The organism is Streptomyces sp. NPDC021019 (assembly GCF_044333295.1).
Taxonomy (GTDB): Bacteria; Actinomycetota; Actinomycetes; order Streptomycetales; family Streptomycetaceae; genus Streptomyces.
Window position 1 is genome coordinate 342,825 of record NZ_JBIRQR010000006.1, and the last position, 57,671, is coordinate 400,495.

The 57,671-nt window shown below is 71.2% G+C and carries 35 protein-coding genes and 3 pseudogenes (1 of these 38 only partly in view); 20 read left to right on the forward strand and 18 right to left on the reverse strand.

Translation table 11 applies throughout. The annotated features are described in order from the left end of the window. Window positions 1-31: the start of a histidine phosphatase family protein gene (locus tag ACH4RG_RS28685; protein WP_397921976.1), read on the reverse strand. The gene continues 587 nt to the left of window position 1, outside the view; the window shows 31 of its 618 coding nt (coding positions 1-31); the start codon lies at window positions 29-31; its stop codon lies beyond the left edge, outside the window. 97 nt (window positions 32-128) lie between these two features. On the opposite strand from ACH4RG_RS28685, the gene ACH4RG_RS28690 reads away from it, so the two are divergent. Beyond that, entirely contained in the window at window positions 129-755 is a 627-nt protein-coding gene (locus tag ACH4RG_RS28690; RefSeq protein WP_398540468.1) for an FxLYD domain-containing protein, read from the forward strand. Between the two features lie 83 nt (window positions 756-838). On the opposite strand, the gene acnA is transcribed toward ACH4RG_RS28690, so the two are convergent. From acnA to ACH4RG_RS28705, 3 genes are all read right to left on the reverse strand, one after another. Continuing rightward, complete coding sequence (gene acnA, locus ACH4RG_RS28695) at window positions 839-3,556, reverse strand: aconitate hydratase AcnA (protein ID WP_397921972.1); 2,718 nt, start codon at window positions 3,554-3,556, stop codon at window positions 839-841. Between the two features lie 719 nt (window positions 3,557-4,275). Further along, the gene (locus ACH4RG_RS28700; RefSeq protein WP_397932299.1) at window positions 4,276-5,184 is read right to left on the reverse strand and encodes an aminoglycoside phosphotransferase family protein; all 909 of its coding nucleotides are present in this window, start codon (window positions 5,182-5,184) and stop codon (window positions 4,276-4,278) included. Window positions 5,185-5,274: 90 nt separating this feature from the next. Next, window positions 5,275-5,709, reverse strand: a complete 435-nt coding sequence (locus tag ACH4RG_RS28705; RefSeq protein ID WP_397921968.1) for a VOC family protein — start codon at window positions 5,707-5,709, stop codon at window positions 5,275-5,277. A 251-nt stretch (window positions 5,710-5,960) separates the two neighbouring features. On the opposite strand from ACH4RG_RS28705, the gene ACH4RG_RS28710 reads away from it, so the two are divergent. Together ACH4RG_RS28710 and ACH4RG_RS28715 are read left to right on the forward strand one after the other, a co-directional pair. Next, window positions 5,961-6,413 carry a RidA family protein gene (locus ACH4RG_RS28710; RefSeq protein WP_397921966.1) on the forward strand — a complete coding sequence of 151 codons (453 nt, stop codon included), beginning with the start codon at window positions 5,961-5,963 and terminating at the stop codon, window positions 6,411-6,413. Window positions 6,414-6,631: 218 nt separating this feature from the next. Further along, window positions 6,632-8,161 carry a helix-turn-helix domain-containing protein gene (locus tag ACH4RG_RS28715; RefSeq protein ID WP_397921964.1) on the forward strand — a complete coding sequence of 510 codons (1,530 nt, stop codon included), beginning with the start codon at window positions 6,632-6,634 and terminating at the stop codon, window positions 8,159-8,161. 374 nt (window positions 8,162-8,535) lie between these two features. Here the strand turns inward: ACH4RG_RS28715 and ACH4RG_RS28720 are convergent, their stop codons facing one another. The 3 genes and pseudogenes from ACH4RG_RS28720 to ACH4RG_RS28730 form a co-directional block, all read right to left on the reverse strand. Next, window positions 8,536-9,849 (reverse strand): hypothetical protein, encoded by a 1,314-nt coding sequence (locus ACH4RG_RS28720; RefSeq protein ID WP_398540469.1) that lies wholly within the window; start codon window positions 9,847-9,849, stop codon window positions 8,536-8,538. A 319-nt stretch (window positions 9,850-10,168) separates the two neighbouring features. Next, complete coding sequence (locus ACH4RG_RS28725) at window positions 10,169-10,675, reverse strand: hypothetical protein (RefSeq protein WP_398540470.1); 507 nt, start codon at window positions 10,673-10,675, stop codon at window positions 10,169-10,171. After that, window positions 10,665-10,944 (reverse strand): annotated as a pseudogene (locus ACH4RG_RS28730) (IS5/IS1182 family transposase); the annotation flags it as partial. The pseudogene ACH4RG_RS28730 and the gene ACH4RG_RS28725, both read right to left, overlap by 11 nt. A 739-nt stretch (window positions 10,945-11,683) precedes the next feature. Between ACH4RG_RS28730 and ACH4RG_RS28735 the strand changes: the two are divergent. The 3 genes from ACH4RG_RS28735 to ACH4RG_RS28745 all read left to right on the forward strand — a co-directional run bounded on the left by ACH4RG_RS28735 (window position 11,684) and on the right by ACH4RG_RS28745 (window position 15,176). After that, window positions 11,684-11,923 carry a hypothetical protein gene (locus ACH4RG_RS28735; protein WP_397921960.1) on the forward strand — a complete coding sequence of 80 codons (240 nt, stop codon included), beginning with the start codon at window positions 11,684-11,686 and terminating at the stop codon, window positions 11,921-11,923. A gap of 12 nt (window positions 11,924-11,935) precedes the next feature. Further along, the gene (locus ACH4RG_RS28740; RefSeq protein ID WP_398540471.1) at window positions 11,936-14,179 is read left to right on the forward strand and encodes a hypothetical protein; all 2,244 of its coding nucleotides are present in this window, start codon (window positions 11,936-11,938) and stop codon (window positions 14,177-14,179) included. Window positions 14,180-14,906: 727 nt separating this feature from the next. After that, entirely contained in the window at window positions 14,907-15,176 is a 270-nt protein-coding gene (locus tag ACH4RG_RS28745) for a hypothetical protein (protein ID WP_397922485.1), read from the forward strand. 12 nt (window positions 15,177-15,188) lie between these two features. On the opposite strand, the pseudogene ACH4RG_RS28750 reads toward ACH4RG_RS28745, so the two are convergent. From ACH4RG_RS28750 to ACH4RG_RS28760, 3 genes and pseudogenes are all read right to left on the reverse strand, one after another. Then, window positions 15,189-16,080 (reverse strand): annotated as a pseudogene (locus tag ACH4RG_RS28750) (ATP/GTP-binding protein); the annotation flags it as partial. Between the two features lie 15 nt (window positions 16,081-16,095). Further along, the gene (locus ACH4RG_RS28755; protein ID WP_398540472.1) at window positions 16,096-16,299 is read right to left on the reverse strand and encodes a hypothetical protein; all 204 of its coding nucleotides are present in this window, start codon (window positions 16,297-16,299) and stop codon (window positions 16,096-16,098) included. Beyond that, a complete protein-coding gene (locus ACH4RG_RS28760; RefSeq protein ID WP_398540473.1) occupies window positions 16,296-16,454 on the reverse strand; it encodes a hypothetical protein in 159 nt (52 codons plus the stop codon). The genes ACH4RG_RS28755 and ACH4RG_RS28760 overlap by 4 nt, the downstream gene beginning before the upstream one ends. A gap of 392 nt (window positions 16,455-16,846) precedes the next feature. Here ACH4RG_RS28760 and ACH4RG_RS28765 point away from each other — a divergent pair, with 392 nt between their 5' ends. From ACH4RG_RS28765 to ACH4RG_RS28780, 4 genes are read left to right on the forward strand one after another with little or no spacing between them, the layout of a single operon-like run. Then, window positions 16,847-23,290: a protein kinase gene (locus tag ACH4RG_RS28765; RefSeq protein WP_398540474.1), complete on the forward strand. Its 6,444-nt coding sequence runs from the start codon at window positions 16,847-16,849 to the stop codon at window positions 23,288-23,290. A gap of 45 nt (window positions 23,291-23,335) precedes the next feature. Then, on the forward strand, window positions 23,336-26,311 hold the full coding sequence (locus ACH4RG_RS28770) for a DEAD/DEAH box helicase (RefSeq protein WP_398540475.1): 2,976 nt from the start codon (window positions 23,336-23,338) through the stop codon (window positions 26,309-26,311). Next, window positions 26,311-30,441 (forward strand): Eco57I restriction-modification methylase domain-containing protein, encoded by a 4,131-nt coding sequence (locus tag ACH4RG_RS28775; RefSeq protein ID WP_397932334.1) that lies wholly within the window; start codon window positions 26,311-26,313, stop codon window positions 30,439-30,441. Before ACH4RG_RS28770 ends, ACH4RG_RS28775 begins: the two co-directional genes overlap by 1 nt. A gap of 7 nt (window positions 30,442-30,448) precedes the next feature. Then, window positions 30,449-30,946 carry a hypothetical protein gene (locus tag ACH4RG_RS28780; RefSeq protein WP_398540476.1) on the forward strand — a complete coding sequence of 166 codons (498 nt, stop codon included), beginning with the start codon at window positions 30,449-30,451 and terminating at the stop codon, window positions 30,944-30,946. Window positions 30,947-30,954: 8 nt separating this feature from the next. Here the strand turns inward: ACH4RG_RS28780 and ACH4RG_RS28785 are convergent. The 5 genes and pseudogenes from ACH4RG_RS28785 to ACH4RG_RS28805 all read right to left on the reverse strand — a co-directional run. Beyond that, window positions 30,955-31,047: pseudogene (locus ACH4RG_RS28785) on the reverse strand (IS5/IS1182 family transposase); the annotation flags it as partial. 508 nt (window positions 31,048-31,555) lie between these two features. Next, window positions 31,556-32,677 (reverse strand): hypothetical protein, encoded by a 1,122-nt coding sequence (locus ACH4RG_RS28790; protein ID WP_397921947.1) that lies wholly within the window; start codon window positions 32,675-32,677, stop codon window positions 31,556-31,558. 14 nt (window positions 32,678-32,691) lie between these two features. Next, the gene (drmB, locus tag ACH4RG_RS28795) at window positions 32,692-34,575 is read right to left on the reverse strand and encodes a DrmB family protein (RefSeq protein WP_397921945.1); all 1,884 of its coding nucleotides are present in this window, start codon (window positions 34,573-34,575) and stop codon (window positions 32,692-32,694) included. Beyond that, on the reverse strand, window positions 34,572-37,721 hold the full coding sequence (locus ACH4RG_RS28800) for a helicase-related protein (protein WP_398540477.1): 3,150 nt from the start codon (window positions 37,719-37,721) through the stop codon (window positions 34,572-34,574). The genes drmB and ACH4RG_RS28800 overlap by 4 nt, the downstream gene beginning before the upstream one ends. A 62-nt stretch (window positions 37,722-37,783) precedes the next feature. Beyond that, window positions 37,784-39,241: an RNA polymerase sigma factor RpoD/SigA gene (locus ACH4RG_RS28805; protein WP_397932341.1), complete on the reverse strand. Its 1,458-nt coding sequence runs from the start codon at window positions 39,239-39,241 to the stop codon at window positions 37,784-37,786. A gap of 492 nt (window positions 39,242-39,733) precedes the next feature. Here ACH4RG_RS28805 and ACH4RG_RS28810 point away from each other — a divergent pair, with 492 nt between their 5' ends. After that, window positions 39,734-41,878: a UvrD-helicase domain-containing protein gene (locus ACH4RG_RS28810; protein ID WP_398540478.1), complete on the forward strand. Its 2,145-nt coding sequence runs from the start codon at window positions 39,734-39,736 to the stop codon at window positions 41,876-41,878. A gap of 51 nt (window positions 41,879-41,929) precedes the next feature. On the opposite strand, the gene ACH4RG_RS28815 is transcribed toward ACH4RG_RS28810, so the two are convergent. Next, window positions 41,930-43,588, reverse strand: a complete 1,659-nt coding sequence (locus ACH4RG_RS28815; protein ID WP_397921937.1) for an N-6 DNA methylase — start codon at window positions 43,586-43,588, stop codon at window positions 41,930-41,932. 400 nt (window positions 43,589-43,988) lie between these two features. Between ACH4RG_RS28815 and ACH4RG_RS28820 the strand changes: the two genes are divergently transcribed. From ACH4RG_RS28820 to ACH4RG_RS28845, 6 genes are all read left to right on the forward strand, one after another. Continuing rightward, window positions 43,989-46,421 (forward strand): nitrate- and nitrite sensing domain-containing protein, encoded by a 2,433-nt coding sequence (locus tag ACH4RG_RS28820; protein ID WP_397932346.1) that lies wholly within the window; start codon window positions 43,989-43,991, stop codon window positions 46,419-46,421. Then, window positions 46,418-46,822, forward strand: coding sequence for a roadblock/LC7 domain-containing protein (locus tag ACH4RG_RS28825; protein ID WP_397921935.1), 405 nt, complete (start codon window positions 46,418-46,420; stop codon window positions 46,820-46,822). The genes ACH4RG_RS28820 and ACH4RG_RS28825 overlap by 4 nt, the downstream gene beginning before the upstream one ends. A gap of 130 nt (window positions 46,823-46,952) precedes the next feature. Beyond that, a complete protein-coding gene (locus ACH4RG_RS28830; protein ID WP_397921934.1) occupies window positions 46,953-48,158 on the forward strand; it encodes an ABC transporter substrate-binding protein in 1,206 nt (401 codons plus the stop codon). 1 nt (window position 48,159) lies between these two features. Beyond that, window positions 48,160-50,301, forward strand: coding sequence for a branched-chain amino acid ABC transporter permease (locus ACH4RG_RS28835; RefSeq protein WP_398540479.1), 2,142 nt, complete (start codon window positions 48,160-48,162; stop codon window positions 50,299-50,301). Further along, window positions 50,298-51,107 (forward strand): ABC transporter ATP-binding protein, encoded by an 810-nt coding sequence (locus ACH4RG_RS28840; RefSeq protein ID WP_397932348.1) that lies wholly within the window; start codon window positions 50,298-50,300, stop codon window positions 51,105-51,107. The genes ACH4RG_RS28835 and ACH4RG_RS28840 overlap by 4 nt, the downstream gene beginning before the upstream one ends. Before the next feature lie 10 nt (window positions 51,108-51,117). Then, on the forward strand, window positions 51,118-51,846 hold the full coding sequence (locus ACH4RG_RS28845) for an ABC transporter ATP-binding protein (RefSeq protein WP_397921930.1): 729 nt from the start codon (window positions 51,118-51,120) through the stop codon (window positions 51,844-51,846). A gap of 65 nt (window positions 51,847-51,911) precedes the next feature. Here ACH4RG_RS28845 and ACH4RG_RS28850 read toward each other — a convergent pair whose 3' ends face one another. Further along, the gene (locus tag ACH4RG_RS28850) at window positions 51,912-53,129 is read right to left on the reverse strand and encodes an FAD-dependent monooxygenase (RefSeq protein ID WP_397932349.1); all 1,218 of its coding nucleotides are present in this window, start codon (window positions 53,127-53,129) and stop codon (window positions 51,912-51,914) included. A 76-nt stretch (window positions 53,130-53,205) separates the two neighbouring features. Beyond that, a complete protein-coding gene (locus tag ACH4RG_RS28855) occupies window positions 53,206-53,556 on the reverse strand; it encodes a 5-carboxymethyl-2-hydroxymuconate Delta-isomerase (protein WP_397921928.1) in 351 nt (116 codons plus the stop codon). A gap of 257 nt (window positions 53,557-53,813) precedes the next feature. Here ACH4RG_RS28855 and ACH4RG_RS28860 point away from each other — a divergent pair, with 257 nt between their 5' ends. The 3 genes from ACH4RG_RS28860 (at window position 53,814) to ACH4RG_RS28870 (ending at window position 57,594) form a co-directional block, all read left to right on the forward strand. Continuing rightward, window positions 53,814-54,443: an alpha-ketoglutarate-dependent dioxygenase AlkB gene (locus tag ACH4RG_RS28860; RefSeq protein ID WP_397921927.1), complete on the forward strand. Its 630-nt coding sequence runs from the start codon at window positions 53,814-53,816 to the stop codon at window positions 54,441-54,443. A gap of 249 nt (window positions 54,444-54,692) precedes the next feature. Next, window positions 54,693-55,229, forward strand: a complete 537-nt coding sequence (locus ACH4RG_RS28865; protein WP_397921926.1) for a hypothetical protein — start codon at window positions 54,693-54,695, stop codon at window positions 55,227-55,229. Between the two features lie 133 nt (window positions 55,230-55,362). Continuing rightward, on the forward strand, window positions 55,363-57,594 hold the full coding sequence (locus tag ACH4RG_RS28870) for a hypothetical protein (RefSeq protein WP_398540480.1): 2,232 nt from the start codon (window positions 55,363-55,365) through the stop codon (window positions 57,592-57,594). The last annotated feature ends 77 nt before the right edge of the window (window positions 57,595-57,671 follow it).

Consider the following 57,671-nt stretch of genomic DNA (forward strand, 5'->3'; position numbering starts at 1 on the left):
CGCCGTGCCGGATGAGGATCAGCTGGCCCATGGGGTCCGTTCGCTTTCTGTACAGGTGGTGCCGGTGGCGCGGGTGGGGCCCCGTACCGTAAGTCCCTCACCTGATCCATTTCCCGTGGGGGGACCGCATGTCCGAATACTTCCCGCCTCCGCCGCCCGAACAGCCGCAGCCGGAGTACCGGGCTCCGGTGGGTGCGTCGCCGCCTTCGCCGTGGGCGGCCCCCGCGGCGCCGCCGGGCAAGCGGCGTACGGGGCTGATCGTGACGCTCGCCGTGGGCGGCGGGCTGGTCGTGGCGGGGGCGATGGTGGCGCTCGTCTACTCATTGATGGACTCGGTCTCGGACTCCATCGCGCTGTCGCCCGAGCGGTCGGTCGCGCCCTACTCCGACCCGTACGACGAGGACCCGTACGAGGAGCAGCCGTACGACGAGGAGCCGTCTCACGAGGAGCCGGTGGAGCCCGTCGCGCCCGGGTCGGCCGCCGAGGGGGACGTCACGATCACGAAGTGCACGCGTGACTCCCTGATCGGCTGGCCGCACGCGGACCTGAAGATCGAGAACGGGTCCGGGAGTCCGGCGGCGTACATCGTGTCGATCACGTTCGTGAACGCCGACGGTGCTGTGGTGTCCGACGGCATCGCGACCACCGAGGAGGTCGCCCCCGGCGCCTCGGTCAAGGTCAGGGCCCAGGGGTCCGGTGAGGTGGCCGCGGGCACGAAGTGCCGGATCGGCGATGTCGACCGGCACGCGCTGTGACGGCCCGTTAGCCCGACGGTACGCGGAAGGGCCGCACCCCGGGGCTACCCGGGATGCGGCCCTCACCGCTCGGTCCGGCCCGCCTACTTGCGGATCAGGCTGCGGAGCACGTACTGCAGGATGCCGCCGTTGCGGTAGTAGTCCGCCTCGCCGGGGGTGTCGATGCGCACGACGCCGTCGAACTCCACACCGGTGTCGGTGGTGACCTTGACCGTGCGCGGGGTGGTGCCGTTGTTCAGCTCGGTGACGCCGGTGAAGGAGAAGGTCTCCTCGCCGGTGAGGCCGAGGGTCTCGGCGGTCTGGCCCTCGGGGAACTGGAGCGGGAGGACGCCCATGCCGATGAGGTTCGAGCGGTGGATGCGCTCGTAGGACTCGGCGATGACGGCCTTGACGCCGAGGAGCGCGGTGCCCTTGGCGGCCCAGTCGCGGGACGAACCGGAGCCGTACTCCTTGCCTGCGAGGATCGCGAGGGGGGTGCCTGCGGCCTGGTAGTTCTGCGAGGCGTCGTAGATGAACGACACCGGGCCGTCGGCCTGGGTGAAGTCGCGGGTGTAGCCGCCCTCGGTGCCCGGCGCGATCTGGTTGCGCAGGCGGATGTTGGCGAACGTGCCGCGGATCATGACCTCGTGGTTGCCACGGCGCGAGCCGTAGGAGTTGAAGTCACGACGCTCGATGCCGTGCTCCGTGAGGTACTTGCCGGCCGGGGTGTCGGCCTTGATGGCACCGGCCGGGGAGATGTGGTCGGTGGTGACCGAGTCGCCGAGCTTGGCGAGCACCCGGGCGCCGGTGATGTCCTGGACCGGGGTCGTCTCCATGGTCATGCCCTCGAAGTACGGGGGCTTGCGCACGTAGGTGGACTCGGAGTCCCACTCGAAGGTGTTGCCGGTCGGGATCGGCAGCGCCTGCCACTGGGCGTCGCCCGCGAAGACGTCCTGGTAGGACTTGTTGAACATGTCCTCGCCGATGGCGTTCGCCACGACGTCGTTGACCTCGGCCTCGGAGGGCCAGATGTCGGTCAGGTAGACCGGCTTGCCGTCCTGGTCGACGCCGAGGGCGTCCTTGGTGATGTCGACCTTCATCGAACCGGCGATGGCGTACGCGACGACCAGCGGCGGGGACGCCAGGTAGTTCATCTTGACGTCGGGGTTGATCCGGCCCTCGAAGTTGCGGTTGCCGGAGAGCACCGAGGTGACCGCGAGGTCGTTCTCGTTGACCGCCTTGGAGACCTCGTCCGGCAGCGGGCCGGAGTTGCCGATGCAGGTGGTGCAGCCGTAGCCGACGAGGTTGAAGCCGACCTTGTCGAGGTACGGGGTCAGACCCGCCTTGTCGAAGTAGTCGGTGACGACCTTCGAGCCCGGGGCGAGGGTGGTCTTGACCCACGGCTTGCGGGTGAGGCCCTTCTCGACCGCCTTCTTCGCCACGAGCGCGGCGGCGACCATGACGTAGGGGTTCGAGGTGTTGGTGCAGGAGGTGATCGCGGCGACGGTGACGGCGCCGTGGTCGATCTCGTACGTCGAGCCGTCGGGGGCCGTGACGGTGACCGGCTTGGACGGGACGCCGTTCGGCGTGGTGGACGGGGCGTCGGAGGCCGGGAAGGACTCCTTGCTCGCCTCCATCTCGTCAGCGACGTAGTTGCGCACGTCCTGGGCGAACTGCTGAGAGGCGTTCGCCAGGACGATGCGGTCCTGCGGGCGCTTCGGGCCGGCGATGGAGGGGACGACCGTGGCGAGGTCGAGCTCCAGCTTCTCGGAGAAGTCCGGCTCGGCGGCCGGGTCCAGCCAGAGGCCCTGCTCCTTGGCGTACGCCTCGACGAGGGCGACCTGCTGCTCGTCGCGGCCGGTCAGACGGAGGTACTTCAGCGTCTCGTCGTCGATCGGGAAGATCGCGGCGGTGGAGCCGAACTCCGGCGACATGTTGCCGATGGTGGCGCGGTTGGCGAGCGAGGTGGCGGCGACGCCCTCACCGTAGAACTCGACGAACTTGCCGACGACGCCGTGCTTGCGGAGCATCTCGGTGATGGTCAGCACGAGGTCGGTGGCGGTGGTGCCGGCCGGGAGCTCGCCGGTCAGCTTGAAGCCGACGACGCGCGGGATGAGCATGGAGACCGGCTGGCCGAGCATCGCGGCCTCGGCCTCGATGCCGCCGACGCCCCAGCCCAGCACGCCGAGGCCGTTGACCATGGTGGTGTGCGAGTCGGTGCCGACGAGGGTGTCGGGGTACGCCTGACCGTTGCGGACCATGACGGTGCGGGCCAGGTGCTCGATGTTCACCTGGTGGACGATGCCGGTGCCCGGGGGGACGACCTTGAACTCGTCGAAGGCGGTCTGGCCCCAGCGCAGGAACTGGTAGCGCTCCTTGTTGCGGCCGTACTCCAGCTCGACGTTCTGGCCGAAGGCTTCCTTGGTGCCGAACTTGTCGGCGATGACGGAGTGGTCGATGACCAGCTCGGCCGGGGCCAGCGGGTTGATCTTCGCCGGGTCCCCGCCGAGCTCCTTGACGGCCTCACGCATGGTGGCGAGGTCCACGACACACGGCACGCCGGTGAAGTCCTGCATGATCACGCGGGCCGGCGTGAACTGGATCTCCTGGCTGGGCTGCGCCTGGGAGTCCCAGCCGCCGATGGCCCGGATGTGATCGGCGGTGATGTTCGCGCCGTCCTCGGTACGGAGCAGGTTCTCCAGCAGGACCTTCAGGCTGTACGGGAGGCGCGCGGAGCCCTCTACCTTGTCCAGCTTGAAGATCTCGTACGACTCGTCACCCACGCGCAGCGTGCTGCGGGCGTCGAAGCTGTTCGCCGACACGACAGTCTCCTTCTTCAATGTGCGCGTATCTCCGCGCCGCGCCTCATTGGCAGTCGGCGCCGCGTTTTGCCGTCTACTGCCCCGACCATCCGCTAAGGTAAGGGTTAGTTAGGTAACCCTTACTGTGCGGCGGCTGCGGTGCGCCCCGGCAGATATCTCGATGTCGAGATAACTCTAGTACATAGCCGCCGCTCGGTCATGCCCAGGTGCCCCACCGCACCGCCGGACGCGCGGTCGCGCCCCGGTCGCGAGCGGCACCCCGCCGGTTGTCCGGGTGAGGAGGACATCACCTGGGGGCCTGATGAGGGCAGCGGACGCGTCACCCATGGCCGCGGATGCACTGCCCACGGTCTTCGTGCACGGGACACGTTTCAACGCTGCCAGTGGAGTAGCCGGCTCGCCGCGCTCCGGAAGGAATCCCCGGTGGCCGCCGTCGACCTGCCGCGCCACGGAGCCCGCTCCGACCGGCCCTGGAGCCTGCGCGCCGCGACCGGGATCATCGCCTCCTGATCCGCTGGACCGCGCACCGGCACGCCCGTGTCGAACTGATCCCGCGGGCGGGACGCCTCGCGAACTTCGCCGCGCCGGACGCCTTCACCGATGCCGTACGCCGCTTCGCGCGGCAGCTCACCGCTACCGGCTGAGCGCCTCGCCCACACCACACCCGTACCGGCACGACGGGGTACTCAGGCCACGCCCGCACCGGCACGACGGGGTGCTCAGCCCACGCCCGTACGCAGAACGCGGTCGAGTGCCGTCCGGCCGGCGGGCCCCCAGGTCGGCTTGCCTCCGGGAAGCCCCCGGTCCCCGTTCCGGCCCATGAGCATGAGGACCAGGCTCTTCATGGCGGCCAGCCCGCGGGCGCGCCGGATCATCGCCTCGTCCGCACGCTCGTACGCGTCGAAGAACCGCGAGGCGGCGCCCGCGGGGAGGACGACCCACGCTGCCGCGAGGTCCCACGCCGGATCACCGGCGAACAGGTCACCGAAGTCGATCACACCCGACAGCGTCCCGTCCGACACGACGACGTTCGCGGGGTGGAGATCGCCGTGCACCCATACCGGCGGTCCCTCCCACTCCGGGGCCGCGACGGCATCGTCCCAGAGTGCGCGGACCTCGTCGGCGATGCCGTCGGGGACGACGGCGTGGAAGAAGTGGTCGAATCCCTCCGTGTGCGCGCGGGGAGGACCGCCACGGTCCGAACCGGCCGGCGCGTCGACGGGCGCTTCCACGTGCAGGGCCCGGAGGAAGTCCGCCAGAGCACCCGCCGCATGGTCACCGCGGCGGATCGAAGTGCGGTCCAGCGGCTCGCCGGGGACCCATGTCATGACCGTCCAGGGCTTCGGGAAGCGCTCGGACGGGGCGCCCGCCCGCACGGGGTTCGGGACGGGCAGCGGCAGGCGAGGAGCCAGCAGCGGCAACCACCGGCGCTCCTTGAGCTGGAGTTCCGGGGCGCGTTCCGTACGCGGCATACGGACGGCCAGCTCGTCCCCGAGGCGCCACTGCTGGTTGTCCCATCCGCCCTCGACCTCGCGGACGGCCAGTCGCGCGAGGTCCGGATGCTGCTCCTGGAGCAGGCCGCGGACCAAGTCCGCCGTGATCTCGATCTCGATCTCGAAGTCGGTCATGCGGATCCACGGTAGTGCGGTGGGCCCCGCCGGACGGGCCGCAGGGCCCGGGCCCCGCGGACAGGGCCCCGCGGACAGGACCTCGGTGCGTCAGTCGAGACAGAACTCATTGCCCTCGATGTCCTGCATGACGAGGCAGGACTCGTTCTCCTCGTCGGCGAGCAGCAAGCGCTGACGCACCGCGCCGAGCGGGATCAGCCGCGCGCACTCGGCCTCCAGCGCGGCGAGGCGCTCCTCCCCCACGAGCCCGGTGCCGACCCGCACGCACAGATGTACCCGGTTCTTGACGACCTTGCCTTCGGGAACGCGCTGGAAGTACATCCGGGGGCCCACACCCGAGGGGTCCTGGCAGACGAATCCCGCGTCCCTCTTCTCGGGCGGCAGCGAGAGGTCGTAATCGGCCCACGTGGCGAACCCCTCCGGCGGCGGCGGAACGACGTACCCCAACACCTCGCACCAGAAATACGCGACGCGCGAGGGCGACGCGCAGTCGAAGGTGATCTGGACCTGCCTGATCCGAGCCATCGGGCCACCCTAACGGCGCGCCGTTCGCCGAGCATCCGCATTTCGCCGCCGCAGAGATCGCGGGAGTCAGCGGGACGAATCGCCGCCGGCGGATCGCCGAGCCACTGACGCCCTTCACCACGTGCTCAGCCCAAGTGGACGGCGCGGGTCCCGCGTTCGGATCGGGAGAATAATGAGGAAGCGGGACGCGGAGCACGCTGAAAGGATGGCGTACTCCAGAGCCGACCCCAGCACCAGGAGACGCACCCATCGTGACCCGCACCAGCGCCGTTTCACTGATCCGTTCCCGTTCCCTCTCCGACGTGGCCGAGTACGCCTATGCGGCCACCGCACCCGCCGAGGCCCGGCTGATCTTCCTCGCCGGTTCGTGTCCCCTCGACGAGCACGGCGACACCGTGGCCGTTGGGGACTACGCGGGCCAGGCGGCGAAGGCCGTGGAGAACCTGCGGACGGCACTCGCCGACGCGGGCGCCTCGGTCGAGGACGTCATCAGCACCCGGGTCCTCGTGGCGTCGGCCCGGCAGGAGGATCTCGTGGCCGCCTGGGAGGTGGTCCGGGACTCCTTCGGCGACCACGATGTGCCCAGCACCCTGATGGGCGTCACCGTGCTCGGCTACGCGGACCAGCTCGTCGAGATCGAAGCCGTGGCCGCCGTCCTCGACGCCCCGACGCCCGACGGCCCGGCCGACCCGCCGTCGGCGTAATGGCGGTGTGAACCACAGCGCCCCCGCACGCCGAGGTGGGTGCGGGGGCTCGCCGATGGGCGTTGCCGCGCACCCCGGACGGCCGCGCCGGTCGCGCGCGTCGCTCCGGCGCGGGCGAGGATGGGGGGAGACCGTAGTCGCGGAGCCGGTACACACCCGTCACTCGAACGGCACACCCCCACAACAACCTCATCTCATATCTGAGATAACCTGCCGTCATGTCAGACGACTACCTCGTACGCATCGGCAAGCTCATCCGTGACGCCCGTCAGCACCGGGGCTGGACACAGACCCAGCTGGCCGAGGCGCTCGCCACCAGCCAGAGCGCCGTCAACCGCATCGAGCGCGGCAACCAGAACATCAGCCTTGAGATGATCGCCCGCATCGGTGAAGCCCTGGACAGCGAGATCGTGTCGCTCGGTTACGCCGGCCCCATGCATCTGCGGGTCGTCGGCGGCCGCCGGCTCTCCGGGGCCATCGACGTCAAGACAAGCAAGAACGCCTGCGTCGCGCTGCTGTGCGCCTCGCTGCTCAACAAGGGGCGGACGGTCCTGCGTCGGGTGGCCCGGATCGAGGAGGTGTTCCGGCTCCTGGAGGTGCTGAACTCCATCGGGGTGCGCACCCGCTGGGTCAACGACGGCGTGGACCTGGAGATCGTGCCGCCCGCGCAGCTGGACCTGGAGGCGATCGACGCCGACGCCGCGCGCCGCACCCGGTCGATCATCATGTTCCTGGGTCCACTGCTGCACCGGACGGAGCAGTTCACGCTGCCGTACGCGGGCGGCTGCGACCTCGGCACCCGCACGATCGAGCCGCACATGATCGCACTGCGCCGGTTCGGCCTGGAGATCGCCGCCACGGAGGGCCTGTACCACGCGCAGGTCGACCGGTCCGTCTCCCCGGACCGGCCCATCGTGCTGACCGAGCGCGGCGACACCGTGACCGAGAACGCCCTGCTGGCGGCCGCCCGCCACGAAGGCACGACCGTCATCCGCAACGCCTCCTCCAACTACATGGTGCAGGACCTGTGCTTCTTCCTGGAGGCGCTGGGCGTACGGGTCGACGGCGTCGGCACGACGACGCTCACCGTGCACGGGGTCCCGCAGATCGACGTGGACGTGGACTACTCCCCCTCCGAGGACCCGGTCGAGGCGATGAGCCTGCTGGCCGCCGCGGTGGTGACCGAGTCCGAACTCACCATCCGCCGGGTGCCGATCGAGTTCCTGGAGATCGAGCTCGCGGTCCTGGAGGAGATGGGCGTCGACTGCGACCGCACCCCGGAGTACGCCGCCGACAACGCGCGCACCCGCCTGGTGGACCTGACGGTGCGGCCCTCCAAGCTGGAGGCCCCGATCGACAAGATCCACCCGATGCCGTTCCCCGGCCTCAACATCGACAACGTCCCGTTCTTCGCGGCGATCGCCGCGGCCGCGCACGGCCAGACCCTGATCCACGACTGGGTCTACGACAACCGCGCGATCTACCTCACCGACCTCAACCGCCTCGGCGGCCGCCTCCAACTGCTCGACCCCCACCGGGTCCTGGTCGAGGGCCCGACCCGCTGGCGCGCCGCCGAGATGATGTGCCCGCCCGCCCTGCGGCCGGCCGTGGTGGTACTGCTGGCGATGATGGCGGCGGAGGGCACGTCCGTACTCCGCAACGTGTACGTGATCAACCGCGGTTACGAGGAGCTGGCCGAGCGGCTCAACTCGGTGGGCGCGCAGATCGAGATCTTCCGGGACATCTGACGGGTGGGGTGTCGTGCCCCTTGACGGCAAGGTGCACGACACCCCAACATGCAGCTGACCCGCGCATATCCGCCTTCGCAGCTTTCCGGTGATCACTGTCGCTTATCAGCACGTTGTGCAACGCACGTGCAAGGTGATCCTGTATGAGTGACGGGACGTCACATAAGCGTGGGTGCCCATCAGCCTTCACGGAGGGCTGTCGCCGAAGTGGCCTCGCGACGTCCGATGTCGGTCGTGGCACGCCAACCGCACCGGCGGACGTGGCCTGCTGCTCGCCGCCTCTCCTCACGCCAGTTCTCGACCCCAACCCGGTCGTCGCCGGGCGCGCCAGCCTCTGCCTGCACCTGCGCGCACTGCCGAACACGCCGATACGTCTACGCCGGCAACGCGGGGAACACGACCACCGAACCGTCCTTGTCGCGGGCAATCTCAATCGCCACGTCTGTCGTAGGACTGTGGACTGTGACGCCACGGCCCAGCTGGTGAATCCGGTGCGTCGCGCTCATGAGGCGATCCACTTCACCGGTCGTGAAGACGGGCGCCCGCAAGCCGCTCGGGCGTGCCAGCTCCAGTGTCGACAGGCGCACCAGGACACCGGCGATGCTCGACTCCATTTCATCGAGGCGCTGCTGATCGCGCCTGAGTTCGCGGGTGAAGTTCGTGAACGGATTGCCCTCGTTGCTCTGTGCGTGCTCGACGGCCTGGAGGACAACCACCCGCCGCTTCAGCGCGATCGCCAGGGAGGCGAGTTCGAGGTGGGTGCGGAACGTGCCGCCATGGTCATCGACGCCGGGGAACGCCTTGGTCAGCTTGCCGAGTTCGACGGCCTCGCCCTCGCGCAATCCGTCGAGCGCGCCTTGCCACCGGATGGAGCGGCCGTCGGCCTTGCTCAGCGCCGTGTCGATGGCATGCACCGCCGAGTCGAGTCCCAGGGAGACACCGAGCTTGCCCTGGTCGAGCAGGATGGCCGTGGCTTTGTCGATGGCGCCACGGCAGCCGTCGAGTGTGCTGCGCTCGTCGTCGAGCTTCTCCTCCTGAAGTCGCTCAAGCAGTTCCGTGATGTGTTCAATGGCCTGTTGGCGCCTGCGATCGGCGTGCGCGCTCACTCCCACCGCCACGGCCATGAGCACGAGCGGAGCGGCCACGGTGAGCGCCGTGCCGCCGGCGGCCGCAGCACCGGCGGTCGCACCGGCCCCGCCGACCGTGCCCGCCGCTGCCGCGCCGCCGACCGGCACGAATGTCGCTTTGGAAGCAATCCTGCCCGTCGAATTCACGAGCTCACCGTAGATGCCGCCGACCGCCCCCTTTGGCACCATCGAGCGGACGACGCCCTGCCCGAACTGGGCGGCGACCTTCGCCGGGATCACCATGCGATACAGATTCTCGCCGGCAGCGGTCGCTCTGGCCGCCGTAAGAGAACTTCGGGTCGATTGCGTAATGAACTGAGACAGGTGCTGCGCCAGGGGGCTCGCGGCGTCGAGCGGCATACCACAGCCTCGGTCGATCTTGTCGGGCAGCGGGTGTACCTCAAGTGTGACGATCGGCTCGTCGGCCAGAGCGGCCAGCACTCCGCGCAGTTCAGCCAGGCGTTCAGCTGTCATCGACTCGCCCGCGGCCAATCCTGGCACTCGGACGTCAGCGGTCGCCAGCGTCCACACCGGCACGGTCGTCTTGCGGTCGTCCGTCATCGTCTCCCCCTTGTTCCCGACAGCAGCCTACGTCTGACGTCGAATGCGACGAGCCCAACCCGCGAATCCGCCCGTCCGTCCCCCCTTCGTATGCCGGGGCAACCGGTTTTCTTGTCAGCCCAGCACCAGCCGCTGCCGGGCGCGGGTAATCATGACCTGGTATGCCATGCGCAGGGTCGCCGCCGTGAGGTCGGTGGCGGAGTCGGATTCCGTGTCCGCGACAACGACGGTGTCAAAATCAGAGCCCTGGTGCCGGCGCGGTGGACGAGGAAGTCGCCGGTCCGGAGAGGTCGAGGTCGCGATAGCGACCGGACGAGGCCTACGAACTGTAGAGCTGGGGTTCGTGGGCGAGGCCGACGCGTTTCAGAAGCCGCATCAAGTCGGCGTCCACACGCATGGTGTCGACCATGGCACCGATAGGGGCCCGCGAGTGCCGGGCCGCCGGACCGGCGATGTTGTCAGCCAGATTCTCGGTGTCGGAATAGTGACGGACCATGGGCAGCGTGTCGCTGCGGAAGCGGGGTTCGGGTCGGGTGCCGCCTGTGCGGAAGTACTCGGCGAGGGAGGCGATCTCGCGGCTGTTGTGGTGGTTGCGCGCGATCTCCGCGCCCCGTGAAGCGGCTGAGAGCGTCGGTGATCTCGTTGTGGGTGAAAGGCCGGCAAGCCGCCGCGAGACGGCGGGCTCCGACCGAGGCCTTCTCGACGAGACGCAGGCGCCGCCGTCCGTCGTCTTGCAGCACTTCGTGGAGAGGGCCGCCTCACGGTTGGCAAGCACGGGATCGTAGAGCAGCCGGCGCGGCGGCGGGATGACCAGGCAGGCCGGCATCCCGGTAGCCACCGTCCGGTATCTCGGCCGTCTTGCCGACGGCGTCCTTCGCACCGGATAGCTCCCACACCTTGCAGTCGTTGCGGCCGCCGGGCAACGGCCGGTCGACGGCGAGGACGAGCCGGTCATCGACGTCGTTGACGACCTGGTGATCAGTGGAGTTCCGGCAGCTCCTGGGACTGCCCGGCGATGGCGTGACCACAGGTGAGAACCAGGGCGCCGTCCACCATCAGCACGGTGTTCTTGTGGAACCGTTGGCGCTGCTGCAGGGTCGGCACTGACATGAGCTCAGCTCAGCGAACGGGGGCTGTCCAGAACAGCTCGGACGCCGAGCGCGTCTACCCGATCACCAACCTGCCGCCCAACACGGCCGCCGACGCCCAGATCGCGGACTGGATCAAGGGCGACTGGAAGATCGGGAGCCTTCCCCACCACATCCGAGGCCGCACGGCCACGGGGAAGACCCCAGATTCATGTCGGCCATCTGGCGCACATCGTGGCCCGCCCGCGCAACGCCGCCAGCGGCCACGGCCACCGGCCCAGGACGCCGCACCAACATCAACGCCCTGCGGCACACCACTCACGACCGGCGAAGGCCCCTGCCCGCCCTCGCATCGCCGGTGCCATCCCGACAGAGCTCGATCACGCGAAGAAACCCGGACGGCGCCTCATCTGCATTGTTTACAGCAATAGGCCCCTACCACCATTTCATCGGTTCGTCAACTCTATCAGCCGTTCAAATCTCTCGCACGCCAGGTCGACATCCAGTACAGAGAGACGCCACCCGTTGACTCATTTTTACTAACCTCCGGCATGGGGGCACGACCCCTCCCCCTCCGATAGGCATAGCAGTTCGACCCTCCACCCATTGGAGTGAATGGATGACAAAAGCATGGCGACCCTCTGCTTATCGATGCCAACATCCTTCTTGTTCCTAACGCACCGACGCGGGGCGAAGGTTGGCCCCTGGGTCGACGCGCGGCCGCTCCTTCCCGAAGGGTTCCAGCCGTGCCTTCATCTCCAGATGACGCCCATCCTTTCGATGAATCTGCCGAGACGATCCGGCGCAAGGAGCGGGAGCTGGCCGAAACCGAGGCCAGGTCGGCGCGCCGTGAGCGGATGAGGGACCGGCTACTGGTCCTGCGGATCATCTTCGTACTGATCACCCTGGTGACCGGCAATCCGGTCTACCGGTGGACAGACAGGGGCATCGAGTGGGTTATGGAACATCTCCGGGAATCCGAATGATGTGAGGTAGGCATGAGCGAGGGCATCGTCAAGGGGCCGTTTCCGATTCCGGTTTCCCGGGAGGATCAAGAGGCTTGGATCGAGGCCGTACTGGCGACCGAGGGGGTGAATCTACCCCGTGGCGCGGTGGAGAACATCGCCCCCTTCATCGTTGACCCCGATCATAGTCTGAGCGAGCCCGACGCACGCGGCGTACGTACGCTCAAGGCGAGCGCCGTCCGACGCATTTGCACAGACGCTGGCGACATGGTCATCGCCGTCGTCCGAATGCACGGCGTCGGTGGTGTGTTGTGGGGGCACAACGAGCGGATCAGCTCGATCTGGCGCTCCGTCGCGGACCCGACGGTCGACCGAGGAACCGAGCGCACCCTGGCCTCGGTCCGGCCGTGGATGAGCGTCGACGACGATGGACGCGAGACCTGTTTCGCCGCGCTGGAAAGCGTCATGCCGAACCGACAGACATTGATCATGAACGCTGAGGACGCGGCGGACGAGCTGAAGAGGCGGGATCGCGTCCGCCCATACGATCTTGAGGAGGACCTCGTCCTCAACGGGCAACAGGACCCTGGAATGTACGTTGCCCAGCAAGTGAGGATTGAGGAAAATCCGGAAAAGGACTCCGACGGCAACCCCCTTTACCCGGACGCCTATTGGGGTTGGATGGCAGTTCGAGGAAATAATCGAACTCAGAAACGGCAGTCGATCTTTCGTTTGACATCCAGTGAAGTGCTGTCCGGTGTTCCGGCAGAGAAGCTGGAGCGAGAGGGGGACGAGATCATCTGCGACCCTCGCGACTGGCTCCCTGAATTCTCTGCCGTACTCAACAGGGAGTTCGCGGATGCGGACGACGGTGAACTGGACCCCACAAGCGGCTCACGGGCTCGACGTGCCGCTGCCATCGCTGCGGTAGATGCACATCTGGTGATCGGAACCCCCACTCCCCAGCGGCTCTACCGCATCGTGCAGATGAACAACCGGCGCGATCACGTCCACCCGCCGCTGGAGTTCGACGCTCTCGACCGCTCACGCGCGCTCGGGCGGAGCGTTCTCGGGATGTACGTGGCACAACGCGTCATGGACGAGAAGACAGCGGAGGTCCTTTCCGGGCTCGCGCCGATCCGTGAACTCCCCGACGTATCAATGGACATGGCGGTCTCGGAGTTGCGTGACCTGCGCTCCATGCGACTGCTGCAGGAACTGTTTCCGGTGGATCCGCACAAGCGTCACCTACTGCGGCGCGCGCTCAGCGAGAACCCACCGTCCCAGCTCAAGTCGGGGGAAATCAACCAGCGGGCGCGTACATGGTCCGCGCTGACCTCCGAGAGCTACCCGGCACCATGGAACCCGCGCGTCGGCCAGGTCTTCTCCACGCGGGCCCGGGAAGGCATCGTCCTTTCCGGGCGCAGACTGCCTGACTTGCTCGCAGCCGCGGACACCGATGACGACGCCTTCGACGAACTGGTGTCCTATCGGGCGGCGCACTGGCTTGCCTCCTTCGGCATCATCGAACCAGATCGAGGCTCGCTCGACGGCCAGGAAGTCATCGGCGACGCGGGAGAACGGGTTCGCCGGTCCCGCAGGACCGTCATGAACTGCCTGCAGGCTCTTCGGTACGACAAGAGCCGGATGATGGCAGTTGGCGTTCTGAAGTCGCTGGCCGCAGCCATGGACGCCGGGGATCGGCGGCCTTGGCGCGTTAGCAGCTCCGGCACGGAGATGCCGGGACGGGAGATGACACCGCTCTGGTTCGACAGCGTATTCCCGAAGGACACCGGGACCCGGCCCCGCAAGGCCGTGGCATCTGCGCCAGCGTTGCCCAAGACAGTTGCAGTCCCCGCCCCCCTTCCTTCGCCTACGCTGCCTGCGCTCTCGTCCATGACACCAATGTCCTCACTCGTGACCTCAACGCCCGCACGTTCTCCCGCGCCGGCGCTCACCGCCGCAGTCCCGGCCCAGTCCACGGTGCCGGCCACCGGCCAGGCCGACGAGGGCGTCAGTTCAGCCTCCTCCCCCGAGGAACCTCTCACTCTCGAGGCTCTGACGGTCCGGGCAGAGGAACAGATCCGTGGCCTCCATGCGGCCTCCGCCGAGATCGGGGAACTCCTCGGACGCCTCGCGGAACAGAGCCGCGCGGCGTCCGTCGACCATCCCATCAGCCGACAGCGGGCCGATGCGACCGTGCGCCTGCTCAACCAAACGCTGTCCAGGCTGCGTAAACTGCCGGAACTCATGGAGGAGATGACGGAGCCCTCCTGACGCAGTGCGTTTCGTAGGACCAGCGGGCTTGACGCCTCCGCTTGCCCGCTGGCTGCGGACCCGAACCGCGCTTCCTGGCGTCCGGCAGTCGCAGCCGACCTCGACGCGTCGGGTCGGGTCGGGTCGGGTCGGGTCGGGTCGGGTCGGGTCGGGTCGAGCGATCCGGCTCTGCCGCTTCGGTTACGGTCAGCCGCAAGCCTTTGGGCTGCCCGAGCATCAACCGCGTTCTGACCGCCGTCCGCGCTACCCACAGAGCGGCCCCGTGCCCGCCCCTGAGACCGAGGCGCCCGCAAGATCCCAAGCCCGGACTTGGCGACACCCCGTGATCTTCGATTCCCCCTCTCGCCTCGCCGGCCACCAGGCAGCCCGCAAAGGTCTTGCGGGCACCTGGGCGGCACAGAGCAGCCCGTCGTCGTGGTTGACGAACCTCGCAGAGGGCGGCATGGCGTAGACCCCGCGCGTTCGATGCCGCTGGCTTCTCAGTGGGAACACCTGGTGGTCGCGGGGACGGACGGGACGGCAGTATTCGTGAAGCAGTGTCTCGGTCGGCCGGGCGTGGGCCCGGTCGTTCCTGCCCGTCTGCCGCGGCGACTTCGCCGTGATCCACCTGACTGTCCAGTCGTTTCAGTGGGACGAGCCGGCGTGTTCGGATGGCTGGAAGTCTCTTCCCGACGCCGTGTCAGATGTGATCTCAGTTACCTTCGGGGGGACTGAATGGAGAACCGTGATGATTCGGGGCTGGGAAGCCGATCCCTCTTCGCCGCTGGTGCGCCGCCTGGGTAGATCCCCCGCCGATCTCGGGACCACGGGCGGCGAGCAGGGGTGCCCGGATATCTGGGAACTGGAGAACGGGGACATCGCCGTCGTTGGCCGCGACCTCACCGATTCCTACCTGCTCAGTCTCCCCCCGGGGCTCGTCGTCGCCCCGGACGAACGGATCGTCGTCATCCCCCGCAGGACTGCCGCTGCAGCGAAGGTAGACCTTCCCGATGCTTAGCCCACAGGTCGACGCCGCCGCGGCGGCAAGTTGGTCGCGTTCACCGGCCGGGGGGACGCGTGCGACGCTGTCGAGCAGCACTCCGTGCGTACGCAGGCAGCGGATGTCGCCGGGAACGAGGTGGGTGAGCGAGTGGTCAGGCAGGCCCCGAAGCACCATGTCCACCCGGTCCGTGGGGAGGGGCAGGTCGAGCCGGACGTTGGCGAGCAGGGACAGGGGCAGGGGGTCGCTCGACCAGCAGGGCAGCAGGCGCAGCAGGGTGACCGCCTCAGGCAGGTTCTGCCCGGCCAGGGAGTTCAGCGAAAGCTGCCATGTTCCGCTGACCAGGTGCCGCGAGTCGTTGCCCGCGTCGATGGCCCCCTGGTCGATCAGTTCGATGGGATCCGGACGCTCCTGCAGACGGCGCCCGTACTCCTCCATCGTCCAAGGGGCGATCACCTGGTGAGCCAGGTACCCGCCGGCCAGGGTCAGGGCGAGCGGCAGGCGGCCGAGGCCGCGGCAGGACATCCACGTAGAGCAGCTCGGCAGCGGGCCACCAGTGGCCGGCGGTCTGCCGTGTGGTCACGAGGACGGTTCCGCGCGGGCTGGTGCGCAGCCATCCGCCGTCCCGTAGCACTGCTGGGTCGTCGGCGTTGTCCAGCACCAGCAGCCAGGGAGTGTCGGACCGGTCGAGGTGGTCCCAGACCAGGTCCGCCGCCGCGCGTAAGCCGTTGCGCGCGGCCATCAGCTCACCGTCGCGGGCGCCGCGGTCGGCGGCCACAGCAAGCATTCCGGCCCGCAGGGATGCCTGGTCGGAGGCGTTGACCCACCGTCCCAGGCGTCCGCGTTCCCGGGTGGCGTGTTCGAAGAGTGCGCACGCCACGGCCGTCTTTCCGCATCCTCCCAGGCCGTGCAGGACGAACATGGTGCTTCCGGCGCCCTAGGTCACCGCCTCCTTCAGGCGTCCGACGAGTTCGCCGCGGTCCCTCAGGCTCGCCGGGGCCCGGCCGATGGGCGGAGGCCGCACCGAGTCCGGGCCGGCCCCGGCGGCGCCGTGATGGTGGTGCTCGGTGATGTGCTGATCACCGGAAGCCTGGTAGACGCGCCCCTGATCAGCGGCCCGGCCGTCGTTGCGGCCGGTCACCGCTGGTCGGCGTTCGGATCGCGGCCGGGCTGGTAGACCCGTGAACTGCCGGAGGCGGTCGCGCTTTGGATGACAGCCGGGATGGCAGGTGTGCCGGGGTCGAGTTCGGCCAGCAGGGAGCCGGGGCACTCCGTCCGTCCTGGCTCCTCACCCACCGGCCGCGATCCGGCGGTGGCGGCTCGACGGCCGGTGCGGAAAGGGCAGGGCGGGGGCGGCGTCGCGGGGCTCGGCTCGCCGCCCCCGTGGCAGCGGACGAACGGCCGGTGAGGAGCTCCGGCGTCGGCGGCGGGCCGACATTCGGGGCGCTGCGGGCGGTGGCCCGGTTCCTGAGGGCCAAGCACCCGGACCGGGACATCCACGTGGCGCGGGTCTTCGGCCGGCGCGTGCCGAGCCCCGCCTCCGCGCGCGCGGCGCAGGTGAACGCGAACCCAGGAGCGCGTTGACGATGTCAACATGATCGTGTCATGCTGACGATCACGTCAAGGGATACGCTCCCCGGAGATATGCCCGCCTCGTGTGCGGCAGGTGAAGAAAAGGGGGAGGCGCGGTGAGCCTGGCGACGGTCGACGCACGGTTCCGGATCACGGGAATCGTTGGGCGCGGGAACATGGGCGAGGTCCACAGGGCCGAAGATCTCCGGGTCGCGCCCGACTCCCCGCACCGGGAGGTCGCGGTCAAGACGGTGCTGCGCGGCCGGACCGGGATCGCCGTCAACACCTCGGAATCCACGAGGGAGTTCGACCGCTTCCGCCGCGAAGTGCGGATCATGCGCATGCTCTCCCAGGGCCACCCGAACCTCACCCTGCTCATCGACGGGGGCATCGACGGCACCCCGGGCGGCAGCGGCCTGCCGTATCTGGCCATGGAGCTGCTGGACGGTCATCAGCTCGCGGACCTCATCGACGAGGAACCCCAGCTCCCGGTCTCCTGGGTCGCCGCCATCGGCGCGCAGATCGCCGCCGGGCTCACCGCCGCGCACACGGCCGGGGTCGTCCACCGTGATCTGAAACCCGCCAATGTCATGCTGACCCGTGACGGCACCGTCAAGATCCTCGACTTCGGCATGGGCACGATCGTCGACGATCCCGATCAGACACGGCTGACCAGCACGGGCGTCAGCGTCGGCACGGCTCGGTACATGGCCCCCGAGCAGTTCCGGGCCGAACGCGTCTCCGGTCTCGCCGATCTGTACGCCCTTGGCTGCATCCTGTACGAACTGCTGGTCGGGCAGCCGCCGTTCTCCGCCAGGACCCCGTACGAACTCTCCGAACAGCACCAGCACTCCCGGCCGCCCCTCCTGACGCTGGTACGTCCGGACCTCCCCGCCGAACTGGTGCGCCTGGTGGACCGTCTGCTGGAGAAGAAGGCCGAGCTGCGGCCCGAGAACGCGGCCCTGCTCCGTGACGTACTGGTACCGCTCGCGCTGGCACCGGACGACACGGCGGCCCTGCTCGCGCCGCACTGGGGGGTGATGGACCCGGTGGCGCGGCTGCGGGCCCTGCTCCCGGAGCGCGCCCCTGCCACACCTGTGCCCGTGCCGCGCAGGGAGCCGCGCCTGCCCGAGACCATGGACGTCTTCGGTGTCCATGCCGACCTGATCAGCGAGTACGAAAACTTCACCAAGAGCGCGACGGTCTTCCGGGACGCCCGCATCGAGGGGTTCGTCAAGGACGACCTGGCGGCGAAGTCGCAGTGGCCCGACCCGTGGCTCTCGCTGAACCCCTTCTTCGCCGACGGGGGCAAGGTCACCGACCTCGTCCAGGAGGGCCTGCTGCACCCGAAGTGTGCGGAGATCTTCCAGGCGGGCAAGAAGGAGAGTTCGCGACGCCCGGACGGGCGACCGCTGACCTTCCACCTCCACCAGCGGCAGGCGATCGAGGCCGCGGGGGCGGGCGACTCCTATGTGCTGACCACCGGCACGGGTTCCGGCAAGTCCCTGGCATACATCGTCCCGATCGTGAACCACGTTCTGAAGGAGCGTCAGGCGGCGAGCGTTCGCGCGGAAGGGGACGGCACGGGAGGGGACAGCACCGGCGGGAACAGCACGGGAGCGCGCGCCAGGGGCGGTCGGGTCCGTGCCATCGTCGTCTACCCGATGAACGCCCTGGCCAACTCGCAGCTGATGGAATTGGAGAAGTACCTGCGCCACGGTTTCGGCGCGGGGCAGGAACCGGTCACCTTCGCCCGTTACACCGGCCAGGAGTCCGAGGAGCGGCGCAGGGAGCTGCGCGGGAACCCGCCGGACATCCTGCTGACCAACTACGTGATGCTGGAGCTCATGCTGACCCGGCCGGACGACCGGTCGAGCCTGATCCGTCAGGCCGAGGGCTTGCAGTTCCTCGTCTTCGACGAGCTGCACACCTATCGGGGCAGGCAGGGCGCGGACGTGGCGTTCCTGATCCGCAGGGCCCGCGAGGCCTGCGGCGCCTCGGCCTCCCTTCAGTGCGTCGGCACTTCGGCGACCCTGTCCACGGAGGGGTCCTGGGAGGAGCAGCAGCGTGAGGTGGCCGCGGTCGCCGGCCGGCTGTTCGGTACGACGGTGCTGCCGAAGCGCGTCATCGGCGAGACCCTCGTCCGGGCGACCGACGAGGCGCCGGTGACCGTGTCCGCCGAGCGCCTGCGGGTTCCGTCGGCACCCCGTTCCTACGGAGCGCTCACGAAGGACCCGCTGGCGCGTTGGCTGGAGTCGCGGTTCGGCCTGGAGCGTGAGGAGGACACGGGGCGGCTGCGCCGCTGTCCCCCGGGCACCGTCGAGGCAGCGGCGGCCGAGCTGGCTTCGGATTCCGGGGTGACCGAGGAGCGCGCGGGCGAGGCCATCCGCACCACCTTGGAGGCGGGTTCGCAGGCGAAGCACCCGGTGACGGAACGGCCGTTGTTCGCCTTCCGCCTGCACCAGTTCCTCTCCAAGGGCGACACCGTCTACACGACGCTGGAGGATCCGCTGAGCCGGCCCCTCACCCGCACCTACCAGCTGGAGCAGCCGAACAGCGACGGCAAGCCGCTGTTCCCGCTGGCGTTCTGCCGCGAGTGCGGCCAGGAGTATCTGACCGTCTGGCGCACCGAGGAGCACGGGTCGTTCCGTTACGAGCCCCGCCGGGACACGTCCGCCTCGGGCGGCCGGGCCGGCGAGGGGTATCTGTATCTCGGTGTGCCGGGCGAGGACTACGAGTGGCCGGCGGATCCGCAGACGGCCGTGGACGACCGGCGGCTGCCGGAGTCGTGGCTGGAGTCGGACGCCCGGGGCGCGACCGTCGTCAGGAGGTCCTATCGCCCCCGGGTTCCCCGGCGTGTCGTCGTGGACGGCTTCGGGAACGAGTCGGGCGAGGGGCTGGCCGCGGCGTTCGTCCCCGCGCCGTTCCTGTTCTGCGTGCACTGCCAGGTCTCCTACGAGCAGACCCGCGGCCGGGACTTCGCCAAGCTGGCCACGCTGGACCAGGAGGGCCGGTCCTCGGCGACCTCCCTGATCTCCGCGTCGATCGTGAAGTCCCTGCGGGCGGTGCCCGAGGACAGTCTGGGCAAGGAGGCCCGCAAGCTCCTCACCTTCGTCGACAACCGTCAGGACGCCTCGCTCCAGGCCGGCCACTTCAACGACTTCGCCCAGGTGACGCAGTTGCGCGGCGCCCTATACCAGGCCGCGCTGCGGGCCGGCGAGGACGGGCTGCACCACGACGACCTCGCCGAGGCGGTGACCGAGGTCATGGGGTTGTCGACGCGCGAGTACACCGGGGCCGCTTCGCCGGCTCCCTCCATGGAGCGTCGCGCGACGAAGGCCTTCCGCGATGTCGTCGGGTACCGGCTCTACCGGGATCTGGAGCGCGGCTGGCGCATCACGATGCCGAACCTGGAGCAGACGGGCCTGCTGCGGATCGACTACGAGGACCTGGGCTGGATCGCCGCCGCGCCGGACCGCTGGGACGCCACGCACGCCGTGCTGCGCGACGCGGACCCGGCGCTGCGCGAGGAGATCGCCCGGACGCTGCTCGACTTCATGCGGCGTGCGCTCGCCATCGACGTGCAGTACTTCCGCGACGACTTCGACACGCTGCAGCGTGCCAGCGAGGAGCGGCTGACGGGGCCGTGGGTGCTGAGCGAGAACGACCGGCCGGACGTGGGGACCGCCTACCCGTACGGTTCGAAGCCCGGCATGGAACGCTCCGCGCTGTTCGTGTCGGCCCGCGGCAAGTTCGGGAAGTACCTGCGGCGGAACATGCCCGAGCTGCGTGATCTTCCGCAGGAGGACGTCCAGACCGTCATCGAGGACCTGCTGAAGGTGCTGCTCGCGGCGGAACTCGTACGCGAGGTGGACGCCGCCCCCGAACACTCCGGCCCCGCGTTCCGCCGTCGGGCGGCCCGGAAGCGCACCGGCTACCGGGTGTCCGCGGCCGCCCTGGTCTGGCGGGCCGGGAGCGGCGAGCGGGGCGCGGTCGACCCGCTGGCCCGCACGTACAACAGCGGTGAGGGCCCGCGCGTCAACCCGTTCTTCCGCGACCTGTACCGGACGGCGTCGGCCGAGCTGGCCGGTCTGTTCGCCCGCGAGCACACCGCGCAGGTCTCTCCGGAGGACCGGCTGGAGCGCGAGGGCCGGTTCCGCACGGCCGAGCTGCCCCTGCTGTACTGCTCGCCGACGATGGAACTGGGTGTGGACATCTCGTCGCTCAACGCCGTGATGATGCGCAATGTGCCGCCGACGCCGGCGAACTACGCCCAGCGTTCGGGCCGGGCGGGCCGCTCCGGTCAGCCGGCACTGGTGACCACGTACTGCGCGACGGGCAACAGCCACGACCAGTACTACTTCCGCCGGTCCCAGGACATGGTGGCCGGACAGGTGGCCCCGCCGCGCCTCGACCTCGCCAACGAGGACCTGGTCCGCTCCCACCTTCAGGGCATCTGGCTGGCGGAGACGGGTATGAGGCTCGGCATCGCGGTCCCGGACGTCGTCGACGTGGCCTACGACCCGGACGGCAGCGACCGCCCCGATCCGGACATGCCCCTGCCGCTGCACTCCCACATCCGCGAAGGCTCGCTCGACGAGGGCGCCCGCCGTCGCGCGATCGTGGCCGCCCGGGCGGTCCTCGAACCGCTGAGGACGGAGTTCGCCGCCACCACCTGGTGGTACGACGAGTGGATCGAGGACCGGATCGAGCGGGCCCCCCAGCGGTTCGACGAGTCCTTCGAGCGGTGGCGGGACCTGTTCCGCGCGGCCGTCGTCGACCAGTACGAGCAGAACAAGCGGGTCGTCGACCACACGCTGTCGCAGGGGCAGCAGGTCCAGGCCCGTACCCGGCGCCGCGAGGCGGAGACCCGGACGAACCTGCTGCTGAACCGCTCGTCCGACAGCAAGTCGGTGATGAGCGACTTCAACCCGTACCGCTATCTGGCGTCCGAGGGGTTCCTGCCCGGCTACAGCTTTCCCCGGTTGCCCCTGGCCGCGTACATCCCGCGTTCCGGCAACCGCCGCAACGCCGACGGCGACTACCTGCAGCGGCCCCGGTTCCTCGCGATCCGTGAGTTCGGCCCCGGCGCGCTCATCTACCACGAGGGCGCCCGCTACCAGGTCACCCGCGTGCAGCTGCCGCCGGACGCCTCGGGCGAGCTGGCGACGGCGGAGGCGCGGCGCTGTGACGGCTGCGGGTATCACTACGGCGTCAAGGCCGGCCTGGACCGGTGCACGTTGTGCTTCGGGGAACTGCGGAACAAGCGCACCGGTCTCCTCCATCTGCACACCGTGTACACCACGCCGCGCGAGCGGATCTCCTCCGACGAGGAGGAGCGCCGCCGGGCGGGTTTCCGTCTGGAGACCTCCTACGCGTTCCAGGACCGCGGAGCCCGCAAGGGCCGCCTCACCTCGCAGGTCACCGACGCCGACGGCCTGCCCGTCCTCGCCGTGGACTACGGCGATTCGGCGACCGTGCGCATCACCAACCTCGGCCGGGTCCGTGACAAGGAGGGCGAGCCGGACGGCTACTGGCTCGACCTCGGCGACGGCCGCTGGCTCAACGACCGGGCAGCCGCGGACGCCATCGAGGGCACCGGCATGCCGTCGTCTTCCAACGGTATGCCGGTGGTCGACGACGACGGCAACGAGAAGCGCCGTAAGAAGCGGGTCCTGCCGTACGTGGAGGACCGCCGCAACATCCTCGTGGTCACGCTCGACGAGCCGGAGCCCGAGCCGGTGGCGCTGTCGTTCCTGTACGCGCTGGAGCGGGGCATCGAGGCGGCGTTCGAGCTGGAGGACTCGGAGCTGACCGCCGAGCTGCTGCCCCCGGACGACGGCCCCCGACGTCGCATTCTGTTCACGGAGGCCGCCGAGGGGGGCGCCGGTGTGCTGCGGCGCATCCAGCAGGACAGGCGGGCGCTCGCCAAGGCCGCCCGGACCGCCCTGGAGATCTGCCACTTCGACGCGGAGACGGGAAAGGACGAGGGTGAGCTGGTGGGCGGCGAGGGGTGCGCCCGCGGCTGCTACGCCTGCCTGCTGACGTACGCCAACCAGACGCACCACCGCAAGCTGAGCCGGCACGCCGCGCGGCCGTTGCTGCGGCGGTTGGCCGGCGCCCTGACGGAGCGGGAGGACCGCGGCGAGTCCCGCAGCGAACAGTTCCGCAGGCTGGCCCCCGCCGCCGCCCACCACCGCACGGGGGACGCGGCCGAGAGGACGCCTGTGCCCTCTCCCACCCCGCTGAATGCCGATCTCGGCGCCCTCGTCGCGAGCGGCGACCTCCTCGGCTGGCTCCGTGCGAAGGGCTACCGGCTGCCGGACGAGGTCAGGAGCCTCGTCCCGGAGGCGGGCGCCTGCCCCGATCTCGTCTTCCGGCTGGACGGCGCCAACCTCGCCGTGTTCGTCGACGGCCCCGGCCGGCCGGTCGACTCGACACGCGACATCGAGGCGGGCTACCGCCTGGAGGACGCCGGCTGGGACGTCGTGCGCTTCCCGACGGACGCGGACTGGGACGCCATCACCGAGCACAACGCCGCCTACTTCCACCTGCGTTGACCGTCCCGCCTCCGCCCTCTTCCCTCCATAGGAACTGAGACAATCATGAGCCCCACGTACACAGCCGGCTCCCTGGTGGCCGCCCGTGGCCGGGAATGGGTGGTGCTGCCCGAGAGCGCCGCCGACATGCTGGTGCTGCGCCCCCTGGGCGGGAGCGAGGACGACATCGCGGCCGTCTTCCCGGCCTTCGAGGAGGTGCGTGCGGCGGAGTTCGCGGCGCCGATCCCGTCCGACGTGGGCGACCAGAGGTCCGCCGGTCTGCTGCGCACGGCGCTGCGCATCGGGTTCCGTTCCGGCGCGGGCCCTTTCCGCTCGCTGGCCTCGATCGCGGTGGAGCCCCGGGCCTATCAGCTGGTCCCGTTGCTGATGGCGCTGCGGCAGCGGACCGTACGGCTGCTGATCTCGGACGACGTCGGCATCGGCAAGACGATCGAGGCCGGGCTGATCGCCAAGGAACTGCTCGCGCAGGGCGAGGCGACCCGGCTGACAGTGCTGTGTTCCCCGTCGCTGGCCGAGCAGTGGCAGTCGGAACTGCGGGAGAAGTTCGGCATCGGGGCCGAACTGGTCCTGGCCTCCACGGTGTCCCGCCTGGAGCGCGGCCTGGATCTCGGCCAGTCCCTGTTCGACAAGCACCCGTACACGATCATCTCGACGGACTTCATCAAGTCGACCCGGCACCGCGAGGACTTCGTACGCCACTGTCCCGACCTGGTGATCGTCGACGAGGCCCACTCCTGTGTGACCGCCGACGACGCCGGGCAGGGGACGGCGGCCGGTACGAACCAGCTCCGTCACGAACTGCTGCGCAAGGTCTCGGCGGACCCGGACCGGCATCTGCTGCTGCTGACCGCCACCCCGCACTCCGGCAAGGAGTCGGCGTTCCGCAACCTGCTCGCCCTGGTACGGCCCGAACTCGCGACCCTGGACCTGGAGTCCCCGGCGGGCCGGGCGAGGCTCGCCGAGCACTTCGTGGCCCGTAAGCGCGCCGACGTCCGCGAGTACCTCACGAAGGAGGACGGTCTCGCCGACGACTCCCTGGTCCAGCGCACGGCCTTTCCCTCCGACCGCTGGACGAAGGACGAGCCGTACAAACTGACGCCCGAATACCGGGCGTTGCTCGACGACGCCATCGCCTACGCCCGCGACCGCGTCGCCGCCGCGGGCGAGCAGGGCAGGCGTGAGGCCCGGATCGCCTGGTGGTCGGTGATCGCGCTGCTGCGCTCGATGGTGTCCTCGCCCGCCGCCGCCGCGCAGACCCTCAGGACCCGCTCCGAGTCCGCGACCGCCCGCACCGCGCAGGAGGCGGACGCGTTGGGCTCCCCGGTGGCCGCCGACTCCGCCGACAACGACCGGCTCGAAGGCATGGACGTGGCGCCGGGGGCCGCCGAGTCGGAGGAGGCGGGCGCCCGGCTGCTCGAACTCTCCGAACGGGCCGCCCAGCTCGTCGGCCCGGCCGGCGACGCGAAGCTGAAGGCGCTCACCCGGCATCTGAAGGGCCTCATCGCCGACGGTTACAGCCCGATCGTCTTCTGCCGCTACATCCCCACCGCCGAGTACCTCGTCACGCAGCTGGAGGGCAGGCTCGGCCGGCGGACGAAGATCGCCGCGGTGACCGGGACGCTCTCCCCGCAGCAGCGCCTGGAGCGCGTCGAGCAGCTCGCCGCCGAATCGGCCGGGGACGCCGGGGTCGGCGGGGAAGCCTCCGATGCGGCGGCCCGGCGGGTCCTGATCGCCACCGACTGCCTGTCGGAGGGAGTCAACCTCCAGCATCACTTCGACGCCGTCGTCCATTACGACCTGGCGTGGAACCCCACCCGGCACGACCAGCGCGAGGGCCGGGTAGACCGCTACGGGCAGAAGCGCGACCAGGTCCGTGTCGTCACCATGTTCGGCGAGGACAACGGCATCGACGGCAAGGTTCTGGAGGTGCTGTTCATGAAGCACCGGCAGATCATGAAGGACCTCGGCATCTCCGTCTCCGTGCCGGACGAGACCGCCTCGGGTGTCACCGACGCGGTGGTGGAGTGGCTGCTGCTGCACGGGCGGCAGGGCAGTCAGGAGAGCCTGTTCGACCTGGACGGGCACCAGGAGTCGCTGGACCGTATCGAGCGGGAGTGGAACTCCGCCGCCGAGCGGGAGAAGACGTCCCGTTCCAAGTACGCGCAGCGCGCGATCCATCCCGAGGAGGTGGCGCGCGAGGTCGCCGCCATACGGGCCGCGCTCGGCGGCGCCGAGGAGGTCCGCGACTTCGCCGTGGACGCGCTGCGCGACCTGGACGCGCTGGTACGTGATCCGGGTGACGGCACGGGGGACTTCACCGCCCAGGCCGGCGGCGCCCCGGCCGGTCTGCGGGACGCGCTCGCCGCGACGCTCGGCGGGCGGCTGGTCGAGGAGGACCGGCAGATCCCCTTCCGCACCACTCCGGCGATCGGCCGCGGCGAGGCGGCGCTGGTCCGCACCGACCCGGCGATCGGCGCCATCGCCTCGTACGTGCTGGACTCGGCGCTCGACGTGAACACACCCGGCCCCCGGCCGGCCCGCCGCTGCGGTGTGGTCACCACGGACGCGGTCACCGTCCGCACGACACTCCTGCTGGTCCGCTACCGCTTCCACCTGACGCTCCCGTCCCGTACCGGCGAACGGCAGCTCGTCGCCGAGGACGCCCGCCTCCTCGCCTACGAGGGGATGCCGTCGCGGGCCCGCTGGCTCGACGAGGACGCGACCGCCGCCCTGCTCGCGGCCCGTGCCACCGGCAACACCCACGAGCAGCTGGTCCGCAACCAGATCGCCCGGGACCTGGGCGCGCTGCCGGGCCTGGCCGGGCACCTCGCCGCGTACGGCACCCGCCTGGCCGCCGAGCTCGACGTCTCGCACCGCCGGGTCCGCAAGGCGAACGAGGAGATCGTCCGCGGTCTCAGGGTCGTCCCGCAGGAGCCCGCCGACGTCCTCGGCGTCTACGTCTACCTGCCGCAGCAGCCCGCTGCCGCGTCCGCTTCCACCGTGTCCGGAGTCGAAGCCTGATGTCCGCCGCCACCCGCACCGCCCTGGCCTTCACCTCGATCACCACGGTCGGCGGTCTGCTCCCCGCCGACATGCTGCTGCGCGTCGCCGAGGCACGGACCCTGCCGGGCACCCGGCCCGCCGACTACGGCCTGCCCGCCTCCGTGCCCGTGCGCGACGAGGCCGAACGCGCCTGGGAGTACCTCAAGCCGCTCTGGCGCGAGCTGCGTGCCGCACTGCCGTCGGACCCGAAGACCGGCGTGCCCGCCGCCGACCCGACGGGCCGGGCCGGCACCGACTGGCTCGCACAGCTCTTCCGCAAACTGGATTTCGGCGCACTGGCGGAGACCGGCGCGGCGGGCATCCCCGCCGACTCCGACCCGGACAAGCGGTTCCGGATCTCCCACCGCCACGGTCCCGCTCTCGTCCACCAGGTCGCCTGGAACCAGGAGCTCGACAAGCGCCCGGCCCCCGGCCAGGTACCGCCGCAGTCCCTGGTCCAGGACTGCCTCAACCGCACCGAGGCCCACCTGTGGGCGATCGTCACCAACGGCCGCCATCTGCGGCTGCTCCGCGACTCCTCGGCGTTCTCCACGGCGGCCTACGTCGAGTTCGATCTGGAAGCGTTGTTCGACGGTGAGCTGTTCAGCGAGTTCGTCCTGCTGTACAGCCTGCTGCACGCCTCCCGGTTCACGGTGGCGGCGGGCACGGCGGCTTCGGGGTGCTGGCTGGAGAAGTGGCGTGCCGAGGCCGTCACCTCGGGCACCCGCGCCCTGGACCAGTTGCGCCTGGGCGTGCAGAACGCCCTGACCGTCCTCGGCACCGGCTTCCTGCGTCACCCGGACAACGTCGCGCTGCGGGAGGACACCGACCCCAAGGCGCTGCGGGACGGCCTGCTGCGCCTCGTCTACCGGCTGCTGTTCGTGTTCGTCGCCGAGGACCGCGGCGCCCTGCTCGACGGGGAGCCCGACGATCCGCGGCGCAAGGCGTACGAGCGGTACTTCTCCTCCGCCCGGCTGCGTGAGCGCGCCCGCCGCCGCCAGGGCACGGCCCACGGCGACCAGTACGAGGCGCTGCGCATCGTCCTCGACGCGCTGGGCGCCGAGGGCGGCCGTCCCGAGCTGGCGCTGCCCGGCCTCGGCGGCCTGTTCTCCCGTACCGAAGCGGACACCCCGCTGGACGGTCTGAAGCTGTCCAACGAGTCGCTGCTCGCCGCCGTCCGCCACCTCGCCCAGGTCCGCGACCCCGGTGCCCGCCGGTGGCGACCGGTGGACTACCGCCACCTGGACGCCGAGGAACTGGGGTCGGTCTACGAGTCCCTGCTGGAGCTGGAGCCGAAGCACTCCGCCACCGACCGTTCGTTCGAGCTGGTGGAGGTGGCGGGCAACACCCGCAAGACGACGGGCAGTTACTACACCCCGTCGTCACTCATCGAATGCCTGCTGGACACGACCCTCACCCCGGTCATAGACGACGCCGTCAAGCGGGGCGAGCAGAACGCCACCACGGCCGGCCGGCCCGATCCGGCCGACGACATCGTCGCCGAGCTGCTGTCCTTGACGGTGTGCGACCCTGCCTGCGGCTCCGGCCACTTCCTCGTCGCCTCGGCCCGCCGCATCGCCAAGCGCGTGGCCTCGGTCCGCGAGCACAACCCCGAGCCGACGGCCGGCGCGATGCGCCACGCCCTGCGCGAGGTCGTCTCCCGCTGTATCTACGGCGTCGACCTCAACCCGATGGCCGTGGAGCTGGCCAAGGTGTCGTTGTGGCTGGAGGCCATGGAACCGGGCCGGGCGCTCGGGTTCCTGGACGCCCACGTCAAGCGGGGCAACGGCCTGATCGGCACGACGCCGAAGCTGCTCGGGGAGGGGGTCCCGGACGACGCGTTCAAGCCGATCGAGGGCGACGACCGGAAGTACGCCTCGGCGCTGGTCAAGCGCAACAAGGCCCAGCGGGGCGGCCAGGACGAGCTCCTGTTCGACGCGGAGACCCTGCCCGGCAACGAGCGGTACGCGGTGGAGCTGGCCCGGATCACGCTGGCCTCCTCGGACCGCCTGGAGGACGTGCGGGCGCAGGAGTCCGCTTACCGGGCGTACACGGAGTCGACCGCGTACGTCCACGACCTCCACGCCGCCGACGCCTGGTGCGCGGCGTTCGTGTGGCCGAAGTACGCGGGGGCGCCGGAGGCCCCGACGGACCAGGTGTTCCGGGCGCTGCGGAACCGGGACCAGTCGGCGGTGCCGGACGCGACCCACAGGGAGATCCTGGAGCTGCGGGACCGTTATCGCTTCTTCCACTGGCACCTGGAGTTCCCGGAGGTGTTCGCCGTCCCGGAGTCGGGGGCGGGCGTGCAGCCGGGGACGGGGTGGGCCGGGGGGTTCGACGCGGTGGTGGGGAACCCGCCGTGGGAGCGGGTGAAGCTCCAGGAGCAGGAGTTCTTCGCCCAGCGCGACCCGCGCATCGCGGAGGCCAAGAACGCGGCCGCCCGGAAGCGGCTCATCGACGAACTGCGGGACGACCGTGACGGCGAGCGCCTGTACGCCGAGTTCGGGGAGGCGAAGCGCCGGGCGGAGGGCGAGAGCCACTTCCTGCGGTCCAGCGCCCGGTTCCCGCTGACGGGGCGCGGGGACATCAACACGTACGCGGTGTTCACGGAGACGGACCGGACGCTGACCGGGCCCCGGGGGCGGACGGGGGTGATCGTGCCCACGGGGATCGCTACGGACGCCACGACGCAGTTCTTCTTCAAGGACATCGTGACGAAGGGGCAGCTCGCCGCGCTCTACGACTTCGAGAACGAGGACAAGGTCTTCCCCGAGGTCCACAACCAGCTGCGGTTCTGCCTGTTCATGCTGCGTGGTTCGGGCGATCTGCGTGCGCCGATCCAGATGGTGTTCAAGGTGCGGCAGCCTGAGCAGATCGCTGACCGCAGCTACCTGATGGCGGCCGAGGACATCCTGACCATGAATCCGAACACGGGAACGTGTCCTGTTTTCAGTCACCGACGGGACGCGGACATCGCTCTGGGGATCTTCCGCAGAATTCCGGTCCTGATCAACGAGGCCAGGGAGGCGGAGGGGAATCCTTGGGACATCTCGTTCATGGCCATGTTCCACATGTCCAACGACTCCCACCTGTTCCGTCCCTCCGCCCAGGACGACGAGACGCTCGACGACCTGCTCAGGTCCGGCTGGTCCCTCGACGGGAACGTGCTCGTCCGCGACGAGGAGCGGCTGCTCCCGTTGTACGAAGCGAAGATGCTGCACCACTACGATCACCGCTTCTCCACCTACGAGAACGCCACGGAGAAGCAGCTCAACAAGGGCACCCTTCCGCGCTTGACCCTGGAGCAGCATCAGGACGCCGCCGCCGCGCCCCTGCCGCGCTACTGGGTGCCGGAGCAGGATTTCCCGACGGGAGAAGTCGACAGGAACGGCAAACCTGTCTTCGTGCCGGGGGTCCGTAGCCGACTGGCAGCCAAGGGAGGGGACCGAGGCTGGCTGCTGGGCTGGCGTGAGATCAGTCGCGCCGCCGACGAACGAACCTTGATCGCCGCTGTAGCACCAGCACGTGGGTTCGGAAACAAGTTCCTGCTCGCGCTCACCCCGCACGCGGCTCTGCTGGCACCTATCTGGTCGTCGTTCGTCCTCGATTACGTCGCTCGTCAGTCCGTCGGCGGCACGTCACTGAGCTACTTCATCGTCCGGCAGCTCCCCGTCCCCACGCCCGACCAGATCATGCTCCACAAGCATTTCATCGGCCCCCGTACCCTCGAACTCACCTACACCGCAGACGACATGCGGCCGTTCGCCCGCGACCTCGGCGACACCGGCGCCCCCTTCCGCTGGGACCCCGACCGCCGTGCCGTCATCCGCGCCGAACTGGACGCCCTCTTCTTCCACCTCTACGGCATCAACCGCGACGACACCGCGTACATCCTGGACACCTTCAACGTCACCCGGGACAACGACGTGAAGGCGCACGGCGAGTACCGCACCAAGAACCTCGTCCTCGCGGAGTACGACCGCATGGCCGCCGCCGGCCTGACGCCGGAGAACCCGCTCACCGAGGGCGAGTCCGGCACCTACCGCTCCCCTCTCATCCCGCCCCCCGGCCGCGGCCCCCGCCACGCCCGATCCCGCACGAGGAGCTGAACACTCCGTGGTACGCCTCAACCAGACCAGCAACCCGCGCGCCTCCGTCGTCCTGTCGGCCGGCGCGGACTGGCGTACGCGCGCCGCCGGGCAGCGCCGGGTCGCCGGGGGCGAGCTCCCGATGCCCCGGCGGCCGGCGGCGAGGCTCAAGGCGTTGCGGCAGTGCCTCGGGGTGATCCGGACGGCGATCAACACCAAGCACTGGGCGCAGGCGCGTTACGGACTCAGCCGGGCCCGGGCTCTCGTCGACGCCCTGCCCGCCGACCTGACCGCCAAGGAGCGCGGACAACTGTCGGTGCTCCGGAAGAGGTTCGAAGCACGGGGCACCACGGCCGCCAAGAAGGCCGCGGCGAAGAAGAAGACCGCCCCGAAGCCCGCAGCCAAGAAAGCCGTACCCAAAAACAAGACCGCACCCGGGAAAGCCACGCCGCCACCGGTACCCGACCTCGGTGACCGGCTCCTCAACCGGGCCGCACTCGGCTACGGTCCCGCCGACGGCGCCTGACGCGCGCCACCGCACGTCTGACCACGACGGGCGATCTTCGGGGCGATGCCCCGCTCCCGCAGTCGGCCGCGGCAGCTGTCGTGGTCGTAGCCCCGGTTCCGCCTCACCGTGTTCCGCAACTCCCGGACGCGGTCACATCCAGCTGCCTTCCTCAGTGAGTACGCTGGGCGTGGGCGAGCAGGCCGGTGCCCCGTACTGGCGTTCGTGGTGACAGCCCGCGCGGGCTGATCCCCAGCCCGGAGGGACCCCGTACCCGACGCCCTGGCAGCGGATCGACCATCGGCCTGCGGTATCGCAGCGGCTCCGGTGACGTGTGCAGCGCCCGCCTCCAGCGCCCTACGCTCTCTTCGCCGTCGGCCGCAGGGCCGCCGCGCTCCGGAACGACTACGCCGAGTTCCTGAGGACCCGGGGACCTGAGCTCACCCTCGCCGAACGCGGCGCGCTCGGCGAGATCATGGCCGACCTCGCGGCTCTCGGTCGAGGCGAAGGCGTGGGCCGTTCCTGCGACGGGCTGCCGGACTTCCCGCGCGAGACCCCGGAGCCGAGGCGTTTGTCCTGCCGTCCCGGCGGTGAGGCGGCGGCCCCGGGACCTGTGCGGGTGGCCGGCTCTCAGGCCGTTGTGGCGAGTCCGCCCAACTGCTCCAGGTGGCCGGGGGGCCGGCCTCCCTGCCAGCCCAGGACGACCTCCTCGCGGGCACGGGTGATCATGACGTAGTAGGTCATGCGGAGGGCGGCGGCCGTGGGGTCGCCCGCCGCGTCGGATTCCGTGTCGGGGATGAGGACGGCGTCGAAGTCGAGGCCCTTGGCGCTGGCCCGGTGGACCAGGACGACACCGGGACGGGTGAGGTCGAGGTCCCGGTAGCGACCGGAGACCGCCGTCGAGCTGTACAGCTGCGGCTCCTGGGCGAGCCCGGCCCGCTCCAGGCGTCTCAGAAGGTCGGCCCCGGTGCGCGCTGAGGCGACGATCACGCCGATCCGGTGCCCCGGCCGCCGGGCGGCCAGGGTGACGATGTCGTCGACGACGGCCTGGGGGCCGGCGTAGTGGCGGAGGCGGGGGAGCCTTCCCCTGCGCACGGGCGGCTCCGGAGGCGGGCCGCCCGTGCGGAAACGCTCGGCCAGGGCGAAGATCTCGCGGGTTGTGCGGTGGTTCCCGTCGATCTCGACGTGCCGGGCGGACCGGCCGAGCGCGGTGGTGATCTCGGTGAGCGTGGAGTGCGTCTCGGTGAGGCGCTGGCACTCGTCGGCGAAGACCGTGACCGTGGTGCCCAGCAGGCGGGCCAGTCGATAGAAGCCGGGGGGCAGGTCCTGGCCCTCGTCGACGACGAGGTGCGGCGTGGCCGGATCGTCGTGCCCGAAGGTTTCCGCCGCCCGGTTGATGAGAGCCGGCCAGTCGAACCAGCCGTCGCCGGTGCTCCGGGCGTCCCGCCCGAAGTGACGCTGGACCCAGCTGTGGACGGTGGCCGCGACCGCGGGGGCGCCGGGGACGGTGAGGCCCCGGAGCGTGCCGTCCAGGAGTTGGCGGAGCAGGTTGGAGCGCGACAGGAGGAGCGTCGGGCGGCCGGTGAGGGCCAGGTGGACCGTGCGGTGCGCGGCGAGCAGGCTCTTGCCGCTGCCGGGCGGCCCGCTGACCACGTGGTGACCCGCCAGCGGCAGCGCGTCGAGGCAGTCGCGCTGGGCCGGGGTGAGGTCCGGATGGAGCACGGGAGCGGGGCCGGGGGTCATGGGCGTCATCCCGGGGCCGTGGTTCACGGGTGTCCCCCCAGAGCCGTGGCGGCCGCGTACTCGCGGCTCGCGGTGAGGACGGCGGCGAAGTAGCCGGGGACGCGGTCCGAGCCGACGAGCAGGGCACGGTCCAGGAGAGTGTTCCCCGTCTGGCAGCTGGTCTCGGGCAGCAGGGTGCAGGCGTGGCAGGCGGCCCTGTTGAGATTGCCGAATCCCTGGCCCGTGTGCTCCGCGCACAGGGGGTCGGCGGAGCACCAGGCCGCCGCCTCCAGCATCCGGATGAGCGTCTCCGGGAAGTGCTGCTGGGCGCCCTGCCGGACCAGGCCGCCCAGGGTGCCTTCGGCGTCACCGGCGGCCGTGTAGACGAGCACCCCCCGCTGGCCGTACTCGGGGCGGCCGTAGACGCGCTCACGCAGGCTCGCGGTGGTGTAACCGGAGTCGAAGGAGAGTTGACGGATGAGCAGGTGGGCGAGCGTGTGGAGAAGAAGGAAGCGTGGGGAGAGTTCCTTCCCGACGGTCTCGGCGAGCTGTTCGTCGCGGAACGAGGAGGCGAGGTCCGCGCGGACCCCGTCCACATGGGCCCGGACGCGGGGGTCCTCCTCCCAGTCGGTGAGGCGCTGCTCGCCGAGGGTGAGGACGATGCCCTCGCCGTACACCTCGGTCGCCGGCAGCCAGCGCAGCCGGGCGCCGGTGTCGGCGGGGACGAGGGTGCCGTTCACCGAGTGCCGGCGGAATCCGGTGAGTGCGCGCACCTCGCGGAGGCGGTCGACGAGGACCACCCCGCCGATGTGGGCGTCGAGGGTGGCCCAGGGCTCCTCGGTCTCGCCGTCGAGGCCGAGGCCGCCGCGGCGTACGGCGAACTCCTCGGTTGCTTCCGGGAGTCGGTCGGCGTCGAAGGCGTACCACTCGTCGCGGCTCAGGTCGAGCTTCGGGGCACCCGGTCGGAGGGCGGTCGGGGCCGTCGGTGCGCCCGTCGCCTCGGCGGCCAGTTGGTCGATGAGGCTGTCGGGCGCGTCGGTGTCACTCCTGATCATCGTGCGGAACACCTCTTCCCGGTCCGTGCCCAGCGCGCCGAGGAAGACGGTCCAGAGTCCGTGCCCGCGGACGGACTCCGCGGCGTCGCGTTCCGCTCGCGGGGGCTCGGCGGACCGCGGGATGTCGAGCGCCGAGTACACGACCGGGTAGTAGACGTTGCCGGCGGTGCGCTGGACGTTGTGGACCTGCTGGCCGCAGGTGGCACGTTCGTCCCAGCGCTGCCAGGGATTGCGGCCGGAGCAGCGGCCGGGCTGCGGCCCCAGGAGGTCGAGGAGGTCGCGCTCCGCGCCACAGGTCCGGCCCGCTGCACCGATCGCTCCGCAGCTCACCGTGAGCGCTTCGAGGCCGGAGGCGCGGTCGGCGACACGGAAGGTGAGGCGTCGGGCCTGCCAGGCCCGTTGTCCCTCGGAGCAAGCGGCCCGCTGGCCGGGAGTGAGGCCGGAGTGGGCCCAGTACCACCAGTCGATGTCGTCCAGGTGCCCGTCCGGGCAGATGCGGACGAAGCGCATCGGAGTGAGGCGAGGCGCGGCGGCGCACGACGCGCAGACGGGCGGTTCGCCGGGCTTCTCGTCCGCACGCGGGAAGCGGATCATGGCCCGGCAGGCCCCGCAGAACAGCCAGCCCGGGAAGCGGACGTAGGGGACGCCGGGGCGGTCGGCATCGTCGTACCGGTCGTTGAGGGTGTGGGGGGCCGCGAAGAAGCCGGTGACGCCGAGGCGGGTGGCGAGCCGTTCGGAGGCCACGGGGGTCCTGGTCCCCGGCCAGCTCCCGATTCCGGCGGCCACGAAGGACTCGCCCTGGACGTCGAGTACGGCTCCGACGCCGAACGGCAGTACGGTCTGCGCCTGGCGGACCCGGAGTTTACGCTTCACTTTCCCGCTCCTGTCACGGTGATCTGGCACTCCCGGTCGACGCTGCGCATGGAGTTGGGCGTCTCCCACAGGCCGTAGCGCTGCTCGAACGCCTTGAGCAGGTTGTGGTGGCCCTTGCCCTGGCTGCGGTAGTAGAGGTCCTTGCCCTCCGCCTCGGCCAGTGCGGCCTGCCGGTACCAGTCGTCCAGGAGATACCCGAGTTCGGTGCGGACGTCGGCGCGGAGCGCGTCCGCCGCGCTTCCCGTGGCTCCGCTCTCGGCGATCGCCGCGCGCCCGGCGAGTGCGTCGGCGATCTCCTCGGCCTCCGCCCGGTGGTCGATGAGGTGTCCGGCCCGGTTCTCGGCGGCCAGGCCGATCCGGTGGCGGACCAGGATGACGAGCGCGGCATGCAGCGCCCGGCGGCGGGCCGGCACGGACCAGGGGGTGATGCTGGCGGGTTCGACGTACCGGTACAGCGCCCGGTGGTAGTCGATGAAGGTCTCGTAGTGGGAACGGTCCCGCGGGCGGGTGGCGTTGAAGTAGGTGAGGACGAGTCCGGGCACCTGGTGGCGGCCCACGCGGCTGGTGGCCTGGATGTATTCGGCGGTGGTCTTGGGCTGGCCCTGCATGAGCATGTAGGCGAGCCGCTTCACGTCGACGCCCACGGAGAGCATGTTGGTGCACGGCAGGAAGGAGATGGCCCGGGGATCCTTCCAGGGCTTCTCCAGGCGGTCGAGGAGAATCGGCTGATCGGCGCGGGCCACGGTGCTGTCCAGTTGCTGCACGTCGCCGCCGCCGAAGGAGCGGATGCCCATACCCTCGTCGAGCGCGCGGAGCTGGGCGGGAATGTCGTCGCCGGCCGCGGTGACGGTCCTGCCGAGTTCTCTCAGGCTGTGGTGGTAGGCGACGAGTGTCCAGTAGTCGTCCCGGTGCTCCTCCGGCAGTTGGTGCACACCTTGCAGCATGGCGGCCGTGGTGGCGACGGCCCCGCGGCCCGCGGTGTGGCCCTGCGCCATCACACCGAGGTAGAGGCGGCCCGGCCGGCCGGTGTCGGGGACGGCGAAGAAGCTGTCGTCGGCGTCGACTCCCGGCGGTGGGAACAGCTGGACGTCCTGGTGGTGCAGCGCGCGGACCTGCTCGGCCGAGCGGCGGATGGTGGCCGTCGCCGCGACGATCTTCGGCGGGCGGCCGTCCGGCCCGGTGCACAGTTCGAGGATGGCCGCCTCGTACAGACCCACGGTGGTGCCGAGTGGCCCGGTCAGCAGGTGCAGTTCGTCCTGGATGATCAGGGACGGGGGCCGATGGGGAGTGCCTGCGCCGAACAGCCGCCCGGAGCGGTGTTCCCAGGCGAGCCGGGCGAACTTGTCGACCGTCCCGAGGACGAAGGTGGGCGGCTGCTCGTACAGGTGCTGATCGACCACGGCGACGGGCAGCACGTCGTGGAAGGCGCACGCGTCGCGGACGCAGTTGAAGGCGAAGGCGTCCGGGTCGGCCTTGACGCCGTAGTCGGAGCGGACGGTGGACCGGGTCTGCGGCATAATGCGGGTGCCGCACCAGGGGCAGCGGTCGAGGATGAACACGTCCCCGGGGTGGCTGGCCTCACGTTGCTCGTCGAAGGCGGTCTTGGCCGCCTGGAAGCTGTTGGGCGTGGTGGTGTCGCCCACCCACAGGCCGACGGTGATCGGGTCGGCTCCGAGACCGAGCTCCGGTTCGCGGCGGCGGAGGTACTCCAGCGCGCAGGCCGTGGTCGCGGCTCGCTGGAACTGCTGGGTGGTCAGCAGGCTGAGGGTGTAGCGGCTGAGTACGGCGGTTCCGCTCCCCTCGTTCCTGATGCGTCGCAGTGCGACCGTGAACGCGGCCAGCAGCAGATACGCCTCCGTCTTGCCGCCGCCGGTCGGGAACCAGATCAGATCCGTGGTCCCGCGGTCACGGTGGGCGGGATCGGCGACGCCGTCGAGCGCGAGGAGGAAGAACGCCAGCTGGAACGGTCGCCAGGAGGCTGTGGGGTCGACGGGCGGGTCGACCGGGACGGCCTGCGATCTGAGCCACCGGCGTCCTGCCTGGTCCGGTGCGGAGTGCCGCATCTGCAGCAGCATGGCGCGCTGGGCGATGCGGAAGGCGTCGAGCAGTTCGGGCCGGTCCGGGTCGCACAAGGTGCGCACCCCCGCCTCGATACGGATGACGGCCTGTCGTACCCGATCGAGAACCCGTTCCGCGGCCTCCTCGCCCCAGGGCGGGACGGTGACGGATCGCTGCCCGACGTACCAGGCATGGTAGGTGGCGGCGAACTCGGCCAGCTCCTCACGGAGTTGGTTGGCGTCCACGGTGGGGTCGGCGAGGTGGCCGATCGTGAGGACGGGGGCGTCGAGTGGGCCCCCGGCGCGGACGGCGGGCACTTCGGCCCGGGGCAGGGCCTCGCAGGCCAGGAGGTCGACCTTCCCGTGGTCGCCGGTTCGTTCCCGGACGGCGCAGCCATGTCCGACGGCGTGGGTGACGACGTGCCGGTACTGGAGACGGAGCTCGCGTTCCTCGGGATCGCGGCTGGCCAGCCGGACGCTGGGGTAGGGCAGCACGGTCCTGCCGACCGTACGCACCGTGAGGCGGCACTGGAACAGCATGTCGTCCCAGCTCGGGGCCTTGCCGTCGGGCCCGTCGTGCCGCGCCCGGTTCACCAACGCCACGGTGACCAGTACACCGTCGCCGTACGGGCGGTGAAGCAGGCGGAGCTCCGCGCGGCCGTCGAGAACGGGCACGGTCTTCTGGTCCCGGCCGACGGTGTGCGTCTCCTCGGGGAGGGGCAGCCGACGCCAGCGGCGCCCTCGGCCGGGAGCGCTCCGCTGCGTCTCGTAGCGGGCGGCCGCACACGTCACCTCGAGCTGCGTGGCGTCGGTGTAGAAGCTCAGTCCGAGGGACGCGGGCAGCCAGCTGTTGGTCTCGGGCACGGGATCACCGGCGGGGTTCGCGTCCGGGGCTTCCTGCTCGGCCCCCGGCGCCTCGGGGTCGTCGGCCGCTTGGGCGAGCTGCCGCTGGAGGTCCGCCTGCTGCGGATAGAGCGTGCCCATGAGGTACTGCCGGTCGGGCGGCGCGTCGAGCACCTCGTCGTCCTCGCCGGCGGGGCCGACGAGCTGACGGGTGAGGTAGTCGACCAGCTCCTGGCGCGGGTCCATGTGTCGGGGTTCCTTTGCATCCGGTGCGGGAGACTCGCTGGGTCGGGGATCCTCGGCGCGGTTCAGGGGGCAGGGGGCTTGAGGCCACGCTGGACGAGCCGGTCCCTGAAGAGCGGCTTGGTCTTCGACTCGATCTGCCGAATGCGCTCACGCGTCACGCTGAAGACCACGCCGAGCTCCTCCAACGTGGCGGGCTCGCCCCCGTCAAGGCCTGTCCGCCGCACGAGGATGTGAGCCTCGCGTTCGGGGAAACCCATCACCACGTCGCCGACGAGCTCGAAGAGTTCCTTGCGCAGCAGGACGGTGCAGGGCCCGGGCAGCCGGCTCGGGCCGACGATCAGGTCGCCGAGAGCGGTGTCGTCACCGATGATCCGGTCCAGTGAGTCGGTGGGGCGGCTGATCCTGCGCACCCGCTCCACCTCCTCGAAGGTGAAGCCCGTCGCGAAAGCCACGTTCTCGACCGTCCTGGGGCGTCCCTCGCTCAGCAGCTTGCGTTCGGCGGCGGCGACCTTGTTCACCTTCTCGTGCAGGTGCACGGGAATCCTGATCAGGGTGCCTTCGTCGGCGATGGCCCGGCTGATGGACTGTCTGATCCACTGCGTGGCGTACGTGGACAGCTTGTACCCCTGGCCGGCGTCGAACTTGCGGACCGCGCGCATCAGCCCGAGGGTGCCGTGCTGCACGAGATCCTCGATGTCCAGACCGCGTCCCTGGTAGGCCTGGGCGACCTTCCAGACGAGCCGCACGTTGTGCAGCACGAGGCACTCGTGAGCGCGCCACGCGTCCCCGCCGTACGGCAGGGTGGCGATCTCCTCCTTCGGGACGTCCCGCCCGAGATCCCCGACGCCGCCCCTCAGCAGCACGGCCAGGCCGACCTCCTCCTGCGCGCCGAGCAGCCTCGCGCCGAGGTCGCGTCGCCACCGGTCCGCCTCCAGGACCGCCCGGGCGGCGAGGACGGCTTCGCGCAGCGAACCGTCCCCGGCGGACATCGCCGGGCCGCCGGGGGCCTTCCTCGCGCCCTCCGACGGCTCGGCCCCTGATCCGGCCGCCCTGTCCTGCCACGCGGCGGCGTCGACCGGCCGGGGCCGGTTGACCGGGAAGTGGGCGCTCAGCTCCCGTGCTTCGGCCGGGCCGAGGCCGTGGAGGTGCACCACACCCTCATGGGCGAGCCTGCCGACACGCCCGTCGGCGTCGGCGTAACGCCCCAGCATCGTGCGGGCCTGAGCCAGGCGCCGGGCCGCCTCGGAGGGAAGCATCGCGGAGACCGGAGCGGGGGTCGGCACGGCGTAAGGCCGCTCCCGCACGTCCTTCGGCCGTGGCCGGGTCTTCACCCGGAGGCCGACGCCCGCCAGTCCCGTACGCAGTCTGCGGCGCTGCTCCTCGGTGCCGAGCCCGAGCCGCTCGGCCTCCCGGTCGAAAACCGTCGGGCTGATGACGCCGTCACTCGACGCACCACTCCGCAGCCGCCGGATCACATCGGGCAACTCGGCAGCGATCGAACGCCGTTCAGCCTCGGACATGGCCGATTCCCCACTCATACCGCCCCCAGCCCCCGACCGCACATCTCTTCCGTCCCGGAAGCGCCGCGGCCGTGCCCTCACCTTAGACCTGGTGCGTTTACACCGCCAACACATCGGCAGGATCCGTGTACTGGCGGATATGAATGGCTTGACAGTGTCAACAGCTAGGCTGTCCGGTGTTCGCGCGGCCCGGCCCCGGAAGGTGATCCATGACGCGACCCCAGCACCTCCCCGGCGCCCCGGAGTTCCGCGTGCGACTCCCCGAGGAACGGCCGGCCGCGTAGACCGGATGCGCCTCGGGAGGGCCGAGGGAACCGGAGCGCGTCCACGAGGTGGCCGGGTCCGGAATCCGGCTCTTCCAGCGCAGCCTCGACCTCGAGCGCCCACCGGCCGTGCTTCCGGCGGCGCTGGAGCGCAGCGCCGGACAACCGGCCGGAGCGGCGCCCCGCACACGAACCTGAACCACCGTCAGGCACCCCACGGGAGGACCTCATGCCCCGGCTCGCTTTCGCCCAGAGCTTCTGGGACGGCTACGAGACCCTGGAGAAGCCGGTTCGCGCCGGCGTACGCAAGGCCATGGCCAAGTTCCAGGCTCTGAGCCCCGCCGAGTTGAACGCGGACAAGGGACTGCACCTGGAGTCCGTGGAGAAGGCGCGCGACGGACGGATGCGGACCATCCGCATCACCGACTTCTGGCGGGGCGTCGTCCTCGCGCCCGACGACGGCAGCGACGTCTTCCTCTTGGTCAACGTGTTGCCGCACGACGACGCCTACACCTGGGCCGCGAAGCGCCTGTACAGCGCGAACTCCGCGACCCGGGCGCTGGAGGTGCGCAACGCCGTCGCCCTGGACGAGCTGACACCGGTGTACGAGACCGCCGCACGCCGGGCTCCTCGGCTGCTGTTCACGAAGATCTCCGACGGCACGCTGCGCGAGCTGGGCATCGACGACCAGGTCCTGCGCGCCGCCCGCTCCATGGTCGACACGTCGCAGCTCGACGCCTTCGCCACGCTCCTGCCGGAGGACCAGCTGGAGGTCCTCCAGTACCTCGCCCTGAACTTCAGCCCCGACGAGGTGTACCGGGATGTCGTGGCGGTCCGCCGCCCCGCGGACGCGCCGGCCGAACCGGTCGAGGACCTGGCCACGGTCATCGCCAACACGACCGCCCGTATCCGGCTGGTCACCGGACCGCGGGAGCTGGAGGAGGCCCTGGAGAAGCCCTTCGAGGCCTGGCGGGTCTTCCTCCACCCCTCCCAGCGGCGCGTCGCCTACCGCACGTCGTACGGGGGTCCCGTCCAGGTCACCGGCGGACCCGGCACCGGAAAGACGGTGGCCGCCCTGCACCGGGTGCGGCATCTCCTGGGCCGGTCCGCGGACGGTCGCATCCTGCTGACCACGTACACGAACGCGCTCGCGGCCGGACTGCGCGACATGCTCGGCCTGCTCCTCGACCAGGACGGGAAGGCGCTCGCGCGCGTGGACGTGACGACGGTCGACGCCTTCGCGAACGGCATCCACCGGGCGGCGTCGGCGACCGCGCCCACGCCGATCGGGGACCGGGATCAGCGGCAGCTGTGGGAGAGGACGGTCAAGCAGCTCGGTCTGCCGTTCACCGCGCAGTTCCTCGCGCAGGAGTACCGGCACATCGTTCTCGGCCAGGACCTGCACGGTCTCGACGCGTACCTCGGCGCGAGCCGGCGGGGCCGCGGCACCGGCCTCGGCCCCGCGCGCCGACGCGACGTGTGGAGCGCGGTGGAACGTTTCGAACAGTTGCTGCGCGACCGGGGAGAAACCACCCACCTGCGGATCTGCTCGCGCGCGGCCGAGCTGCTGAAGGGCGAGCCGGCCCCGTACGCACACGTCGTGGTCGACGAGGCGCAGGACCTGCATCCCGCGCAGTGGCGGGTGCTGCGCGCCGCAGTCGCCCCGGGTCCCGACGACCTGTTCCTCACCGGTGACCCGCACCAGCGGATCTACGACTCCCGGGTGTCTCTCGGCTCCCTGGGCATCGCCACGTCGGGCCGGAGCTTCCGGTTGCGCGTCAACTACCGCTCCACCGAGGAGATCCTCACCTGGTCGGCCGGGCTGCTCTCCCCTGTCACCGTCGGCACGCTGGACGGCGAGGGAACGGACTCCCTCGACGGCTACCGCTCCCTCCTGCACGGGAGCCGTCCGCTGCTGGCAGGGCACGCCACGCGCGCGGACGAGGGCGAGGCCCTGGTGGACCGGGTCCGGTCGTGGGTCGCCGAAGGGCTCCAGCCGCACGAGATCGGCGTCTGCGCGCGTTTCAACCTCTCCCTGGACACGGCGGAGGAGAAGCTGCGGGCCGCCGGCATACCGACCGTTCGGGTCAAGGGCCAGGTGCCGCACGGGGCCGGGGGCGTACGTCTGGCCACCATGCACGCGATGAAGGGGCTGGAGTTCCGCGCGGTCTCCGTCCTCGGCGTCAGCGACGGCACCGTACCGTTCGCCCGCGGGATCACCGCCCGGGAATCGGACCCGCTCCAGCACGAGGCCGATCTGCTCCGGGAACGCTGTCTGCTCTTCGTCGCCTGCACGCGCGCTCGCGAGGCCCTGTCCGTCACGTGGAGTTCGCAGCCGAGCCCGTTCCTGCCGGCGTCCCCCCGCCCCGCCTGACCGGTCCCGGAACGGACCGGGGCCGGGCCCGGGGCTGCCTCGCGCGACGACTCAGTCCTCGGGGACCAGTCCGCCGGTGGCCAGACCGTCCCGTGCGAGATCGGCGAGCTGTCTGCTCAGCTCGCCGATCTCGCGCGCGTCCTGCTCGAACGCGGACAGGGAGCGGAAGGCGGAGCCGTAGCGGCGCTGCTCCTCGATGCCCATTCTGGGGAGACGCGCGCCCCGCGTGTCGAGGCGATGGGTCCCGCTGGCGCTCGTGGACCGACGGGTGTTCGCGGAGCTGCGCAGAAACCCCCGCAAGTAGTCCGTGTCGAGCTGGTCACTCGTCGAGACGGGCTCCGAGTCCTCGTAGCCGACCAGCCCGGCCCGGGCCAGATCGGCGATGCTCGTGGTCGCGCCGTCCAGCGATCCCGGCTCACCGCCCTCGGCCAACTCGGGCAGGAGGGAGACGAGTCGGGTGATTCGTTTCTCCACTTCCTCACGCAGGGTCGCGTACTCCTCGGGGAAGTCGCGGTGACGGGGCCGCAGGTGCGTGCCGGGGGTGAGATCGACGGTGTCGTCGAGAAGTTCGATCAACGGCACTTCCGCGACCTGATCCGGGCCGGGGTCCAGGGCGCCGTCCGGGCTGTTGCCCGTCAGGTCGACCATGCGCACGGACTGACGGGCGTCCGCGTCTCCGGTGCCGCGGGGGCGTCTGAGGCACCAGATGTGCACGGGCAGGGAGTGCGAGGTCGCCACTCCCGGTGGCAGGGCGACCACTTGACGCAGAATGCCGCGGCGTACGAGCTCCGCCCGGATGCGACGCCCCGCCTTGCGGTAGGCCACCGAGGCCGGCATGACCATCAGAACGTGGCCGCCCGGCACGGTATGCGCGTAAGCGTGTTGCAGCCACGCCAGCTCGCCCTCGGCCTTGGACGGTGTGCCCAGCTCCCAGCGGGCGTCGAGCAGCAGCTCCTCCCGCCCCCACTCGGTGACGCCGGCCGGCGGATCGCAGACCACGAGATCGGCCCTGAGGTCGGGCCACGCGTCGGCGCGCAGGGAATCCCCTTCCACGACGGTGACCCGGCCGGACTCCCCCAGGAGATCGGCACGGAGCTGTGCGAAACGAGCACTGTCGGCGTCCGATTCCTGACCGCGGCACCGCGCGTCCGTCGCCGAGGCGACCGCCAGGAACAGCAGCCCGATGCCGCAGGCGGGGTCGAAGACCGTCGCGTCCGAGGGGAGCTCAGGAGTGAAGTGGCTCACGGCCCGCACGATGCGTTCAGGAGTCACCTGGTCCGACCCCGCCCGACGCGCCGAGTCCACGAAGCGCTCGGTCAGGCCGTTGACCAGGTCGACCGGCGCCTCACTCCTGGCCAGGCGCCGCACGCGGTCCCTCACCTCGTCCGGCAGGCCGGGCGAGGGATCCCCGGCCAGGGCGGCGGCCACCTCGACCAGGCCCGCGACCAGCTGTTCTCCGTAGACGGCCCGCAGCGCCTGCCACAGCTCGACCTCGGGCGAGATCTCCTGGCCCTTGCGCTGCCTGTCCAGCCAGGCCTGCACCTCGACGAGCGAGAAGAGCGGGCTGTTGGCGGCGCCTCCCCCTGGCGCGGGGAAGTCGTCATAGCGCCGTCGCCAGTTGGAGACTGCCGCCCGGGTGACACCGGCCAACCGAGCGATCTCGGCTCCGGTGACCAGGGCGCCGACCGGTGCAGCGGCATTCTCTGTCATCTCCCCAGCGTACACGGGGGCCGATATCACACAGGAGTGAATATCGTTGACACTGCGCACAGGCATATGTCGGCATTCGGTGATGCACAGCCCGTCTTGACTGCGTTCGCCCAGGCACAGTCAAAAGCCTTTGTTTTGTGCTCACTTGTGGGCGAAGTTCGAACACCTCTGTGCGTCCGGGGCGCAGATTTTTCGCTGATTCACCCATCCGGCGGCGTGTACTACGGCATAGGATCATGCCGCGCGCCCTGGGGCCTCTCCTGCCCCACCGGCATCGCTCTCCCCACCGTCATCGTTCCCCCCACCAGCACGCCCCCACCGACACCCACCATCCGTAAACAGGTACAGGTATCTGCGTGTCACCGATACTCGAGCCCGGTTCCGGCGACGGAGCCGCGCAGTGAAAATCAATCGTCGCCTCGTACTCCTCGTCACCGCACCGCTCACCGTGGCCGTCGCCTTCTCGGTCCTGGCACTCGCCCCCGCGACCAACCAGGCGCTCCAGGCCGACCGGCTGGCCGCGATGGTCGAAGCCGCGGACGGAGCGGCTGAGTTGGCCTACCGATTACAGCGTGAGCGGGCGGCGGCCACCGCCCTGGTCTCCGAGCAGGGAGACGCGGAGGCATTCCGGTTACGTGCGAACGCGACCGACGGGAGCATCGCCGGATTCCGCAGCCTGACCAAGGGGCTCTCCGCGGTACCCGGCAGCGCGCGGGGCGCCCTGGACCGTATCGAGCGCTTCGTCGAGGAGATGCCCGGCCTCCGCGCGCAGGTGCGCTCGGGAAGCAGCACCGTCTCCGCCCTCGCCTTCGGCTATCGGATCGTGATCGCCGACCTCAACAGCTACCGCGACGGCATCGCGCAGGCGGACGGCGTGGACGCCGACATCGCGGACCGGATCCGCGCCGCCGCCGCCCTGTCCGAGGCCGCGGAGCACACGGCCCAGCAGCAGGTCACGGTCGCGAGGGCGCAGGCCGCGGGCGGCTTCACCATCGCCATGCAGCGGACCTTCGACGCCGGCCGGATGGGCTACACCGAGTCGACCGGCGCCATGTTCGACCTCGGGCCGGGCGCATGGCGGACCTGGCTGGAGCGCACCCTCTCCGGAGCGAAGGCGCTGGAGGCCCGACGCCTCGAGGACGAGATCGGGCGGACGGGCACCGGCAAGGACATCACGGTCACCCCGAAGGAATGGCAGAAGGCGGCCAACGACCGCCAGGAGCTGCTGCGTTCGGTGGAGAAACGGGTCGACGCGGCCGTCCTCGCCCAGGTTTCCGACGTACGCACCACCCTCATCTGGACGGCCGGCGCGGAGGTCGCGCTGGTGGTGCTGACCCTGGTCGGAGTGGTCGTCGTCGCGATCCGCCTGGGCCGCGTCATGATCCGACGGCTGCGCGATCTGCGCAACGCCGCGCACGAGGTCGCCCACTCCGGGCTGCCCGCCGTGATGAGCGAGCTGTCCCAGCCCGGTGCACTGCGCGGCGCGACGCCCGAGGAGGTGGCCCGGCGGACCGGTGACCCGGTCAGCACCACGGGCGAGGACGAGATCGGCGAGGTCGGCGAGGCGTTCAACGCCGTCCACCACGAGGCCGTCCGCCTCGCCGCCCAACAGGCTCATGTGCACGAGCAGTTGGCGGAGACGCTGGTCGGTGTCGCACGCCGGGGAGCACGGTTGACCGCGGTCATGGTGTCCGAGCTGGACACGGTGCAGCGCGATGAGGCCGACCCCGTGCGGATGAAGACCCTCTTCGCTCTCGACCACCTCGCCATCCGTATGGAGCGCAACACCAACAACCTCCTGGTGCTGGGCGGTTACGGGAACGCCCGGGTGCGTTCGGCCGATGTGGGCTGCTCCACCGTCATCGTGGCCGCCGCCCAGCAGATCGAGCGGTTCGACCGCGTCTCCCTCGGCGCGATCGAGTCGGGGATCGGGATCACCGCCCGCGCCGTGCACGACGTGGCGCACATCCTGGCGGAGCTGCTCGACAACGCGACCCGCTACTCGCCTCCGGACAAGCAGGTCGGGGTCGCCGTCTGGCGGCTGTGGGACCGGGCCGTCGTGCAGATCGTCGACGAGGGCGTGGGCATCCCGGCGGAACGCCGCGCGGTCCACAACGCGGCACTGCTCGAACCTCGGGCGGGCATCGGCGACGTGCGGTCCATGGGGCTGCATGTGGTGGCACGGCTCGCCGCGCGCCACGGCATCGTCGTGGAACTGCGCGACTCCTCGGGCCCCGGCACCATCGCCGAGGTCACGCTGCCCGCGAAGGTGCTGGCACTGGACCTGAAGGAGGACCGGGCTCCGACGCCGGGCCCGCTCGGCAGCGAGGCCGGCTACGAGGCGCCCCGGCCGGTCACACCGCCGGGGCCGGGGGGCCACCGGCAGCCGGCCACCGCGAGAGCGCGCCCCGGCCATGACAGCACCCCGGTCGGGGCGGGCGTCGGCGCGGCCGGGGCCGGCGCCCCGGCTGGCGGCGAGCGGGAGACCCCGTCCGGCAACGCCAGGCCCCGCGGCTCCACCCGTGAGCGGGACCACGGCACCACGCCCACGCCGCACCCCGTGCGCGACGAGCCGGTGTCGCGCGTCGCCGGCGTCAGCTCCGCGGGGCTGCCACTGCGGCAACCCAGAGCACCTCAGCAGTGGCCCGCCGCGGGGAAGCGGACGGGTGCCGAACAGCGCCCCGGGGCCGGTGCCCCGCGGCCCGCGCCCCGCCGCCGGGACTCCCGACAGGTCTCCGACGTGCTGGCGGCCTACGCCCAGGGCATCAACCGGAGCACGAACCACCGGGGGCGTTCCGCCCCGGACGACACCACCGAACGGACCGAGAAATGACCACCTCCTCCGACCTGAGCTGGATCCTGAGCGATTTCGCCGGGCGCCTCCCGGAAGTCACCCAGGCGATAGCCGTGTCCGTGGACGGACTCGCGCTGGCGTACACCGGTGTGGAACGCGACGACGCCGAGCGGCTGGCCGCCATCGCGTCCGGCGTCGTCAACCTGCTGTCCGCAGCGGCCCAGTTGACCAATACCGATCCCGTGGAGCACAGCCTGACCGCGATGGAGGGCGGCTACATGTTCTCGATGGCCGTCTCCAGCGGCGCCTCGCTCCTCGTCACCACGACCAGGGACGCGGACATCGGCGAGGTCAGCTACATGATGTCCGAGCTGATCAACCAGGTCGGCGACTCGCTGTCTCCCCAGCTCCGCGATCCGGGCCTGCCGCCCCTCCGCTGACCGCCGGTACGGCCGCCCCCCACCCCCGTACCGCTCGCGGGTCCGGACTCCCACCGGTGGCGGCCACCCGCCGCACCCGTCCTGACCGGCACGCACGACACCCCTGCCCCCGAGACTGTGATGTGAGCCCATGTTCCCCTTCGCCCCCTCCCGCCCCCACCGCCGCAGATTCCGGCCGGCCGGCGCTGCCGCCCTCGCCCTCGGCCTGGCGGCCGTCACCGGTTGCAGCGGCGACAGCGGCACCGACGACGACACCGTGAAGGTCGGCCTGGTGGCCTCCCTGTCGGGCACCTACGAGCCCGTCGGCACGGAGCTGCGGGACGGCTTCAAGCTGTATCTGGAGACCCATGGCAACAAGCTGGGCGGCCGAAAGGTCGAGCTGATCGTGGCTGACGAGGGCGACGGTCCGCCGACCGCCGTGCCGGCGGCCACCAAGCTCGTCAAGAAGGACAAGGTCGACGTGCTGACGGGCCTCGTCGGCGGCGGTTCGGTCAACGCCGTCCTGCCGCTGATCCAGCAGGCCAAGATCCCCTTCCTGGGTTCGAACGCCCGGCCTCCGGTCAAGGACATCGAGTACGTCTGGACGACCAGCTTCCTGTCCGACGAGCCGGGCCGGGCCATCGCCCCGTACATCAAGGACAAGGTCGACGGGCCGGTCTACGCGATCGGCCCCGACTACCAGGGCGGTCACGACGAACTGCGCGGTTTCACCGATGAGTTCAAGCGGATCAAGGGGGAGCTCGCCAACCCGGACGGCAAGACCACCTGGACGCCGTTCCCGAAGACGACCAACTTCATGCCGTACTTCGCGGAGATCGCCAAGACGGACGCCAAGGCGGTGTACTGCTTCTACGCCGGCAAGGCCGCGATCGACTTCGCCAAGCAGTACGCCCAGTCGGACATCGCGGATCTGCCGCTGTACACGGCCTTCGTGACCGAGGGCAGCGTGCTCCAGGCGCAGGGCGCGGCGGCGAAGGACATCTACTCGGTCCTGAACTACGCGGCCGACCTCGACAACGAGGCGAACCGCACGTTCGCCGCCGACTGGACGGCGGAGCACGACACGCAGCCCACCACCTACGCGATGGCGTCGTACGACGCGGCCGCCGTACTGGACAAGGCGATCGCCGACGCGGCGAAGGACGGCGACGTCACGTCGGGGACCATCAACAAGGCCATCGCGGGTCTCGGCCAGATCGACAGCCCGCGCGGCGCCTGGGAGTTCGGCGACAAGGCCCACTCGCCGGTGCAGACCTGGTATCTGCGCCAGGTGCGGCCGGACGGGACCCAGTTGGCCAACGTCATGGTCCAGGACCTGGCGACGCTCGGCAGCTGACATGGATCTCCTCGATGCCCACCTCGTACCGGCGGTGGACGGGGTGGCCTTCGGGCTGCTGCTGTTCGTGGTCGCCGCCGGCCTGAGTCTCGCCTTCGGCACGGCGGGTGTGCTGAACCTGTCGCACGGCACGCTGTACGCGATCGGCGCCTACACGGGGGCCGAGCTCAGCGACGGGACCTGGGCCGGTCTCGCCCTCGGCCTGGCCGCCGGAACCGCGGCGGCGTGCGTCGCCGGGGCGGGGCTGTCCGCCGCGACGGCTCCGCTCGCCCGGCGTGGGCATCTGGCGCAGGCACTGCTGACGTTCGGGCTCGCCCTGATCGGCGGTGACCTGCTCATCCAACTCTTCGGGGCGGACGAACTTCCCGTGCGCGTTCCCGAGGCGCTCGACTCCTCGGTGATGCTGCTGGGGCACCGCTACCCCGCCTACCGGCTCTGCTTCATCGTCATGGCCGTGCTGCTCGCGGCGTTCGGGACCTGGGTGCTGACCCGGACCCGGATGGGCGCCGCGGTGCGGGCGGCCGCCGACGATCCGCAGATGCTCGCGGCCACCGGACTCGACCCCCGGGCGGTGCACACCGGCGTCCTCGCGGCGGCCGGCGCACTGGCCGGGGCGGCGGGGGTGCTCGGGGCGCCGATCATCGGCCCCGGCCCCGGTACGTCCGAGAACGTGCTGATGCTCTCCCTCGTGGTGGTCGTGCTCGGCGGGCTGCGCTCGCTGTGGGCGACCTTCTTCGCGGCGATCGCGGTGGGCGAGGTGCAGACGCTGGGCGTCTCGCTGGTGCCCGATCTGGCGCCGTACCTGCTCTTCGCCGCGATGGCGGCGGTGCTGGTGCTGCGCTCCCGTTTCACGGAGCCGAGCGCGGGGCACGGCCCCGAGGGCCCCGGGCCGGACCCGGTCGCCCGGCTCCGGAGCGACCTCGCCGGCCGTCTGCGACGACGGCCCCGCGAGACGCCGGGGACACCAGGTGCGCCGGGGACAGCAGCGGCGCCGGGAGCAGGCCGGACCGGGGACGGGGCCGGGGCGGACCGGGCCGGGGCGGACCGGGCCGGGGCGGACGGGACCGGCGCCGCGCCCCGCGAGCGTGGGAGGCGCCTGCCGGCCTGGATCGGCCGGCTGCCGGGCGGGGCCGCGTGGCGGCAGGCGGCTCCGCTGCTCGTCCTGCTCGTCGTGCTGATCTCCCTGCCGGCCGTGCTCGACGCGTACAGCATCTCCCTGGCCGGTTCCGCTCTGGCCCTGGGGCTGCTGGCGGTCAGTGTCACCATCCTCACCGGCTACGCGGGACTGCCCACCCTCGGGCAGACCGCGCCGTTCGCCGTGGGGGCGTACGCCACCGCGAACCTCGCGGAAGCGGGGTGGACGGTGGGGCCCGTGCAGCTAGTCCTGTCGGCGCTCGCCGCCGCCGTCTTCGCCGCGGTGGTGGGTCCGGCGGTGATCCGGGCCCGCGGCACGACCGTCCTGATGATCACGCTCGCCATCGGCGAGCTGACCGGCGCGGTCGTCAACCAGCTCAAGTCCGTCACCGGCGGCGCCGACGGACTCGTCGGCTTCCCGGGCACCCGGGCGCTGTGGGGCGGGGAGGAGATGCTGGAGGAGAGCCAGTTGTACAACTACGCGCTCGCCGTCGCCGTCGTCGCCGTCTCCGTCACGCTGCTCGTCCTGCGCTCGCCGGCGGGGAAGCTGCTGACCGGCACCCGGGGCGCCGAGGCGCGGATGCGCGCCTCCGGGCACCCGGTCGGGCGCTACCTGTTGGTGGCCCACATCTGCGCGGGCGCGCTGGCCGGGGTGGGCGGTTCACTGATGGTGACCGTCCAGCAGTATCTCGCGCCGGCCGACGTCGGGTTCGAGATCGCCGCGTTCGCTCTGCTGGCGGTGGTCATCGGCGGTACGACGTCCGTGATCGGCGCCCTGCTGGGCGCCGGGCTCATCGTCGCCACCCGGGACTGGGTCGCCGGTTCCTGGCCCGGCCACGGGCCGCTGCTGCTCGGCGTGCTCTTCGTCGCCACCGTGTACCTGCTGCCGCGCGGCCTCGCGGGGCTGCGCGGTGGGCCCGGGAGCGGGCCGGCGTCCGAGGCTGCCGTGACCGGGGAACAGCCCCCGTCGGCGCCCGCCCCCGAACCCACCGGGAAGGTCTCCCCATGACACCAGCACCGACCCCGGCGGCGCCGGAGCCCCCTGTACTGGACCTCACCCGGCTCACCCGCCGGTACGGCACCCTCACCGCTGTCGACGACGTCAGCCTGCGGCTCCCGGCGGGCGCCCGGCACGCCGTCATCGGTCCCAACGGCGCCGGCAAGACCACCCTGCTCAACCTCATCGCGGGCACGGACCGGCCCGACCACGGCACGATCGCCCTGAACGGCGCCGACATCACCCGGAAGCCGACCGCCGGGCGCAGTCGGCTCGGCGTCGCCCGCAGCTTCCAACAGCCCTCGGTGATCGGGGAATTGTCGGTTCTGGACAACATCGTCCTGGCCGGCTGGCCGCACCACCCGAAGCGCCGGGGGGCCTGGCGCAGCCCGTCCCGCTACCGGCTGCACACCGAGTCCGCGGCCCGCCGTCTGGAGACCGTAGGCCTCGCGGACCTCGCCCACCGGCAGGCGTCCACGCTCGCGCACGGGCAGCGCCGCATGCTCGACCTCGCCGCCGCGCTGGCCGGCGACCCCCGGCTGCTGCTCCTGGACGAGCCGGCGGCCGGACTGACCGACGACGACATCGGCCGGCTGCTCGCCATCCTGGACGGTCTGCCTCCGACCGTCGCGGTCATCCTGGTCGAGCACCACGTCGAGGTGGTCTCCCACGTCGCGTCCACCGTCACGGTGCTGGCCGCCGGGAAGCTCCTCGTCACCGGCCCGGCCCAGGAGGTTCTGGCCCATCCCGAGGTCCGCGACGCGTACCACGGCAACGGCTCGACGACGGGCCCGGCCGCCGCACCAGCGAGAGGATGACCGACGCCCGATGCTCGAACTCACCGGCCTGACCGCGGGCTACCACGGCGGCACCGTCCTGCACGGGCTCGACCTGTCGGTCCCCGCCGGCTCGGTCCACGCCGTCGTCGGCCACAACGGCGCCGGCAAGACCACCCTCGTCCACACCGTCGCCGGACTGATGCGCCCGAGCGCCGGAACCGTACACCTCGACGGCCGCGAGGTGACGGGGCAGCCCGCGCACCGGATCGCCCGTGCCGGGGTCGGGCTCGTACCGCAGGGCCGCCGGGTGTTCGCCGGGCTCACCGTCGACGAGCACCTGCGGTTGTCGTACCGTCCGCCGCGCCGGGGTGACACGGGGCGGCCCAGTGTGTGGACCCCCGCGCGCGTGCTGGAGCTGCTGCCCCGGCTGGGCGAGCGCCGGGGCAACCGGGGCGCGGAGCTGTCCGGCGGCGAGCAGCAGATGCTGGCGTTGGCCCGCGCCCTGCTCGGTTCGCCGCGGCTGCTGCTCCTCGACGAGCCGACCGAGGGCCTCGCCCCGGTGCTCGTCCGGCAGGTCCACGAACTGGTGGCCACGCTGGCGGCCGAGGGCATCGCCGTCCTGCTGGTCTCCCCCAGCCCCGCCCGGGCCGTCGAGTCCGCCGGGGCGCTCACGGTCCTCACCTCGGGGCGGACGACGCTGCGCATGGACGGCGCGGACGCCCGTGCCGACGGCACCGCGCTGCACGCGGCGCTGGAGCTGGCGCCGACGGCGGTCTGATACGCGAGCGGGAAAGGGACGCGGTGCGGTACAGGGCCGCCGCCCCCTTTCCCCCTCCGGGGGGCCTACCCGGCCTTCAGGCTGTGGCCGCCGAAGCCGCTGCGCCGGTCGGAACCCTCGTTCTGGTCCTGCCACCACGTGGCGAACGCGGTCCGGTCCATGGCGGACCAGTCGGGTGTGTGCTCGACCTGCGCGGCGCCCATCCGGCGGGCGAGCGCGACCATGGCCGACCCGATGGGACCGCGCCCGGCGTCGTAGCTCTCCAGGACCTCCTTCCAGCTGCCCCCGGCCGTCCAGGCGGCCTCCAGGGCGGTGGCGTCCTGGAGCGCCTTCACGCTGCCGCCGCCGATGTGCGGCCGGGCGACGCTGGCGGCGTCACCGACGAGCACCATCCGTCCCGAGGTGTAGTGCGGCACCCGCAGGTCGTAAATGGGCTGGATGAACGTGGTCTCGGCGGGCGTGCGGAGCACCCTGGCCGCCCAGTACGGAGGGAAGTTGTCGGCGACCAGGGCCCTCAGATACGCGGTGAGCTCGGAGTTGAGCCTGCCCGGCGGGAGGGAGGTGGGGGCCCGCAGGTCGGGGTGGAGCCCGTCGGCCTCGGGGGGCGCGGTGTAGAGCACCCAGTTGAGCCGGTGTCCGCCGACGCCGTCCGGGATGCGGTAGATCATGCAGTGACCGCCGGGGAAGACGATGTTGTACGCGTCGTGGCCGTCCGACGGGAGGTCGGCGACGTCCGGCGACGTGCCGCGCCATCCGATGTATCCGGCGTACGTGGCGTCCGCACCGGGGAACATGGCCCCGCGGACGACGGAGCGGTACCCGTCCGCCCCGATCACCACGTCGACGTGCTCCGTGTGCCCGTCCGCGAGGCGCAGCGTCACCCCGTCGGCGTCCGGCTCGACCCCGGTGACCACGGCGCCGGACCGGAAGGAGACCTGCTCCGGCACCCGGCGGCGCAGTTCGCTCCACAGGGAGCCCCAGCTGTAGGCGCGGAAGGGGAACGGCTGCTCGCCGACGACCCGGCCGTGCTCGGCCTCGCCGTCCCGCACGCTCCACACCCGTCGGGTCAGCGGGGCCCAGGGCATCTCCGGAGCGACGTATCCGGCCTCCCTCAACTCGTCGTAGCGGTCGCTGTGGAGGGCGATTCCCACCCCTCGGTCACGGAGCCGGGCATCGGCGCGTTCCAGGACGGTGATCCGCTCGGCTCCCCCGCGCGAGGCGGCCAGGGCCGCGGCACACCCCGCTATGCTGCCGCCGACCACGGCGACGCTGCCTCCACGCATGTCTGACACTCCACTCACTCGACGTTCCGGCCTTCCGGTCCTGTCCTGCGCCCGACCTACCCGACGCGGTGCCCGTTCAGCGCCTCCGGAAGGCCGCGTCCAGGTCGGGGACCTCGACGGAGGCGTGCAGGGTCACGCCGTCGGCCGGCTGGACCCGGGCGGCGATCAGATCGAGGACGGCGTCCGCGAGACGGATCTTGGCCTCGTCGGTGCGGCCGTGGAGCAGGCCTATCTCGACGTGCAGGACGGCGTGGCCCTCGGTCCGGTCGCCGATGACGAAATCGTCGACGCGACGGAAGCGGGTCTTGCAGGCCTCCGGTCGGGCGTCGACGGTGGCGACGACGACCGGGTGCAGGGCGAGCGCGAAGGCCTGCCGGTCGAAGGCCGCAGCGAGCGTGCCGGAGTAGTCGACGGTGATCTGCGGCATGGGGGCAACTCCTCGGAGAACAGCGTGGGCTGGGGATGTCGGTTCGTACGGGGGGAACGGTAGCCGAACACGGACCCGGGCACGGTGCGGCTGCGGACCGGCACTTCCCGGGACCGAGCCCCGGGCCGAATCCCCGCGGCTGCGGGTCAAGAGGGTGACCGACGGGAAGTGCGCCGAGCCGGACGAGGAGGGCCGGGCCGGCGTTCTGCCGCCGAACATTATTCGCACACTTGCTCGAATAGCGTTACGCTCTCCCCATGGCCGTACACCTGCAAAGCTCGCTTTTCGACCAGGAGGCCGAGGTCGAGACCGGCCCCCTGAGCGGACTGCGGCGCACCGACCTCGGGCACGGAGCCTGGATCGACGTGCTGCCGCAGTGGCTCCGGGGCGCGGACACCCTGTTCGAGACACTGGTCCGCGAGGTCGACTGGCGGGCCGAGCAGCGCGTCATGTACGAGCGCGTGGTGGCGGTCCCCCGACTACTGGCCTTCTTCGGCCGCCGCGACCCCCTTCCGCACCCGGCCCTGGAAGCGGCCCGCACCGGACTGGGCGAGCACTACGCGGCCGAGCTGGGCGAACCGTTCACCACGGCGGGGCTGTGCTTCTACCGGGACGGGCAGGACGGGGTGGCCTGGCACGGGGACACCATCGGCCGGGGAGGCACCGAGGACACGATGGTCGCGATCCTCTCGCTGGGAGCCCCCCGGCACCTCGCGCTGCGACCTCGCCGCCCGGGCCCCGCCCCCGTCCGCAGGACGCTCGGGCACGGCGACCTGATCGTCATGGGCGGCAGCTGCCAGCGCACGTGGGAGCACGCGATCCCCAAGACCGCGCGGGCCGTCGGACCGCGCATCAGCGTGCAGTTCCGGCCCGACGGGGTGCGCTGAGCCCGGCGAGCGCGCCGGAGAGCACACCCCGACCGGGAAGACCAGCCGGACCGAGCAGACCCTGCCGCCGGCCGGAACCGGCCTCCCCGGAACCGGGCGCGGGCGCCGCCGATCAGCGCCGCCCGGGCACAGCACCCGCGACCAGCACCGTTGTTGACAACCCAACAGGTATCGACTTAGGTATGCCTTACCTAAGTCGACTGGGTGTCCGTGGTTCTGGTTACCGATGCCGAGAAAGGTGCTCATCTCATGAGTGCTGTTCCCTCCACCCGTACCGTCGCCCGCGCGGGCCTCGCCGCGTTCGCCGCCGCGGCGCTGGCCCTGACCTGCGCCTCCCCCGCCGCCGCCGCGACCGGCACCCGTACGGTCACCGACGGGGGCGCCACGTACAACCTGTCGCTCTCCGGACCCGACACCGCGGCCGCCGCGGGCGCCAACATCACCGTCACCGGCAGCGGTTACCACGTCGGCCAGGGCGTCTACGTGAGCCTGTGCGTGGTGAACGGCGCCCAGGGCGCCAACAAGCCCTCCCCGTGCCTCGGCGGCCAGGACCAGTCCGGCACCACCGGCGCCTCGCACTGGGTGTCCGGCCTGGGCGGCGGCCTCCCCAACACCTCGCCGTTCGGCGCGGGCGGCACCTTCAGCGTCCGGATACACGTCAAGGCCGACCTCGGCGGCGGGAACGTCTGCGGCGACACCGTCGAGTGCGCCATCGTGACCCGCGCCGACCACACCGACACCAACGACCGCAAGTACGACGTCCACGCGCCGATCGACTTCGTGTAACGCCGACCGGCTCCGAGTCGTACCGCACAACTCCGTCCAGCACTGCTCAACTCGCTTGGGCCGCTGAGCCATTCGCCCGGCCCCGGCCGCTCGTGCCGGGGCCGGGCTCCCCCGCGTCGTGACGAGGACTGACATGACATCCACTCCGGGCACCGCTCCCGGCACCCCGCCGAACGGCCGTCGCAGACTCGGACGCCGGGCGGGTACGGCCGCCGCCGCCCTGCTGCTGGCGGCGATCCCCACGGACTCGGCGGTCAGCGCCGACGCCGGCGCCCCGAAGACCGCCACCGGCCCCCAGGGGCAGCAGCTGACCGTCTCGGCCACCACCGGACTCGACCCGGCCGGCGAGAAGGTCCGGGTCACCGGCGAGGGATACGGCCTCGCATCCGGCATCTACGTCGCCCTGTGCAGGGACAACGGCGACAACCGAGTCCCCTCCCCCTGCCTCGGCGGCGCGGACATGAGCGGCGGTTCGACGACCTCGCAGTGGATCGTGCCCCCGGGCGACCCCTACGAGGGCGACCTCGCCCGCGCCTTCGGGCCCGGCGGAACCTTCGACGTGGAGATCGAGATCTCGGCGAAGGGCGACGGCCTCGACTGCGCCGCGGTGGCCTGCTCCCTCGTCACCCGGGCCGACCACCGCTCCAGCGGCGACCGGTCGCAGGACGTCCGCGTACCCGTCGCCTTCGCGGGCCAGGAGCCGGGCGAACCGGGCGAGGGCGTCGACGTGCCCGCGGGGACCGTCTCCTACAAGGCCGCCGCCGACTTCACCTCGGCCGGCAAGCCGCTGGACCTGCTGCTGCACCCCGACTCGAAGAAGCTGTACGTCGGCGCGGACAACCTCCCCGACACCGCCGACGTCGACGAGCGCGGGCTGCACGTGCTGAACCCCGAGGACGGCAAGGCCGAGAGCTGGATCAGCCAGGCCCCCGGACCCACCGGGGAGGTTCGCGCCTCGGCGGCCGCCCGCATCGCGGGACCGCTGCCGGGCGACGGCGTCGTCTACAACTACCCGCTGCGGGGCGTCGGGAGCGCCAAGACCGGTGACGAGAAGGCCGCGGGTGTCTGGCTCACCGGGTCCACCATCACCGACATCGCCCCCGGTACGGCCCCGGACACGGTGCTGGTCGCCCAGGGCGTGAAGCTCTCCGAGATCGACCGGGCCTCCGGGACGGCGACCCGGAGCCTCACCCTCCCGGGCGGCGCGCGGTTCGCCGCCGATCCGGCCCGGGGCGCGCTCTGGTTCAGCGACTTCGCGGCCGGGCGGCTGCACCGGGTGGACCTGGCGTCGTTCACAGTCACCGCGTCCTTCGAACTGCCCGGAGCCCAGGGCATGGCCGGATTCGTCGAGACGGACCCGGCCACCGGCGCGGTCTGGGTCGGCGTCGACCGGTCCGTGCTGGTCCTCGACGCCGCGGGCGAACCGCTCAAGACGCTCGTCGGCGAGGACCTCGCCCGCGACGCCGCCTTCGACGCGGCGACGGGCCGGGCCTACGTCGTCCGGCAGGACGGCGGGGACCTCTCCGATCCGGCCGACGACAACAACGGCACACTGACCGTGTACGACACCGAGAACTTCGCCGTGGCCGCGAAGGAACTGTCGCTGCCCGGCAACCACTCCCAGTCCGGGGCGGCCTCGCTCGCCGTCGAACCGGGCGGGGCGACCGTCTTCGTGACGAGCCCCGCCGAGGGAAAGATCACCAAGCTGGTCCGGCAGGTCTCGCCGCTGGTGACCCACGCGCCCGCCGACCTGGCGGCCGAGGACGGCCGGGAAGTCACCCTCACCGCGGCGGCGGAGGGCTCCCCGGAGCCCACGGCCCGCTGGCAGGTCAGCACCGATGGCTCCGTGACCTGGCAGGACGTCGAGGGCGCGACCGGGCCGGCCCTCACGTTCACCGCGAGGACCGCGCAGGACGGCTACCGCTACCGCGCCGAGTTCCGCAACGACGTCGGCACCACCCGCACCTCGGCCGCGACACTCACCGTCACGGCGGCAGCCACCGGCGGCGGGGAGACGGGCGGCGACAGCGGCACCGGTGGTCCGACCGGCGGCGGCAGCACGGAAGGTGACGGAGCGACAGATCCCGCCACGGCAGGCGGCGAGGGCGGTACGGGGTCGGGCGGCGGCTCCACCACCGGGGGCTCCGGCCCCACCGGTACGGCCGACGGCTCCGGCTCGTCCGGGGGCACCGCCTCCACGGTCGGTGGCGGCGCCGGCACCGGGGCCGCCATCACGTCCGGCGGCGGCAGCCTGGCCGCCACCGGAGTCACGGTGATGTCGGCAACACTCGTGGCAGCGGCACTCGTTGGCGCCGGATTGCTGATCCACCGGCGCACCAGGAGGCGCACGGACGGCGCGTCCTGACCCCGTAGCGGCCCCTACCCCTCGGGGCAGGCGGGCCGATCCGTGAATCCCCTGGCCCGGCACACCGCCGGCCAGGG

Coding starts and splice junctions, on each gene's coding strand:
- ACH4RG_RS28690 (WP_398540468.1), top strand. CDS start 129: ATGTCCGAATACTTCCCGCCTCCGCCGCCCGAACAGCCGCAGCCGGAG.
- ACH4RG_RS28700 (WP_397932299.1), bottom strand. CDS start 5,184: ATGACCGACTTCGAGATCGAGATCGAGATCACGGCGGACTTGGTCCGC.
- ACH4RG_RS28705 (WP_397921968.1), bottom strand. CDS start 5,709: ATGGCTCGGATCAGGCAGGTCCAGATCACCTTCGACTGCGCGTCGCCC.
- ACH4RG_RS28715 (WP_397921964.1), top strand. CDS start 6,632: ATGTCAGACGACTACCTCGTACGCATCGGCAAGCTCATCCGTGACGCC.
- ACH4RG_RS28720 (WP_398540469.1), bottom strand. CDS start 9,849: ATGACGGACGACCGCAAGACGACCGTGCCGGTGTGGACGCTGGCGACC.
- ACH4RG_RS28725 (WP_398540470.1), bottom strand. CDS start 10,675: ATGCCGGCCTGCCTGGTCATCCCGCCGCCGCGCCGGCTGCTCTACGAT.
- ACH4RG_RS28740 (WP_398540471.1), top strand. CDS start 11,936: ATGAGCGAGGGCATCGTCAAGGGGCCGTTTCCGATTCCGGTTTCCCGG.
- ACH4RG_RS28745 (WP_397922485.1), top strand. CDS start 14,907: ATGATTCGGGGCTGGGAAGCCGATCCCTCTTCGCCGCTGGTGCGCCGC.
- ACH4RG_RS28770 (WP_398540475.1), top strand. CDS start 23,336: ATGAGCCCCACGTACACAGCCGGCTCCCTGGTGGCCGCCCGTGGCCGG.
- ACH4RG_RS28775 (WP_397932334.1), top strand. CDS start 26,311: ATGTCCGCCGCCACCCGCACCGCCCTGGCCTTCACCTCGATCACCACG.
- ACH4RG_RS28790 (WP_397921947.1), bottom strand. CDS start 32,677: ATGACGCCCATGACCCCCGGCCCCGCTCCCGTGCTCCATCCGGACCTC.
- ACH4RG_RS28800 (WP_398540477.1), bottom strand. CDS start 37,721: ATGGACCCGCGCCAGGAGCTGGTCGACTACCTCACCCGTCAGCTCGTC.
- ACH4RG_RS28805 (WP_397932341.1), bottom strand. CDS start 39,241: ATGTCCGAGGCTGAACGGCGTTCGATCGCTGCCGAGTTGCCCGATGTG.
- ACH4RG_RS28810 (WP_398540478.1), top strand. CDS start 39,734: ATGCCCCGGCTCGCTTTCGCCCAGAGCTTCTGGGACGGCTACGAGACC.
- ACH4RG_RS28815 (WP_397921937.1), bottom strand. CDS start 43,588: ATGACAGAGAATGCCGCTGCACCGGTCGGCGCCCTGGTCACCGGAGCC.
- ACH4RG_RS28825 (WP_397921935.1), top strand. CDS start 46,418: ATGACCACCTCCTCCGACCTGAGCTGGATCCTGAGCGATTTCGCCGGG.
- ACH4RG_RS28830 (WP_397921934.1), top strand. CDS start 46,953: ATGTTCCCCTTCGCCCCCTCCCGCCCCCACCGCCGCAGATTCCGGCCG.
- ACH4RG_RS28835 (WP_398540479.1), top strand. CDS start 48,160: ATGGATCTCCTCGATGCCCACCTCGTACCGGCGGTGGACGGGGTGGCC.
- ACH4RG_RS28840 (WP_397932348.1), top strand. CDS start 50,298: ATGACACCAGCACCGACCCCGGCGGCGCCGGAGCCCCCTGTACTGGAC.
- ACH4RG_RS28845 (WP_397921930.1), top strand. CDS start 51,118: ATGCTCGAACTCACCGGCCTGACCGCGGGCTACCACGGCGGCACCGTC.
- ACH4RG_RS28850 (WP_397932349.1), bottom strand. CDS start 53,129: ATGCGTGGAGGCAGCGTCGCCGTGGTCGGCGGCAGCATAGCGGGGTGT.
- ACH4RG_RS28855 (WP_397921928.1), bottom strand. CDS start 53,556: ATGCCGCAGATCACCGTCGACTACTCCGGCACGCTCGCTGCGGCCTTC.
- ACH4RG_RS28860 (WP_397921927.1), top strand. CDS start 53,814: ATGGCCGTACACCTGCAAAGCTCGCTTTTCGACCAGGAGGCCGAGGTC.
- ACH4RG_RS28865 (WP_397921926.1), top strand. CDS start 54,693: ATGAGTGCTGTTCCCTCCACCCGTACCGTCGCCCGCGCGGGCCTCGCC.
- ACH4RG_RS28870 (WP_398540480.1), top strand. CDS start 55,363: ATGACATCCACTCCGGGCACCGCTCCCGGCACCCCGCCGAACGGCCGT.